At 67.0% G+C, this 57,671-nt stretch carries 49 protein-coding genes and 1 tRNA gene (1 of these 50 only partly in view); 20 read left to right on the forward strand and 30 right to left on the reverse strand.

The window, feature by feature from the left end; translation table 11 throughout:
- Positions 1–268 precede the first annotated feature (268 nt).
- From PE061_RS05135 to PE061_RS05150, 4 genes are all read left to right on the forward strand, one after another.
- A complete protein-coding gene (locus PE061_RS05135; RefSeq protein ID WP_271258083.1) occupies positions 269–3,292 on the forward strand; it encodes a TonB-dependent receptor in 3,024 nt (1,007 codons plus the stop codon).
- Positions 3,293–3,401: 109 nt separating this feature from the next.
- Positions 3,402–4,823 carry a sensor domain-containing diguanylate cyclase gene (locus PE061_RS05140; protein ID WP_271258084.1) on the forward strand — a complete coding sequence of 474 codons (1,422 nt, stop codon included), beginning with the start codon at positions 3,402–3,404 and terminating at the stop codon, positions 4,821–4,823.
- 108 nt (positions 4,824–4,931) lie between these two features.
- On the forward strand, positions 4,932–6,302 hold the full coding sequence (locus PE061_RS05145) for a DEAD/DEAH box helicase (protein WP_271258085.1): 1,371 nt from the start codon (positions 4,932–4,934) through the stop codon (positions 6,300–6,302).
- Between the two features lie 138 nt (positions 6,303–6,440).
- Positions 6,441–7,490 carry a GGDEF domain-containing protein gene (locus tag PE061_RS05150; RefSeq protein WP_271258086.1) on the forward strand — a complete coding sequence of 350 codons (1,050 nt, stop codon included), beginning with the start codon at positions 6,441–6,443 and terminating at the stop codon, positions 7,488–7,490.
- A gap of 18 nt (positions 7,491–7,508) precedes the next feature.
- On the opposite strand, the gene pip is transcribed toward PE061_RS05150, so the two are convergent.
- From pip to PE061_RS05180, 6 genes are all read right to left on the reverse strand, one after another.
- The gene (gene pip / locus PE061_RS05155; RefSeq protein WP_271258087.1) at positions 7,509–8,462 is read right to left on the reverse strand and encodes a prolyl aminopeptidase; all 954 of its coding nucleotides are present in this window, start codon (positions 8,460–8,462) and stop codon (positions 7,509–7,511) included.
- Positions 8,463–8,525: 63 nt separating this feature from the next.
- Entirely contained in the window at positions 8,526–8,648 is a 123-nt protein-coding gene (locus tag PE061_RS05160; protein ID WP_271258088.1) for a hypothetical protein, read from the reverse strand.
- Between the two features lie 29 nt (positions 8,649–8,677).
- Positions 8,678–10,039 carry an APC family permease gene (locus PE061_RS05165; RefSeq protein ID WP_271258089.1) on the reverse strand — a complete coding sequence of 454 codons (1,362 nt, stop codon included), beginning with the start codon at positions 10,037–10,039 and terminating at the stop codon, positions 8,678–8,680.
- Positions 10,036–11,577, reverse strand: coding sequence for an AMP-binding protein (locus PE061_RS05170; RefSeq protein WP_271258090.1), 1,542 nt, complete (start codon positions 11,575–11,577; stop codon positions 10,036–10,038). The genes PE061_RS05165 and PE061_RS05170 overlap by 4 nt, the downstream gene beginning before the upstream one ends.
- The gene (locus PE061_RS05175; protein ID WP_271258091.1) at positions 11,577–12,923 is read right to left on the reverse strand and encodes an aspartate aminotransferase family protein; all 1,347 of its coding nucleotides are present in this window, start codon (positions 12,921–12,923) and stop codon (positions 11,577–11,579) included. The genes PE061_RS05170 and PE061_RS05175 overlap by 1 nt, the downstream gene beginning before the upstream one ends.
- A 66-nt stretch (positions 12,924–12,989) precedes the next feature.
- Positions 12,990–15,164: a TonB-dependent receptor gene (locus tag PE061_RS05180; protein ID WP_271258092.1), complete on the reverse strand. Its 2,175-nt coding sequence runs from the start codon at positions 15,162–15,164 to the stop codon at positions 12,990–12,992.
- Between the two features lie 122 nt (positions 15,165–15,286).
- Here PE061_RS05180 and PE061_RS05185 point away from each other — a divergent pair, with 122 nt between their 5' ends.
- A complete protein-coding gene (locus PE061_RS05185; RefSeq protein WP_271258093.1) occupies positions 15,287–15,880 on the forward strand; it encodes a TetR/AcrR family transcriptional regulator in 594 nt (197 codons plus the stop codon).
- Between the two features lie 12 nt (positions 15,881–15,892).
- Here the strand turns inward: PE061_RS05185 and PE061_RS05190 are convergent, their stop codons facing one another.
- From PE061_RS05190 to PE061_RS05220, 7 genes are all read right to left on the reverse strand, one after another.
- Positions 15,893–17,284, reverse strand: coding sequence for a sodium-dependent transporter (locus PE061_RS05190; RefSeq protein ID WP_271258094.1), 1,392 nt, complete (start codon positions 17,282–17,284; stop codon positions 15,893–15,895).
- On the reverse strand, positions 17,281–18,591 hold the full coding sequence (locus PE061_RS05195; protein WP_271258095.1) for an NAD(P)/FAD-dependent oxidoreductase: 1,311 nt from the start codon (positions 18,589–18,591) through the stop codon (positions 17,281–17,283). Before PE061_RS05195 ends, PE061_RS05190 begins: the two co-directional genes overlap by 4 nt.
- 1 nt (position 18,592) lies before the next feature.
- The gene (locus tag PE061_RS05200) at positions 18,593–19,573 is read right to left on the reverse strand and encodes an alpha/beta hydrolase (protein WP_271258096.1); all 981 of its coding nucleotides are present in this window, start codon (positions 19,571–19,573) and stop codon (positions 18,593–18,595) included.
- Positions 19,570–19,962 (reverse strand): nuclear transport factor 2 family protein, encoded by a 393-nt coding sequence (locus PE061_RS05205; protein WP_271258097.1) that lies wholly within the window; start codon positions 19,960–19,962, stop codon positions 19,570–19,572. Before PE061_RS05205 ends, PE061_RS05200 begins: the two co-directional genes overlap by 4 nt.
- Positions 19,959–21,182 carry an aminotransferase class V-fold PLP-dependent enzyme gene (locus PE061_RS05210; RefSeq protein ID WP_271258098.1) on the reverse strand — a complete coding sequence of 408 codons (1,224 nt, stop codon included), beginning with the start codon at positions 21,180–21,182 and terminating at the stop codon, positions 19,959–19,961. Before PE061_RS05210 ends, PE061_RS05205 begins: the two co-directional genes overlap by 4 nt.
- Positions 21,183–21,233: 51 nt before the next feature.
- Complete coding sequence (locus tag PE061_RS05215; RefSeq protein WP_271258099.1) at positions 21,234–23,426, reverse strand: TonB-dependent receptor; 2,193 nt, start codon at positions 23,424–23,426, stop codon at positions 21,234–21,236.
- Positions 23,427–23,505: 79 nt separating this feature from the next.
- Positions 23,506–25,062 carry a gamma-glutamyltransferase gene (locus PE061_RS05220; protein WP_271258100.1) on the reverse strand — a complete coding sequence of 519 codons (1,557 nt, stop codon included), beginning with the start codon at positions 25,060–25,062 and terminating at the stop codon, positions 23,506–23,508.
- Between the two features lie 595 nt (positions 25,063–25,657).
- Between PE061_RS05220 and PE061_RS05225 the strand changes: the two genes are divergently transcribed.
- Both PE061_RS05225 and PE061_RS05230 read left to right on the forward strand, forming a co-directional pair.
- A complete protein-coding gene (locus tag PE061_RS05225; protein WP_271258101.1) occupies positions 25,658–26,533 on the forward strand; it encodes an AraC family transcriptional regulator in 876 nt (291 codons plus the stop codon).
- Entirely contained in the window at positions 26,530–27,897 is a 1,368-nt protein-coding gene (locus PE061_RS05230) for a peptide MFS transporter (protein WP_271258102.1), read from the forward strand. Before PE061_RS05225 ends, PE061_RS05230 begins: the two co-directional genes overlap by 4 nt.
- On the opposite strand, the gene PE061_RS05235 is transcribed toward PE061_RS05230, so the two are convergent.
- The 3 genes from PE061_RS05235 to PE061_RS05245 form a co-directional block, all read right to left on the reverse strand.
- On the reverse strand, positions 27,824–29,254 hold the full coding sequence (locus PE061_RS05235) for an APC family permease (protein ID WP_336297026.1): 1,431 nt from the start codon (positions 29,252–29,254) through the stop codon (positions 27,824–27,826). The two genes, PE061_RS05230 and PE061_RS05235, sit on opposite strands and share 74 nt — an antisense overlap.
- Positions 29,251–30,543 carry a metal-dependent hydrolase family protein gene (locus tag PE061_RS05240; RefSeq protein ID WP_271258103.1) on the reverse strand — a complete coding sequence of 431 codons (1,293 nt, stop codon included), beginning with the start codon at positions 30,541–30,543 and terminating at the stop codon, positions 29,251–29,253. Before PE061_RS05240 ends, PE061_RS05235 begins: the two co-directional genes overlap by 4 nt.
- 190 nt (positions 30,544–30,733) lie before the next feature.
- Positions 30,734–30,892, reverse strand: coding sequence for a hypothetical protein (locus PE061_RS05245; protein ID WP_271258104.1), 159 nt, complete (start codon positions 30,890–30,892; stop codon positions 30,734–30,736).
- Positions 30,893–31,041: 149 nt separating this feature from the next.
- On the opposite strand from PE061_RS05245, the gene PE061_RS05250 reads away from it, so the two are divergent.
- Both PE061_RS05250 and PE061_RS05255 read left to right on the forward strand, forming a co-directional pair.
- Complete coding sequence (locus PE061_RS05250) at positions 31,042–31,422, forward strand: amidase family protein (RefSeq protein ID WP_271258105.1); 381 nt, start codon at positions 31,042–31,044, stop codon at positions 31,420–31,422.
- The gene (locus PE061_RS05255) at positions 31,419–32,585 is read left to right on the forward strand and encodes a diaminopropionate ammonia-lyase (protein ID WP_271258106.1); all 1,167 of its coding nucleotides are present in this window, start codon (positions 31,419–31,421) and stop codon (positions 32,583–32,585) included. Before PE061_RS05250 ends, PE061_RS05255 begins: the two co-directional genes overlap by 4 nt.
- Before the next feature lie 242 nt (positions 32,586–32,827).
- Here PE061_RS05255 and PE061_RS05260 read toward each other — a convergent pair.
- The 6 genes from PE061_RS05260 to PE061_RS05285 all read right to left on the reverse strand — a co-directional run bounded on the left by PE061_RS05260 (position 32,828) and on the right by PE061_RS05285 (position 35,314).
- Positions 32,828–32,903, reverse strand: a tRNA-Phe gene (locus PE061_RS05260).
- Between the two features lie 70 nt (positions 32,904–32,973).
- Positions 32,974–33,156 carry a DNA gyrase inhibitor YacG gene (locus PE061_RS05265; RefSeq protein ID WP_271258107.1) on the reverse strand — a complete coding sequence of 61 codons (183 nt, stop codon included), beginning with the start codon at positions 33,154–33,156 and terminating at the stop codon, positions 32,974–32,976.
- Positions 33,134–34,117: a ribonuclease gene (locus PE061_RS05270; protein ID WP_271258108.1), complete on the reverse strand. Its 984-nt coding sequence runs from the start codon at positions 34,115–34,117 to the stop codon at positions 33,134–33,136. Before PE061_RS05270 ends, PE061_RS05265 begins: the two co-directional genes overlap by 23 nt.
- Positions 34,110–34,688 carry a Maf family protein gene (locus tag PE061_RS05275; protein ID WP_271258109.1) on the reverse strand — a complete coding sequence of 193 codons (579 nt, stop codon included), beginning with the start codon at positions 34,686–34,688 and terminating at the stop codon, positions 34,110–34,112. Before PE061_RS05275 ends, PE061_RS05270 begins: the two co-directional genes overlap by 8 nt.
- Positions 34,689–34,700: 12 nt before the next feature.
- Positions 34,701–34,919 carry a translation initiation factor IF-1 gene (gene infA / locus PE061_RS05280; protein WP_184071869.1) on the reverse strand — a complete coding sequence of 73 codons (219 nt, stop codon included), beginning with the start codon at positions 34,917–34,919 and terminating at the stop codon, positions 34,701–34,703.
- Between the two features lie 92 nt (positions 34,920–35,011).
- Positions 35,012–35,314: a hypothetical protein gene (locus PE061_RS05285; RefSeq protein WP_271258110.1), complete on the reverse strand. Its 303-nt coding sequence runs from the start codon at positions 35,312–35,314 to the stop codon at positions 35,012–35,014.
- 87 nt (positions 35,315–35,401) lie between these two features.
- Between PE061_RS05285 and hisG the strand changes: the two genes are divergently transcribed.
- The 3 genes from hisG to recQ are packed head-to-tail and all read left to right on the forward strand — an operon-like array spanning position 35,402 to position 39,116.
- Positions 35,402–36,058: an ATP phosphoribosyltransferase gene (hisG, locus tag PE061_RS05290; protein ID WP_271258111.1), complete on the forward strand. Its 657-nt coding sequence runs from the start codon at positions 35,402–35,404 to the stop codon at positions 36,056–36,058.
- On the forward strand, positions 36,048–37,334 hold the full coding sequence (gene hisD, locus PE061_RS05295; protein WP_271258112.1) for a histidinol dehydrogenase: 1,287 nt from the start codon (positions 36,048–36,050) through the stop codon (positions 37,332–37,334). The genes hisG and hisD overlap by 11 nt, the downstream gene beginning before the upstream one ends.
- Positions 37,335–37,343: 9 nt before the next feature.
- Entirely contained in the window at positions 37,344–39,116 is a 1,773-nt protein-coding gene (gene recQ / locus PE061_RS05300; RefSeq protein ID WP_271258113.1) for a DNA helicase RecQ, read from the forward strand.
- 58 nt (positions 39,117–39,174) lie between these two features.
- Here the strand turns inward: recQ and PE061_RS05305 are convergent, their stop codons facing one another.
- Both PE061_RS05305 and PE061_RS05310 read right to left on the reverse strand, forming a co-directional pair.
- The gene (locus PE061_RS05305; protein WP_271258114.1) at positions 39,175–39,951 is read right to left on the reverse strand and encodes an SDR family oxidoreductase; all 777 of its coding nucleotides are present in this window, start codon (positions 39,949–39,951) and stop codon (positions 39,175–39,177) included.
- Entirely contained in the window at positions 39,948–40,817 is an 870-nt protein-coding gene (locus tag PE061_RS05310; RefSeq protein WP_271258115.1) for an alpha/beta fold hydrolase, read from the reverse strand. The genes PE061_RS05305 and PE061_RS05310 overlap by 4 nt, the downstream gene beginning before the upstream one ends.
- Positions 40,818–41,120: 303 nt before the next feature.
- On the opposite strand from PE061_RS05310, the gene PE061_RS05315 reads away from it, so the two are divergent.
- Together PE061_RS05315 and PE061_RS05320 are read left to right on the forward strand one after the other, a co-directional pair.
- Positions 41,121–41,741, forward strand: coding sequence for a TetR/AcrR family transcriptional regulator (locus tag PE061_RS05315; protein ID WP_271258116.1), 621 nt, complete (start codon positions 41,121–41,123; stop codon positions 41,739–41,741).
- A 40-nt stretch (positions 41,742–41,781) separates the two neighbouring features.
- Positions 41,782–42,864, forward strand: a complete 1,083-nt coding sequence (locus PE061_RS05320; protein ID WP_271258117.1) for a hydantoinase/oxoprolinase family protein — start codon at positions 41,782–41,784, stop codon at positions 42,862–42,864.
- A 158-nt stretch (positions 42,865–43,022) separates the two neighbouring features.
- On the opposite strand, the gene PE061_RS05325 is transcribed toward PE061_RS05320, so the two are convergent.
- The 6 genes from PE061_RS05325 to PE061_RS05350 all read right to left on the reverse strand — a co-directional run bounded on the left by PE061_RS05325 (position 43,023) and on the right by PE061_RS05350 (position 50,256).
- Positions 43,023–44,147: a tyrosine-type recombinase/integrase gene (locus tag PE061_RS05325; RefSeq protein ID WP_271258118.1), complete on the reverse strand. Its 1,125-nt coding sequence runs from the start codon at positions 44,145–44,147 to the stop codon at positions 43,023–43,025.
- A gap of 5 nt (positions 44,148–44,152) precedes the next feature.
- Positions 44,153–44,629 (reverse strand): helix-turn-helix domain-containing protein, encoded by a 477-nt coding sequence (locus PE061_RS05330; protein WP_271258119.1) that lies wholly within the window; start codon positions 44,627–44,629, stop codon positions 44,153–44,155.
- Between the two features lie 5 nt (positions 44,630–44,634).
- A complete protein-coding gene (locus tag PE061_RS05335) occupies positions 44,635–44,823 on the reverse strand; it encodes a helix-turn-helix domain-containing protein (RefSeq protein WP_271258120.1) in 189 nt (62 codons plus the stop codon).
- Positions 44,824–44,923: 100 nt separating this feature from the next.
- On the reverse strand, positions 44,924–45,742 hold the full coding sequence (locus tag PE061_RS05340) for a hypothetical protein (protein ID WP_271258121.1): 819 nt from the start codon (positions 45,740–45,742) through the stop codon (positions 44,924–44,926).
- A complete protein-coding gene (locus PE061_RS05345; RefSeq protein ID WP_271258122.1) occupies positions 45,735–48,965 on the reverse strand; it encodes a type ISP restriction/modification enzyme in 3,231 nt (1,076 codons plus the stop codon). The genes PE061_RS05340 and PE061_RS05345 overlap by 8 nt, the downstream gene beginning before the upstream one ends.
- 67 nt (positions 48,966–49,032) lie before the next feature.
- The gene (locus tag PE061_RS05350; protein ID WP_271258123.1) at positions 49,033–50,256 is read right to left on the reverse strand and encodes a tyrosine-type recombinase/integrase; all 1,224 of its coding nucleotides are present in this window, start codon (positions 50,254–50,256) and stop codon (positions 49,033–49,035) included.
- Between the two features lie 175 nt (positions 50,257–50,431).
- Between PE061_RS05350 and PE061_RS05355 the strand changes: the two genes are divergently transcribed.
- The 6 genes in view from PE061_RS05355 to PE061_RS05380 are tightly spaced (at most 14 nt apart) and all read left to right on the forward strand, a layout consistent with a single transcriptional unit that may run on beyond the window.
- Positions 50,432–51,367 (forward strand): hydantoinase/oxoprolinase family protein, encoded by a 936-nt coding sequence (locus PE061_RS05355; protein ID WP_271258124.1) that lies wholly within the window; start codon positions 50,432–50,434, stop codon positions 51,365–51,367.
- A 3-nt stretch (positions 51,368–51,370) separates the two neighbouring features.
- The gene (locus tag PE061_RS05360) at positions 51,371–51,709 is read left to right on the forward strand and encodes an acetone carboxylase subunit gamma (RefSeq protein ID WP_271258125.1); all 339 of its coding nucleotides are present in this window, start codon (positions 51,371–51,373) and stop codon (positions 51,707–51,709) included.
- Complete coding sequence (locus tag PE061_RS05365; RefSeq protein WP_271258126.1) at positions 51,706–52,479, forward strand: hypothetical protein; 774 nt, start codon at positions 51,706–51,708, stop codon at positions 52,477–52,479. The genes PE061_RS05360 and PE061_RS05365 overlap by 4 nt, the downstream gene beginning before the upstream one ends.
- A gap of 14 nt (positions 52,480–52,493) precedes the next feature.
- Positions 52,494–54,635, forward strand: a complete 2,142-nt coding sequence (locus PE061_RS05370) for a hydantoinase/oxoprolinase family protein (protein ID WP_271258127.1) — start codon at positions 52,494–52,496, stop codon at positions 54,633–54,635.
- A gap of 14 nt (positions 54,636–54,649) precedes the next feature.
- The gene (locus PE061_RS05375; RefSeq protein WP_271258128.1) at positions 54,650–56,728 is read left to right on the forward strand and encodes a hydantoinase B/oxoprolinase family protein; all 2,079 of its coding nucleotides are present in this window, start codon (positions 54,650–54,652) and stop codon (positions 56,726–56,728) included.
- A gap of 7 nt (positions 56,729–56,735) precedes the next feature.
- Positions 56,736–57,671: the 5' portion of an AMP-binding protein gene (locus PE061_RS05380; protein ID WP_271258129.1), read on the forward strand. 675 nt of this gene lie beyond the right edge of the window; only the first 936 of its 1,611 coding nucleotides appear in the window; it begins with the start codon at positions 56,736–56,738; the stop codon falls past the right edge of the window.

The raw sequence follows: 57,671 nt of genomic DNA on the forward strand, positions 1-57,671 counted from the left end.
GGCACGGACCCTGCAAAAACCGATAGTCCGAATGACCACAAGCGTTGCAATCCGGCAACGGTTTGCTGTCAGCCGTGTCAATACACCCTGTTCAAAACCGGGGGGCGGCTCGGCATCGCTGGACAAGCCCTTGAATCCGGGTTTCTATGCCGTTCGAGCGGTATAGGGGAGGCTATCGCTGTGATGGGCTGGGCCTCCTCCCGCCGTCCGACGCGCCCCGCCAGAACAGGCGCGCGGATGCAACGGTAACCTTGGGAGGGTACTCGTCATGCAATCACGTTTCCGCGCTCGTAGTGTCTTCGTTTCCAGCACCTCCGCCCTTGCCGTCCTGATCACCTCGCCCGCGCTCGCGCAGGTGACCGAGCAGAGCGATTTCGGCATCGAGACCATCATCGTCACCGCCCAGCGCCAGGCGGAATCGCTGCAGGACGTGCCGATCGCCGTCAGCGCCTTCTCGGCAGAAGCGCTGGAGCGCCAGCAGATCGAGAATTCGAGCGACCTTCAGCTCACCCTGCCGAACGTGACCTTCAGCAAGACGAACTTCACCTCGTCGAGCTTCACGATCCGCGGCATCGGCGACCTGTGCGTCGGCGTGACCTGCGACGCCGCCACTGCCGTCCACGTGAACGACACGCCGCTGCTGCAGACCCGCCTGTTCGAAACCGAGTTCTTCGACCTCGAGCGCATCGAGGTGCTGCGCGGCCCGCAGGGCACGCTGTTCGGGCGCAACGCCACCGCGGGCGTCGTCAACGTGATCACCGCGAAACCCGACCTCGGCGGCTTCGGCGCGGCGGGCGACGCCGAATACGGCAACTTCAACGCCTACAAGCTGAAAGGCATGATCAACCTGCCGATCGGCGAAACGCTCGGCATCCGCCTCGCCGGCTTCTACCAGAAGCGCGACGGCTACACGGAGAACGTCTACGACGGCAAAGACATCGACGACCGCGACATGTACGCGCTCCGCGGCTCGCTTCGCTGGGAGCCGACCGACAGCACGACCGTCGACCTGATGGCGTACTACTTCCGCGAGAACGACAACCGCGCCCGCATCCAGAAACAGAAGTGCCAACGCGATCCGACCGGCGTTCTCGGCTGTCTCCCCGGCAGCCTGAAATTCGAGACGCTGAACGGCAACGCAACGGTCGCCGCGATCCTCACATCCCGGGAGTTCCTGTCCGCCCAGGGAATTCCGACCGCTTTCGGGCTCGGCAGCCTCTACGGCACAGACGTCTACACCGGGTTCACCAACCCCGCCGACGTCCGCAAGGTGAACACGGACTTCACGCCGACGTACTTCACGGATGAAGAACAGTATCAGGCGCGCATCACGCAGGACATCGGCGCCTTCACGGCACAGCTGACCGGCCTCTACCACAAGAGCACGGTCGACTCGATGCAGGACTACAACCTGTCCGTGCAGAACCGCGCCGGTTATACTCCGGCGCTGACTGCGCTGTATGCGGGCGCGAACGGTTTGCTCGGCGCTGATCTGGTGCCGTACCTTTCACCTGTCGCCGGAGCGCTCATTCCGGGCGGCCCCGGCGGCGTGCTCTGCACGTCGGACGCCGAACCCAGCGGCACGGGCAGCTATGGCGGTCATGTCGTCTGCGCCGCGACGCCGCAGGATTTCGACAGGTCCGTCCAGACCAGCAAGGACTGGTCGGTCGAAGGCATCCTCACCAGCAACTTCGACGGGCCGCTCAACTTCCTGATCGGCGGCATCTACGCCGACCTCAAGCTCAGCGAAAACAGCTATTATGTAAACGCCTTCGGCTTGGACTATGCGACGGGCGTCCTCGGAGCGTTCAACGCCTATGGCAACGGTCTGCCTCCAAGCTTCCTCGGCACGCCGTCGTACCGCAACAACACCGACTACTTCCGTCTGAAGTCCTACGGCATTTTCGGGGAAGCCTATTACGAGTTCAGCGACCGCGCGAAGCTGACGCTCGGCCTTCGTTACAACAACGACAAGAAGATCGTTCGCGCACGCACCACACTCGCGAACTTTCTGGTGCCGCACGGCCTCGATCAGGCATTCGATTCGCCCCTTGCGGCGCGCTTCGACGCGGACCCGGCCACGGTCTGCCCGCCGGGCCTGCCGCTTGGAGCAGCCGGGTCGGTCGCCGGGTGCGAAGCCTTCCAGAACCGCAAGGTCGCGTTCAAGGAATGGACCGGCCGCGCCGTGTTCGACTTCAAGATCACCGACGACAACCTGCTCTACGCGTCCTACTCGCGCGGCTACAAGTCGGGCGGTATCAACCCGCCGCTGTCGCCGATCTTCGCGGTTTCCGACAGCTTCGAGCCGGAGTTCATCGACGCCTTCGAGATCGGTTCCAAGAACAGCTTCCTCGACGGTACGCTGCAACTGAACCTCACGGCCTTCTACTACAAGTACAAGGGCCTGCAGCTCAGCCGCATCGTCGCCCGCACCTCGGTGAACGACAACGTCGACGCCGACATCTACGGCCTCGAGGGCGACGCCATCCTGAGCCCGACGCGGGGACTGCTGTTCAACATCGGCTTCAGCTACCTGCACACCAAGGTTTCGAGCGACAAGTACCTCTCGAACCCGCGCGACCCGTCGGGCGGGCGCTCGGACGCGGTGATCATCAAGGACATCACCAACGCCGCGAACTGCGCTGTGGTGCCCACCACGGCCGGAAACGCCGCGGGCGCCAACGCGTTCGTGAACTATGTCAATGCGAACGTCATCAACACGAGCATCGTGACGACGAGCGGACTCGTGCCGAGAACGCCGTCGCAGCCGAACGAGGCGCCGCTCGGGGGAACGACGCCCTTCCCCTCCGGGAGCGGCATCAGCGCGACGGGCGCGTTCAGCATCTGCAGCGTGCTCACCGCGGCCGCTGCCTCGGCGGGAGCCCTGTTCGGCGGCGTGGAGGTCGCGCCCTCCGGCGTCGAGGTCAACCTCAAGGGCAACAAGCTGCCGCAGGCGCCGAACTACAAGTTCTCGGTGGGCGCCCAGTACACGGCGAACTTCGACAACGGCATGTCGCTCACCCCGCGCGTCGACCTCACCTACACGGGCGACAGCTATGGCAACATCTTCAACGGGCCGGTCAACAAGATCTCGGGATACGCCCAGATCAACGCCCAGCTGCAGCTGAACGGCACGAACGACCGCTGGTACATCCGGGGCTTCGTGCAGAACCTGCTCGACAACAGCGCGACGACGGGCATGTACGTGACCGACGCATCGTCCGGCCTGTTCACGAACATCTTCACGCTGGAGCCGCGCCGCTACGGGGTCGGGGCCGGCTTCAAGTTCTAGGACCGGGTACACATCGGGATGCGGGCGGGGCTTCGGTTCCGCCCGCATTTTTTGTAAAGGCTAAATTCAGGATACACGCTATATCGCGCCCTGAAACGGGCGGGGACTCATGCTGAATCAGGGCTTCTACACGATCGAGAAGCGCGCGGTGCGGGCAAAGGGCCCGTTCACCACGGGTCCGCTCGTCATCGGCCTTGCGCATTTCGTCGTCGCGCTCATCAACATCCGCCTGACGACGTGGTCGGTCGGCATGGCGACGGTGTGGGCCGCGAACGCGCTCGTGCTCGCCGCGCTGCTGGTCGTGCCGACACGGCGCTGGACTCCCTATGTCGTCTCGGTCTGGGTCGCCGGTTTCGCGGCCAACCTGCTCGGCGGCTATCCGGCCTTCGCGGCGGCCCCCTTCGCCGCGGTCAACATCGCCGAGGCCGCCCTTGCCGCGCTTCTCACGCGGCGCCTGATCGGCGGGCCGCTGCAGCTGGAGCACCCCGACCATCTCCTGAAATTCATCGCATCGTCCCTCGTCGCTGCCGCATTCTCGGCCTCGCTGAGCGCGCCGTTCATGTCCGCGGCGGTGGACGAGGCGATGGGCCGCAGCTGGCTGTCGTGGTTCGCCTCCGACACGCTCGGGCTGCTGCTGGTGACGCCGATCCTGCTCATCGTCTTCGCGATCTGGTCCGGGAAGCGCTCGTTCCTGCAAGGCCGCAGCGTAATCGAGGCCGCGGCGCTGTTCGCGCTGGTGACGGGCCTCAGCGTCATGGTGTTCGCGCAGACGCGCTGGCCGATGCTGTTCCTGCTGCTGCCGCCGATGCTGCTGACGACGTTCCGCCTGCGCTCGGCGGGCGCCACGGTCGCCATCGTCACCGTCGCCTGCATCGGCTCCTATTTCACGACCATCGGCTCCGGGCCGATCGCCCTGATGCCCGGAGACGTTGCCGACCGCATCTACTTCTTCCAGTTCTTCCTGGCGGTCGCCTTCCTCCCGGCGCTCCCCGTCGCCTCGGTGCTCGACGAGCGCGACGCGCTCGCCGCGATCGCCGAGCGGCAGGCCTCGACGGACGAGCTGACCGGAACCGCCTCCCGGCGCATGTTCCTTGCCCGACTCGAGGCCGCCGGCGAAGCCGCCAACGCGAACGGCACCGCCTTTTCGGTGGCGCTGTTCGACGTCGACCACTTCAAGTCCGTCAACGACCGTTTCGGCCACGACGTCGGCGATGCCGTGCTGCGTCATGTCGGCGCACTCGCCACGGCCATCGTCGGGCGGCACGGGCTCGTCGGGCGGCTCGGCGGCGAGGAGTTCGCCGTGCTGATGCCGGGCCGCAGCCTCGATCAGGCGGCGGGTCTCTGCGAGGCGCTGCGCAAGGCGTGCTCCGACACCGACGACATGCCCGAGGGCGTCGTGCCGGTGACGATCAGCGTCGGCGTGGCGGCAATGGCGCGCGGATGCGCGCCCGCCGACGCCCTGAAAGCCGCCGATGCGGCCATGTATCTCGCCAAGACCGGGGGCCGCGACCGGGTGCAGATCGTCCGCTGAGACACGATTTCGTCGGCCCCCGGTACGCGGCTTTCTTGACATTTGGCCGGGAAGCGCCAAAAGCGCCGCGCAGGGCCTTTCTTTAACGCCTGCACAAGGTCATTGAATTTGAGCTTTCACGCCCTCGGCCTTTCGGACGAGCTTCTCGCGGCCGTTGCCGACAGCGGCTACAACGAGCCGACCCCCATCCAGCGGCAAGCGATTCCGCTGGTGCTGATGGGCCGCGACATCATCGGCGTGGCGCAGACGGGCACCGGCAAGACGGCCTCCTTCGTGCTGCCGATGATCGACATCCTCGCCCATGGCCGCGGCCGCGCCCGGATGCCGCGCTCGCTCATCATCGCGCCGACGCGCGAGCTGGCCGACCAGGTGGCGCAGAACTTCCTGAAGTACGGCAAGAACCACAACCTCTCGATGGCGCTGCTGATCGGCGGCGTCAGCTTCGGCGATCAGGACAAGGCGCTGGAGAAGGGCGTGGACGTGCTGATCGCCACGCCCGGCCGCCTGCTCGACCAGTTCGAGCGCGGCAAGATCCTGCTGTCGGGCGTCGACATCCTCGTCATCGACGAGGCCGACCGGATGCTCGACATGGGCTTCATCCCCGACGTCGAGCGCATCTGCTCGCTGCTCGGCCCGAACCGGCAGAGCCTGCTCTTCTCCGCCACCATGGCGCCGCCCATCAAGAAGCTCGCCGACCGCTTCCTCAAGGACCCGCGCATGATCGAGGTGGCGCGGCAATCGAGCACCAACGCCAACATCGCGCAGTCGCTGCTGATGACCGGGCCGCGCGAGAAGAAGCAGGCGCTGCGCGGCCTGCTGCGCGCTGCGGAAGTGACGAGCGCGATCGTCTTCTGCAACCGCAAGCGCGACGTGAAGGAGCTCGCCGACTCGCTGAAGCGCGACGGCTTCCGCGCCGGGCAGATCCACGGCGACATGGAGCAGCGCGACCGCCTGTCGACGCTGGAGGACTTCAAGGCCGACCGCATCTCGATCCTCGTCGCGTCGGACGTCGCCGCCCGGGGCCTCGACATCAAGGGCGTCAGCCACATCTTCAACTACGACGTGCCGTTCAACGCCGAGGACTACGTCCACCGCATCGGCCGCACCGGCCGCGCCGGCAAGACCGGCATCGCGGTGACGCTCGTCACCCCCGCCGACGCCGAGCTCGTCGCCGACATCGAGAAGCTGATCGGCGTGCGCATCGACCGCCGCGGCAATGCGCCGCAGGCCGATACCGGCGACGGCGGCAAGGACGACCGCGCGCCCGCCGCGAGGGCAAGGGGCGGGAAGCGCGCCCGGGACGGCGACCGCAAGCCCGCCGCGACGCCGCCCGCCGAACAGGCGCCGGCACCGGCTCCAACACCGTCACCAGCACCGGCATCCCGGGCCGCGCCCCGGCCGCGCCGCGACGAGGACATCGACGACGGCAGCTGGAACGGCCCGGTCCCCGACTTCCTTTCGGTGTCCGCGCGCGCCTGATTTTACGGGCCTTTTCGGAAATTTTAACCAGAGCCTGCGATAGGTCTGCATGAATGGGCCGGCCGGTCGGGGCTTCCGTGTGCCGAAACGGGCACGGAAACGCCGCGGGCGGGCCTCAGGGGACATTCGGCGGGCCAGATGACAGATACGGGGCAGATATTCGACGAAATCCGACAGCACATGGAGGCTGGAGGGATCGCGCCGACGCCCGCGAACTATGAATTCTGGTATCGCTACGTCACCGGGTCCGACCCCGAGCTGCGCGTCGCCGTCGATGCCGTGATGCAGACGGTCGGCCGGGTCTCGACGCGGGCGATGCACAATATCCGCCGGGAGCTTTACGGCGCCTCGCTGCCCTCCGACCTCAGCGTGCTCATCGACCAGACGCAGGCGCAGCTGAAGCGCATGGCGCACTATGTCGAGGAGACCGGCGGCAACGCCAAGGACTACAGCCGCGCGCTGCGGGAAAGCTCCAACAGCATCAACGCCGCCGGCGACGTCGACACACAGCGCGCGCTGCTCGCCGAGCTCGTCAGCGCGACAGGCGCGATGATCGACAAGACCGAGCGGCTGGAAGCCCAGCTTGCGATCTCGGGCCAAGAGATCAACATGCTGAAGCAGGACCTGGAGACGGCGCGCACCGAAAGCCGCACGGACCCGCTCACCGGCCTTTCGAATCGCAAGGCGTTCACCTCGTATCTGGAGGCGCAGGCGGGCCGCGCGCTCGCCGACCGCAAGCCGCTCTGCCTCGCCTTCTGCGACATCGACCACTTCAAGCAGTTCAACGACACGTGGGGCCACCGCATGGGCGACGAGGTGCTGCGCCTCGTCGGCCAGAGCCTCGAACAGCTTTCGCACGGCGTCGGCTACCCCGCGCGCTTCGGCGGCGAGGAGTTCGTGATCGTGCTGCCCGGCAAGACATTGCAGGCCGCGCACGACATCTGCGAGCAGATCCGCGACTACATCTCGTCGCGCAGCGTGCGGGCCAAGAACAGCAACAAGGAGGTGGGCCGCATCACCCTGTCGCTCGGCATCGCGCAGCTGCGCTGGAACGACACGGTCGACACGCTCGTCGAGCGCGCCGACATGGCGCTCTACCGGGCCAAGGAGACGGGCCGCAACCGCGTCGTCGGCGAGGACGAGCTGGAAGGCGCGGCCACGCCCAAGCCCGCCGCGCACGCTGCCTGAGCGGACGCTCGCTTCTCCTCAAGCGTTTCTGAAGCGATCCGTCTCTTCGATGAGATGGTGAAGGATTCCCGGCTCCGAATAGGCGTGTCCAGCGCCGTCGACGAGATGGAACGCCGCGTCGGGCCAGGCCTTGTGCAGCGCCCAGGCGTAGCGCGCGGGGCACGGCATGTCGTAGCGGCCGTGCACGATGGCGCCCGGAATGCCGCCGAGCCGTCCGGCGTTCTTCAATAGCTGGCCCTCTTCGAGCCATGCGCCGTGATGGAAATAGTGGTTCTCGATCCGCGCGAAGGCGAGCGCATAGTGGCCATCGCCGAACGATTCGGAGAGCGCGGGATCGGGCAGCAACGTGACCGTCTCGCCCTCCCAGACGCTCCACGCCTTCGCCGCGGCGAGCTTCGCCGCCTCGTCGTCTCCAGTGAGCAGGCGGCGGTAGGCGCCGATCATGTCGCCGCGCTCCGCCACCGGCACCGGCGCGACGAACCGCTCCCACTTGTCCGGGAAGATCTCGGAGACACCGAACTGGTAGTACCACGCGAGTTCCGGCCGCGTGCACATGTAGATGCCGCGCAGGATCAGCGCGCTGACCCGCTCGGGGTGGGTTTCGGCGTAGGCGAGCGCGAGCGTCGAGCCCCATGAGCCGCCGAACACCAGCCATGTCTCGGCGCCGACGAGCGCGCGCAGCCGCTCGATGTCGGCCACGATATGCCACGTGGTGTTCGCCTCCAGCGACGCGTAGGGCAGCGACCGGCCGCAGCCGCGCTGGTCGAACAGCATGACGTCGTAGACATCGGGATCGAACAGCTGCCGGTGCGCGGGCGAGAAGCCGCCGCCGGGGCCGCCGTGCAGGAACACCGCGGGCTTGCCGCCCGGCTTCCCCGATCGCTCGTAGTAGACCCGATGCCCGTCGCCCACGTCGAGCATACCCGATTCATACGGCTCGATCGCCGGATACAGTGTCCGCAACGCACCCATCGCCCGCTCCTCGTTCGTCCGGCGGGAGCGATGCCGCATCGCGGTCGCAAAGACAATTGCCCTTTAGCGCCAGGGGCGTAGCGGCACCGTGACGGCGCTTGCGGCATCGGCCCCGAGCGACGCGCGGAACCGCTCCGGCCCGTCCTCCGGGTAGCGGCGGAACACGTCCGCATGGGCAGATACCATGACTGGGCGCTCCGGCCTGCCGCGCGCCGTCACGAGACCCTTGCCTTCCGGGCGCGCGCGAACGCCCACATCGCCGCGCCGAGACCCGCCCAGAGCGCCAGCGCCGCGGCCTCCGGCAGGCGTTCGCCCGCGTCCGCGAGGATCGTCCATGCCGAATAGATCGCCACGCCCGCGAGCGCGAGCACCCCCACCCACGCAGCCAGCACGGGAAAGCCGCCAGCTCCCGAGCCGCGCCGGAGCGCGAGGCTCGACAGGCAGGCGCCGATGAAGGCAACCGCGAAGCCCATCGCACCGATCTGCACCAGCGGTTCGATGAAGGCGCGGCCCACGAGACCGCCGAGGAGCGCGATCACGCCCACGAACAGCACGGCGTTCGCGGGCGTGCCGTTCTTCGAATGCACGCACGCGAGCGCTGACGGCAGGGCGCCGTCCTGCGCCAGCGCATAGAGCAGCCGCGAGGCCGCGAACATCGCCGCGTTCCACGCGCTGAGCAGCGCGACGACGCCGGCGACGAGCACGATACGGCCGCCCCACGGACCCGCCACCGCCTCCATCGCCGCCACCACCGGAAGCTCCGCGCCGTCGAGGACACCGCGCGGCGCGGCGAAGGCGGTGGCGGTGATGACGGCGACGTAGAACAGCGTCGTCAGCAGGATCACCATGCCGAGCAAACCGGCGAGCGCGCGCGCCGCCGGGCGTTCCCGCGCCTCGCCGAGCGCCTGCGGCAGCGCGTTGAAACCGCAGAACCACGCCGGCACCATCACGAGCACGGCGAGCACGCCGCGCCACGGCGCCTCCGCAGGCAGAAACCCCGGCTCCAGATTGGCGGGCGTACCTCCGGCGAAACCGATGGCGACGAATCCGAAGCTCAGCAGCACCTTGCCCACCGTGACCGCCACCTGCACGCGCGCCGATTGGCGCGCGCCGAAATAGTTGATCGCGGTGAAGAACAGCGCGCCGCCGATGATGACGGCAAGGTCGAGCAGGCGCACCGGCACGCCGACCGACGTGTAGAGCGTCGGCCCGGTGAAATCCGGCACCAGCACGCCGAGCAGCCACGCGAGCGCCAGCCCTTCGAAGCCGCAGATGCCGACGTAGCCGAGAAGCGCGCTCCAGCCGACCACGAAGCCCCAGCCGCGCCCGAACGCCATCGAGACATAGCCGTACTCGCCGTTCGCCTCCGGCGCCCGCGTCGCGGCCTCGGCGTAGCAGAGCGCGACGAGCCCCATCACCGCGCCGCCGACGAGGAACGCGAGTGCGGCCCCCAGCGGTCCCGCGCGCGCGATCCAGCCGCCGGTCACGACGATCCAGCCGACGCCGATCGTCGTCCCCATGCCGATCGCGGCCAGCTGCAACGGCGTGAGCGTGCGCCGAAGGCCGGGTGCGCTCACCCGCGCGTTTCCGCGAACAGGCGTTTCAGCGCCGGCTTGTCGATCTTTTCGGTCGGCGTCTTGGGCAGCAGGTCGAGGAACAGGACGTGCTCCGGCACCATGTAGCGCGCCATGCGCCCTTCGCAGTAGGCGCGCAGCTCGTCGTCGGTGAGCACGGCGCCGGGGCGGAGCACCACCGCGACGGCGACGTCCTCCTCCGTCGCCGGGCTCGGCACGCCGAACGCCGCGGCCTCGAACACCGCCGGATGCGTCTCGATGGCGCGCTCGATCTCGAGCGCCGACATGTTCTCGCCGCGGCGGCGGATGATGTCCTTCTTCCGGCCCGCGAAATAGAGATTGCCCGCCGCGTCCAGCCGCCCGAGGTCGCCCGTGTAATACCAGCCGTCGCGGATCAGCTCCGCGTTCACCTCGGGCATGCCGAGATAGCCGCTGAACATCAGCGTCGGATCGTGGGGCCGCGTGACGATCTCGCCGACCTCGCCGGTGGGAACCGGATTGCCTGCGTCGTCGAGCAGTTTGAGCGCGAACTCCGGCGCGGTCCGGCCGCAGCTGCCCTTGGGATAGGTTTCGCCGAGGTTCTGGAACACGCACACGCCGCCTTCGGTGCTGCCGTAGCCCTCGAACAGCGGGAAGCCGAAGCGGGCCTCGAAGTCCGCGCGGAATTCCGGCATCGGCAGCCCCCACGCGAGGCGGACGCGATGCTCGCGGTCGCGCGGATCGGGCGGGCGCTGATAGAGGAAGGTGAGCGTCGAGCCCATGAAATCGAACATCGTGGCGTCGAAGGCCCGGATATCGTCCCAGAAGCGCGAGACGCTGAAGCGTTCGCCGAGCGCGGCCGTCGCGCCCGTGACGAGCGATCCCATCACCGTGCCGATGGTCGCATCCCAGTGATAGAGCGGGAACGGGCAATAGACGACATCGCTCTCCCTCAAATCGAAATGGCGCGAGGTGAGCCGCGCCTGCCCGACGAGATAGCCGTGGCTGAGCTGCACGGGCTTCGACACGCCCGTCGAGCCCGACGTGAACTGGATCATGGCGATCGTCGTGCGCTCCACGCCGGCGCACGGCGCAGGCGTCTCCGCCGCGATGTCTTCCAGACCGCGGACGCGGACCGGGCCCATGTCGGGTGCAGGCGCGCCGACGACGATCACATCCTGCACCGAAGGGAGATCGGGCAGCACGCCGGCGATCAGTTCGGCGAAGTGCGGCGCCAGGACGATCAGCCGCGCGCCCGTCGCGTTCAGCGCGGCGACCAGCTGGGCACCGCGGAACTCGGTGTTGATCGGCGCCCATACCGCGCCCAGCCGCATGAGCGCGAACCATGCCGCGGCGGCGGCGATGCCGTTCGGCAAGAAGGTCGGCACGATGTCGCCGGGGCGAACGCCGGCGGTGTGGAGCCGCCCGGCCGTGGCCTCGGCAAGCGCGAGAATCGCGGCGTAGCTGACACGCCCGCTGTGGAACCGCAGGAAGTCCTTGCCTGCAAGCGTTTCCGCCTGCGCCTCGAGCAGGTCCCAGGCCAGAAGATCGTCGTTTTTCATCACAGCAGCCCGTCGGCGCGGCAATCGTCGAGCGCCTCGATGAACGCGCCGGTGGCGCGGTCGATCATGGCGTCGTCGTGCGCGGCGGAGAGGAAATAGACGTGGAAGCTCGGCAGGAGCACGCCGCGATCGAGCACGAGCGCGTAGAATGCCTCCTCGGCGGCGCGATTGCTCGGGTAGGTCTCGCGGAAGGAATGGATCGGGCCTTTCCGGAAATGAAAGCACTGGATCGACGCGGCGTGCATCAGCGTCACGTCCATTTCGTGCGTCTCGCAGTGCGCGGCAACCGCTCCGGCCATGCGCGCGCCCCGCGCCTCGAGCGCGGGATAGAGCGTGTCCTTGCGCGCCTTCAGCGCGCGCAGCGTCGCCGCGCCCGCGGCCATGGTCAGCGGATTGCCGTTGAAGGTTCCGCCCGCGAACACGCCCGCCGTGCCGCCTTTGGCGAACAGCCCGAGAATATCGGCGCGGCCGCACACCGCGCCGACAGCCGTGCCCCCGCCGATGATCTTGCCGAACGCCGCGAGATCGGGCGTGACGCCGTAATAGACCTGCCCGCCGCCGTAGGCGAGGCGGAAGCCCGTCACCACCTCGTCGAACATCAGGAGCACGCCCGCCTCGTCGCACACCGCCCTGAGGTCGCGCAGATAGGCGCCGTTGTCGAGATGCGGCACGGTGTTCTGAACGGGCTGGATCACGACCAGCGCCAGCTCGTCCCGGTGCTTGCGGATGAGATCGAACGCGGCCGCGTTCCGATAGGGCAGCGCGAGCATCGTCCGGTCGCGCACCGCGCCGGGAATGCCGCCGCCGACCGTCCTGATGCCCGGTGCCGCCTCCGGCGTCGTCGGGTCTTCCTGCACCAGCGCATAGTCGTGCGTGCCGTGGTAGCCGCCGCCGAACACCGCGACCCGGTCCTTGCCCGTGAACGCGCGCGCGAGCCGCATCGCGAACATCGTGGCTTCCGTGCCCGAGTTCTGGAACGCTACTTTCCCGGCGCACGGCACGGCCTCCGCGAGCAGCTCGGCGAGCTCGATCTGGGCGGTGCCCGGCAGGATCGTGTGCCAGCCCCTGTCGATCTGGCGGTGCATCGCGGCCACCACCTCGGGCGGGCGGTGGCCGAGGACGAGCGACCCGAAGCCCATCGCGAGATCGAGGTAGGCGTTGCCGTCCACGTCCGTCATCCACGCCCCGTCGCCGCTTTCGATGTAAAGCGGCACCGGCATCGCAAAGGTGGGAACCGCCTCGAGCGCGAGCAGCCGCGCGGCGCGCGGGCGCATCGCCGCCGAGCCCCGCGTGCGGGCGCGCAGCCTCTCGAGCGCCGCAGCCTTGCGAGGCGTTGCATCAGACATCGTGATCTCCGAAGTGGCGGCGCGCCCATGAACGATGCGGGCGCGCCCCTGTGCTGAAAACGGGCGCTAGAAATTGCGGCGCCACTCGATACCGATCGTCCGCGGCTGGTTGACGACGATCCGCGGCCGACCGGGCGTCTGCACGCCGAGCGGGGGAATGTCCGCGTAGTTCGCCGCTTCATCGAAGATGTTGTCGACGAACAGCGCGATCCTGCCCAGCCCGAATTCCGCCCCGAGCCGCGCGTTCGCGACCTTGAATGCAGGCCGGCGCAGCGGCGTCGTCGGGTTGTTGTTCCCGCTCCAGCTGCCGCCGGTGTAGGAATAGTCGGCGTGCAGGAAAGCCGGGATCGAACCGACCTTGAAATCCTGGTCGAGCGCAACGCTCCACGTCCACTTCGGCACGTTCTGGATCGCCTGCCCGCGCGTGACCGTGCTGAGCCCGCCCGTGTCGGTGATTTCCGTATCCACGTAGCCGACGTTGAAGAGAATGCGCGTGTCGTCGAACGGCAGCAGGTCGAATTCCAGTTCCGCACCCTGAAGCCGCGCCTCGCCCGCGTTGACATTGAGCGAGAAGCCGCAGCCGAGCCCCTGCCGCTGCTGCAGGTCCTTCCAGTCGATGCGGAAGGCGGCGACGTTCACCGTCATGCGGCGATCGAGCCAGGACGACTTCAATCCCGCCTCGTAGGCGCGCAGCGAATCCGAATCGAACGTCGTCGTGTCGCCGAGGCCGAGACCCTCGATCTCCGCTTCGCACAGCGCGGCCGAATAGAAATTCACGCCGCCGACGCGGAAGCCTTCGGACATGGTGAAATACAGCATCCGGTCGTCGTCGATATCGTACTGGACGCCAACCCTGGGGGTTACGCCTTTCTCGCTCTGCCTGCCCGCGTAAAACTCGTCCGGGCCGATGAAGTCACCGCCCTGCCGGAGATTGAAATCGACCTCGTTCCTGAAGGCGCGCGCGCCGACGATGATGCGGAGCGCGTCGGTCACGTGCCACGTCGCCTCGGCGAACGCGGCCTTCTCGGTGATCTTCGTGGGGTTGTCGAGATTGAAGGCATCGTCGGAGAAGCCCTCGACGATCGTGGTGGGAAAGCGCCAGTCCGATTTCGAGCGCTGGTAGAAGAGACCCGCCGTGAGATCGACCGGACCGTCCCAGCCCGACACGAAGCGCAATTCCTGGCTGAAGATCTTCTGGTCGGTTTCCGAATAGGTCGTGGACGCGCCCTGGAAGCCGAGCACTGCCGTCGTCCATTCCGAGAAATCCTCGGAATCGTTGTAGCTGCGGTCGAACCACGAGGTCGCGGCGAGGAACGTGCCGAACGGGGCGTTGTACGTCGCCGTGAGCGTCGCGAGCGTCCACTCGTTCTCGCTCGGCTCGTCGATGTCGTACTGGCGCAGGTTGACGCGGTTGCCCGCCCTGAAATCCGCCTGCGTGCGGCCGTCGCGCTCGGTGCGCTCGTACATGATGCGCGGCGCGATGGTGAGATCGCCGCCCGCCAGCGACAGCAGGCCCGAAAGCTGCACACCCCGCACCGACCCGCTGTCGATGTTCTTGCGCACCGGGAACGGCGTCGGCGCATCGTTGCGCGGCGCGCGGTCGATGAAGCCGCCGTTCTCCTGGACGTAGCCGACCGCGCGCACGGCAAACACGCCGGGCACCAGCGGCACGTTCACCGCGCCGTCGAAGCCGTAGTTCGTGCCGCCCTCGCGGATGCCCGATACGAGCGCGTGCGCACGGCCGGAAACCGCGTCGAGATCGGGCTGAACGGTGATGAGCCGCACCGTGCCGCCCATCGAGCGCGCGCCGTAGAGCGTGCCCTGCGGGCCGCGCAGCACCTCGATGCGCTCCAGATCGACGACGCGCGGATTGAGCGTCGCCAGCAGCGGCGAATCGTCGATGTAGAAGCCGGTCGTGTTGTTGCCGAACACGCCGCGGATCGCGATGGACAGCGCGCCGTCCGTCGAGCTCGAACCGGATGCGGAGAAGCTGAGGTTCGGGATACGCGTCGCATAGTCGTCGAACTCGGTAAAGCCGGCGCGCTCGATGTCCTTGGTGCTGAGCGCCGAAATCGAGATCGGCACGTCCTGAATGGATTGCGTCCGCCGCTGAGCGGTGACGACGATTTCCTCGCGCTCCGCGACGCCTTCCTCCTGCGCCAGCGCCGACGTTGTGGCGACGGCCAGACCCGCCGCGCCGATCAGCAAGCCTGCCGTGCACCTCTTCATCATCGAAACCATGAGCCCCTCCCTGCTGCCCGCTGGAAATCCAGATCGGGATCGTGTCTAATTTCCCCTCGCGTATACGACCGTATATAACGAATGTATACGTCTGTATAGTCCTGTTTTGAAGGAACACGATCGTGAGTCAGGTCGAGGCCCCGGGCCGCCGCCAGCTTCTGAAGGCCGGGATGAAGCTGTTCGCCGAACGGGGCTTCGCTGCCGTGGGCCTGCGCGAGATCGCTGCCGAGGCCGGTGTCTCGCTCGGGCTGGTGCGCACGCATTTCGGATCGAAGGACGGCCTGCGCGAAGCCATCGACGCGCATGTTCTCGAGGAGATTCGCGCGCTTTATGCGGCCGTGCTGGAGCATTCCTCCGTAGAGGTGCTCGAACAGGCGGTCGAGGATGCGCTCGACTGGATTCCCCGCGACCGGGATGCGCTCATGTACGCGCGCATGTCGCTGATGGAGCGCACGCCCGGCAGCCAGGCGCTGTTCGACGAGATGTTGGCCGTGATGCGCCAGTTCGTGGACAACAATGCGCGGCTCGGCTTCCTGCAAGCGGACGTCGACCGCGAGTGGGCCGCGATCTACATGGTGTTCGACTTCATCGGCCCGGCCGTCATCGAGCCGTTCGCCCAGCAGGCGTTCGGCAAGTCCATGTACTCGAAGACGATGATCTCGGAACGCAACGCGTTCATGATCCGCCTGTTCACGCGCGGCTTTCTCAAGCGCTAGAGCGCGATCGTTTCAGCTTCCGATGATACCGGCGAGCAGCACCGCCGCGATGAGCGCGGGCGCCACCAGCCGCAGCAGGAAGCGCCACAGCCGCATCAGCTTCGGCCGCCCGGCGCCGAGTTCTTGCTCGAGGATGGGCAGCGGCATGATCCAGCCCACGAACAGCGCGATCAGGATGTTGATCAGCGGCAGCATGATGTTCGAGGTGATGAAGTCGACGATCTGGAACACCGTCATTCCCGCAAAGGGCGCGAGGAAACCGAGGGGGTGCCAGTCCGCCCAGAGGTTGAACGACAACACCGTGCCCAGACCCAGAACCCAGCTCACGACGCCGATGACGATGGCGGCGGCGACGCGCGGTATCCCCCGCTCCTCCGACCAGGCGACCGAGGGCTCCATGCCCGCGATGGCGGACGTGAGCGCGGCGAAGCTCGCCAGGATGAAGAAGAGCGTGCCGAAGAACGTGCCGCCCGGCATCTGCCCGAAGGCGATCGGCAGCGTGACGAGCACCAGCCCCGGTCCGCCCGCCGGGTCCAGCCCGTTGGCGAACACCAGCGGGAAGATGGCGAAGCCCGCGATCATGGCGCAGACGGGCACCGACAGCGCCACCTTGATGGCCGACGCCGCGATCGACATGCGGTGCGTCAGGTACGACCCGTAGGTCATCATGATCGCCATGCCCGTTCCGATGGTGAAGAAGGACAGGCCGACGGCGGTCAGCATGTTGCGCAGCGTCAGCGCCTCGAAATCGGGCTTCAGCAGGAAGGTGAGCCCGCGCTGCCAGTCGCCCTCGACCATCGCGTAGCCGACCAGCAGCAGCAGGATCAGCAGCAGCGCGGTCATGAACATCTCGGACGAACGCTCGATCCCCTTGCGGATGCCGAACGCGATCACGAACACGGTCGCCGCCATGAACAGCCCGTGCCAGAGCCCAAGGCTCCACGGATCGGCCATGAAGCGATCGTAGAGGCCGACGACCTCGGCCGCCGGGCGATCCCGGAACTGCCCCGTCGCGGTCTTGGCGGTGTAGGCGAACACCCAGCCGCCGACCACGCTGTAATAGGTGCCGATGGCGAACACCGCCAGAATGCTGGCCCCGCCCATCCATGCCCAGCGCGGGCTCGCCCCCACGTCGGTCGCCACGCGCCGCATCGCCGTCGCCGGGTCGGCCTGCCCGCGCCGCCCCAGCATCAGCTCGGCGATCAGCACGGGCACGGTGATGATCGCGCAGGTCAGCAGATAGACCACGACGAAGGCGCCGCCGCCGCCGGAGCCGGCCAGGTAGGGAAACTTCCAGATGCTGCCGAGACCGATCGCGGCGGTCATGGCGGACAGGATGAAGGTCAGGTTCGATGTCCAGTGGGCGTGGCCTTTCTCACGCGCCGCCGTATCGTCCGCGCTCACCCGAACACCGTGTTGCTGGACTCCGCGCTGGGCATGCGCCTGCGGGAGAAGAAACCGAGGTTCAGCGGAAGATCGAGCCGCGGCAGGGTGAACTCGAGCGGCTGCGCGTCATGGTCTCCGCCCGCCGTCACGTACTCGACGAGAGACGCCATCAGCTCCCCGACCATCGGCGCATTCTTGAACTGGTTGCCGCTGGTGCCGACGGCCATGAAATAGCCGGGCAGGTCCGACCGGTCGTAGACGGGAATCCAGTCGCTGCTGACATCGTAGAGCGCGACGATGCCGCTGGTCTTGTTCGGAATGCGCAGGTCCGGGAAGCGAAGCGCCGCCCGCCAGACCTGGTTGGTCCACTGGTCGGTGAAATTCCCGTCCAGCGCAGCCGGGTCCACCCATTCCAGCGTGTCGCAGGGCGGCTCCAGCGAGCCCACCACCAGCCGGTCGCCGGTCTCGGGCCGCATGTATACGCCTCCGTCGCCGTCGGAGAGCACGCGGGCGTGGCCGCCGGAAAGCCCGGGCGGCGCGTCGAGATAGGCGACCTCGTTGCGCAGCGCCCGCATCGTCACCTGCATCCCCGCCAGCACGTCCTCGCCGGCAAGCCGGTTGACGGCGGTCGAGAACGGGCCGCCTGCATTGATCACGACCGGGCTGTCGATCCGGCTTCCGTCCGCGAGCGTCACGCCTTCGACCGCGCCGCCCGCCCGCCGGATCGCCGCGACCTCGGCCCGGAAGCGGAATCGCGCGCCGTGCGCCTCCGCCGCGGCCTGCAGGTTCCGCGCCGCCAGCTGCGGATCGTTTATGTAGCCCCCCGGCACCTTGAGCGCGCCGATCAGCGGGTCCTCGGCCCGGTTTCCGAACAGCGGGTCGTCGATACGGCGAACGGGCTGAAAGCTCGCGACGTCGATGCCCGGATGTTCGGCCTGAAGCGCATCCGTGCCGAGCAGTTCGCAGGGCACGCCCAGTTGCCGCATGAGGTCCAGCGAGCGGGTGGAAAAGCGGTCCGAGGCGCTGCGCAGGACGAGGCAGCCGCATTCGATGTAGCGGGCGACCTCCGTCGTCTCGTCCGCCTCGACGAACGCGCGCCAGTCCTGCCAGTGGAAGTGGTTCTCCCAGGCGAGCGCACAGCCTTCCCAGGTCGAATAATAGGGCCGTATGATCGCGGACGAGAAAGAGGTGGAGCCGTAGCCCGCCGCCGGCAGCCGGTCGATCACCGCGACGCGCCGGCCCCGCCGTCCCAACGCCAGCGCGATGGAGCAGCCCATGATCCCGGCGCCGATGATGACGGCGTCGGCCGCCGCGTCCGGCCGCATGTTAGCGGCCGTCCCCGGCGCCGGCCTTGAAGAAGGCGAGAAGCCCCGCCGCGAAGGCCGGGATCGGCACGCTGCCGTGACCGTGGCCGGAATAGATGGTGAGGCCCGAATAGCGCAGCCCCGGATACGCCCGCCCGCGCAGCCGGCTGTCGAACCCCATGAGCTGCGCCGCCGGGTCCGGGTTGCCGAAGGCCGCCAGCATCTTTTCCTCTTCGGCCTTCATTGCGGGCGGCAGGCCCAGCACGTGGGCAAGCGTGCGCTCGTCGCCGCCCACGGATAGCACCAGCTCTACGGGCAGGTCCCGATGCCGGGCCGCCCGGTCCGTCTCCAGTTTCAGCGCCTCCTCTTCGCCCCACAGCACCGGCGGGCTTGAAAGCCCGTAGGCGGTGAAGCTCTCGGGGTGGCGGAACAGCACGTTGAGCCCGAAGGTGCCGCCCAGCGAATGGCCGAACAGGGCCGTTCGGCCGTTGTCGGCCGGAAAGCGCGCGGCGATCGCGGGCTTCAGCTCCTGCTGGATGAAGGCGAGGAAAGCCTCCGCGCCGCCGGTGCGGATCACCGGCCCTTCACCGACGATCTTGCGGATCAGCTCTTCGTGGGGCCTGTCTCCGGCAACCGTGAAATCCCGCGTGCGCAGCGTGATGGTCTCCATCGGCCGCGTGACGCGGTATCCGATGCCGACGACGATCACGGGCGCGATGGCGCCCGCCTCGACCAGCAGCCGCGCCGTCTCGGCCATGAGCGGGAAGTGCCAGTCGGCATCGAGGAGATAGACGACCGGATAGCGCGCGCCCGGCTCCATGCCGGGGGGCAGCGCGACGTGAATGCGATAGGTTTCGCCGTTCGCCTTCGCCCTGGTGTCGAACATGACGCCCGAGGCACCGAGGCTGCTCGGCACCGGCCGGACCATTTCCGCCGCCGACGCGGGCGCGGGCGTCGCCGCCAGCACCAGCGCCAGCGAGACTGCAGCAAAAGTTTTCATCATCGCCCCAACGCTCCCACGGCTTCGGCAAGCGTCTCCGTCTCCGGCGGATGGGCATAGAAGCACTTGTTCACGATCACCCAGCCGCCCTGCGTTTCGGCAAGCGTCAGATAGTCGGTGTAGTAGCGCCCCCGGAACCGGTCGACGACGCGCACGACGGCGATCGGCCCCGTCCGGTGCGTGAAGGCGACGGCCCATTCCTCGCGGTCGCCGGGCGCGTCCGGCGTCTCCACCACGGCGATGAAGGCAGGCAGGTCGCGCCGCACCTCGGCACCGTCGCGCCAACCCTGAAAACGGGCCTCCGGATCGAACAGCCGCCCGATGGCCGGACCGTCGCCAGAGACCATCGCCCTGTAATACTCCTCCACGACTTTACGGATGGGATCGGTCATGCAGCGTCTCGGACAACTTCGGAAAGATCGGCGGCAAAGCGCTCGGCCAGCGGAGCGTCGAGCGCGCCGATGTTGAGGTGAAGGCCCGGCGGCGATGCCACCGCCAGCGTGAACCAGCCGCGCGCGGCCATGCCCCGGTGCACGGCCGCCATGTCGTGCCGGCTCGACGTCACGACCATCAGGCTGAACAGCGGCTCGCCGAGCACGGAGAAACCGGGAACGCTGCGGACCGCCGCCGCGAAGGCCTGCCGGGCGGCACTTAGACGCGCAGCCAGTTTGCAGTAGCCCTCCGCCCCGAGGTAGCGCATCACCGCCCAGGCCGAGGCGAGCGCCGCCCCCGGCGCCGTTCCCGCCAGGGTTTCCGTCGCCATCGTCGGCAGGGGGTGGTCGGAATAGACGAAGTCGATGGCGCGCGCGGCCTCCTCGGCGAGCAGCAGCGCGGACGCGCCCTTTGCCGAATAGCCGTGCTTGTGGAAATCGGCCGACAGCGAGGAGACGCCCGGGATACCGGGCCCGCAAAACGGAATCGCCTCGCCGTTCATCCGCTGGAACGGCGCGAGAAAGCCCGACATGCAGGCATCCACATGCAGCCAGAGGCCGTGCTCCAGCGCCAGATCCGCGAAGGCGGCGACATCGTCCGCCAGCCCATAGGCGTAGGACGGAAACGACACGTAGAGCATCCGCGTCGCAGGCGTGATGGCGGCCGCCATCGCAGCCGGGTCGGCAACGTGGCCGACCCCGACCGGCACGCGGACCAGCCTTGCCCCGAGCAGTTCGGCCGCCTTGTCGATGCAGGGATGGGCGGACCACGCGGCAACGATCTCCGGCGGTGTGCCGGCAGGAGACGGCTTGCCCGGAAACGCGGTTTTCAGACAGGCCCTCAGCGCGAGGATCACGCTTTCCGTGCCGCCCGATGTCAGCCGCGCGGCAGTTCCCTCGGGCGCGTCCAGAAGCTCCAGCGCCCATTGCTGCAATTCGCGCTGAATCTGCCCCATACCCGGCGGCTGCGGCAGACCGGGATAGGATGAAACCCGGCCGGCATGGGCGAACAATCCCGCGGCATCGGCGGCGACGGCCGCAACGTCGGCCCCGGCGAAGAAGCGCCGGGCAAAGCCGATGGTCTCCACGGAGGCGGAATCCAGCCCCGCATGGGCGCGCAGAGCTTCCGCCACCGCGTCGGCGGACAGACCCGTCTGTGGGAATCGGGGGCTTTTCGTCATCTCATATGCCGGATGCCCGGCAGCCGCACGACTGCCGGGCATCCCCACCTTCTAGAACTTGAACGTCAGGTCGACGCCGTAGGTACGCGGCGGCTGCAGGAAGGCCACCGTGAAGAAACCCGGCACGTTGGTGGCATAGGCCGCCACCGTCTCGTTGGTCAGATTCCGCACATAGAAGCCGAGGTTCCACTTGTCGTCGCTGTCCTTCACGCCGACCCGGCCGCCCAGCCACCAGAAGCTTCCCTGCCAGGCGGAAAACGGAGAACCCGCCTGCAGCGCATAGCCGTCGCGCCAGGTGGCCTCGCCGAACAGGTAGACGTTCAGCGTGTCGGTGACGGGCTTGTCGTAGGACAGGCTGGAGCTCACGCTCCAGCGCGAGCTGTAGGGCGGTCTCAGCCCCTTGTTCGCGCCGCCCATCACCTTCGAATCCATGAAGCCGGTCGAGAAGTTGAGCGTTAGCTCCTCGGTAACGGCTGCCGCCGTGTCCAGCTCGAAGCCGTAGGTGCGCACGCCCGGCTCGTTCGCCGTCACGTACCGGAAATTTGCGGAATCGTAGACCATGGTCTGCGCATCCGTCACTTTCATGTAGAACCCGGTGAGGTTGAAGCGCACCCGGTTTTCCGCGAGCATACTGCGCAGGCCGAGTTCGAAGGAGTCGATATATTCCGGCTTCACGACCCCGCCCGAGAAGCCGCCGTTGAAGCTGCCGTTGAACCCGCCGCCCTTGAAGCCGCGGGCGTATTTCGCGAAGGTCGAGACGTCGTCCGTCCATTGCATCTGGAAGCTGACGTCGCCCGTCACCGCCTTGTTGGTGACACTGTTGCGCGTCGTGCCCAGATCCAGCGTATCGAGGAAATCCTTCGGCGCCGGATCATCCAGCGACAGGAAATTCACGTAATCTCCGAGGTCCGGATCGACCCCGTCCCGTCCCAGCGCTTCCCACACCCGCACCGACCGCTTGTTGACGGTATACCGGAGCCCGGCGGTCACGGAAAAGCGCTCGGTGAACTTGTTGGTGATGGAACCGAAGCCGGCATAGCTGTCCGTCTTGGTCGTCGAATCGTCGATCATGCTGGACCCGGCGATCACCGTGCCGGTGTTGTAGCCGAAAAGGTAGTTCTGATAATTCTTCAGCGTGTCGCGATAGTAATAGAGGCCCGCCACCCAGGTCAGGTCCTCGTGCGACGGCGAGGCAAGACGGAACTCCTGCGAGAACTGGTTCTGCTTCTGGTTGTTCATGGCCGTCGCCAGCCATGTATCCGCCCCTGCGGGTCCGAAGTTCGTGAGCGGATCGGCTTCCTGCACCGCGTGCACGTTATAGCCGCGCAGGCTGGTGATGGAGGCGAAGGTCATCTCGTTGGGGAGCGTGTAATAGATGTTGACGGCGCCGCCGCCGACCTTGCGATAGCCGTTGTTCCACACATCGCCATACGCTTTGCGGGTGAGGATATCGCCTTCGAGGTGAATGATGTCCGGCGGGCCGTAATAGCCGTGGGAATCATGGTTCTTGTAGTGGTCGTAATCGCCCGTCAGCAGGATGGTCAGGTCCTCGGTCGGCGTGAACGCCACCTGCCCGCGCACCGACCACGCGTTCTCGCTGTCGAGCGGCTTGTCGAGCGTGACGTTGTGCCCGAAGCCGTCGCGCGACACCCGGCTGACACCCAGCTTCGCGGCCAGCTTGCCCGGCACGATCGGGCCGCTCAGAACGCCCATGGCGATCAGGTTGTCGTAGTTCCCATAGGAAAGCCGCCCCTTCACATAGAAGTCGTCGGAGGGACGCTCGGTGACGATGCTGATCGCGCCGCCCGTGACGTTGCGGCCCTGCAGCGTGCCCTGCGGACCGCGCAGGATCTCGATGCGCTCGATGTCGATCAGATTGGTGGTGAAGCCCGCCGCACGGCCGATATAGACGTCGTCGAGAACCGCGGCGATACCCGTTTCGAAGCTCGGCGCGCTGTCCGCGGAATTGACCCCCCGGATGGAGACCTGCGTGCTCAGCGTCGTCAGGCGGCTGAAATTCATGTTCGGCACGCTGTAGGCGATATCCTGCACGTTGGTGAAGTTGTGCAGGTCGATCGAAGAGGCATCGAACGCCGTCACCGAAATCGGTACGTTCTGCAACGACTCCTCCCGCTTGCGCGCGGAGACGATGATTTCCTCCAACGCGAAACGATCGTCCGTATCAGCGGCAAGCGCCGGCCCGGCGAGCGCGGAGACAAATGTAACGAATGCCGATTCAGCCAAGAGTATCCCGTACCGTGTCGTTTTGAATCTGACCATTTTAACCCCCTTTTTGTGTTGAGATTGATTGCGGTCCTGAACCTCAGACTGCGAGCGCCGCAGACGTGCGCCGGGGATCGCCGCAGGCGTGCGCCTCGCCGTCCGGCGTGAAATGAATTCCCTCGAAGGCGCCGTGGCGCGAACTCCAGGGATTGACCCTCTCGACCGGAACGCCGGCCTTTTCGACGGCCCCGATCAGCCTTTCGCCGAGATCGACCTCCACGCTCATCGACCGGGCGCCGTCCACGACGCCCCCGAAACTCGGGCGCCTGACGCTTTCCTCGATGCTCATGCCGAAATCGACGATGTTGGTGATGTTCTGGGCGATGTTGCAGATCAGGCTCAGGCTGGGCGAACCGGAAGCGATAAAGGGCTTCCCGTTCCGGAACAGCATGTTGGGACAGATCAGCACCGAAATCCGCCCGCCCGGCTTCGGCATGGTGTTCAGGAAGTGGTTGCCCGGCCCGCAGATCGAAATGCCGTGGGTGAACAGCCCGTTCACCCACGGCAAGGACAGGGTGGAATGCAGCGATGTCGCCACATTGCCGTTCGCGTCCACGACAGTCAGGTGGCAACTGCCCGGGCGACCGGGCATCAGCCCCGCCACGGTGTCGCCGGCCATGATCCGGCGGTAACGCTCGGCGGCATACGCCTTGGAGATGATACGCTCTACATCGAGCTCGGTGTAACGCGGATCGCCGAAGCTCCAGCCCCGGATCAGGACGTCGCGCGCCGCCAGCATCATCCGGGTCAGCGTCTCCGGAGACTCGCTCGCGGGTCCGTTGGCGCGGATGTCCATCAGCTCGACCATGTTGAGCAGTTCGATCAGGTGCAGCCCGCCCATGTCCGGCGGAGCGGCCCCGACGATCTCGAGGTCCCGGTAGCGGCCGCGCACCGGCTCGTCCCAGCGCACTTCGTAGGCCGCCATGTCGTCGCGCGTAACGGTTCCGCCCGCCGCCCTGACGATCTCCGTGAAATCGCGCGCGAAGCCGCCCCGATAGAACCAGCCGCTTCCTTCCTCGCCCAGCCGCTGCAACGTGTCCGCGGCCATCGGCTGGTACAGCGTCTCGCCGGGATTCAGCATGGCGCGCCGGGGCATGAACATCGACCGCCCCTGCTCGGTGCGCGCCAGCATGACCTGGCGCGTATAGATCTCCGACCAGAGCGAAGGGTGGCAGGCGATGCCGCCGCGCGCGAATGCGATCGCCGGCTTCACTAGCTCGGCCGTCGAGAGCGTGCCGAAGGTCTTCGCTGCCGCCTCCACCGCCGCCCAGTAGCCGGGCACCGTCACCATTTTCCCGGTCGTGGTGTCGGCTTCGCTGAAGCTTTCAGGCAGGTCGCGCGGCGCGTTGACGTTGCCGTTCAGGTAGCGCGTCTTCCCCGTCGCCGCGTCGTGGTACATTAGGGACAGGCAACCCGTCAGCGTGGTCAGGTGCGGCTCGATCACCGTTTGCGAAATGGCGGCCGACAGCAACGCATCACAGGCGTTTCCGCCCGCGCGCAGCACATCCACCGCCACCTGCGTCGCCAGGGGATGGCCGGTGATGGCGAGGCCGCGCCGCCCACGGGCAGGTGTTTTCAGGCCGAACCCGTCATGCATCGGCGCAGACTCCCGGCTAGCGCATACCGAACCGGCAGAAGACGACGGCGCGGCGGCAGCAGAGCCCGCCAGCCCCATTGCGGTTACGGATGCAAGCAGACCTCGTCGGCCGATTTCCACCAAGCCAGCCCTTTCTCATTTAGCGCCCACCACTGAACGGGGGAACCGTGATCGAAAGGGTATCGGGAGGAGGCGCGAGAGGAATGACACATCGTGACTAGTTTTTGACAATGCAGCACCGCCGCCGAATCTGCCAAAAAATACGATATATTTCATTGTGTTGGATGACATGCGAAGCAGCAGGGGAACCGCGCAAACGGACTCGCGCCGAATGTGTTCGCGTGTATATTGCAACGATAAGACGGCTGCCTGAACAGCCGGAAGGCAGGAAAGGGGGCGCGCAATAGCACGCGGGGAGTCCAACTGTCCGGATACCGGCAACGCCTTCCACGCGCTGGCGGGAAATTCGGCGCATTTCAGCTGCCGCAGCCGCACGGCGCTGGTCGAAGCCCTGTTCGACGATCCCGGTTCGGCGCACGACCCGCTGACGTCCGGCCCGGCGGCCCGACAATTCTCGCTGGCCTATTCCGAATTCATGCCGATCCAGGGCCAGCAGGAAGTCCTCTTCTTCGAAAGGGATTTCGGCCTCGTCATTTCCGACGTCACCTACGATCGCGATTTCGATTACGATTTCGTCTTCGAGGATCTGAATTTCATCCAGTTCCGGATGGAGGGCCTTTCCCTCGAGCACATGCCCGCCGGTGAGGCGTTGCTGGTCAACCGGCCCGGATTCAAGCTTTCGGCGGCGCCCGAAGGCTATTCGCAGCGCAGCCGTCTGCTGGCGTCCGAGGCATGGCGCACCATCACCCCGTTCTTCGGCCGGGAAACGATCACGCGCCTGCTGGAGGAGGATGAAGGCGATATCCGGCAGGTCATGCAGGCCTTCCAGCATTGGCAGCTCCAGAGCGGGCAGGGCAACCATCCCTTCACGCCCGCCGTGACGGAAGCCTTGCTGGCCGTGCGCAACTGCACCTTCACGGGCCAGTTCCGGCGGCTGTTTCTGGAAGCAAAGACGATCGAGTTGCTCTGTCTGGTGATCGCCTTCCTGAACGAAGGGCCGAGCCAGCTTGCCGATATGCCGCTGTCGCGCCGGGACCTTGCGCGGCTCGACGAAGCGCGCGACATCATCGACCGCTGCTTCGCGAATCCGCCCACCCTCTCCGCGCTCAGCCGCATGGTGGGAATCAACAGGCGCAAGCTCACCAGCGGCTTCCGCCTGCGCTTCGGCACCACCGTGCTCAGGTATTGCGTCGACCGGCGCATGGCCTATGCCCGGGAGCTTCTGGAAAACGGCACGCCCATCTGCGAGGTGGGCGAACGCACCGGCTATTCGGACCAGACCAGTTTCAGCCGCGCCTTCCGGCAGTTCCACGGCCGGCCGCCGAAATATTTCCAGCCCCATCTGGCGTGACGCGGCCCGGCCGTTCGTCCGGCGATCCGGGCAAGGTCTTTTTCGGTCATCCGCGCAGCCTGCGCACGATCGTCATCACCGAAGCGTGGGAGCGCTTCGCCCAGTACGGTATGCAAACGCTGCTGGTGCTCTATCTGGTCGGCACGTTGCTGCAGCCGGGCCATATCGAGCATGTCTTCGGTTTCCCGCAATTCCGCGCCGGTCTTGAAGCCGTCCTCGGACCGTTGTCGGTGGTCGCCCTCGCTTCGGCGATCTACGGCATCTATGGCAGCGCCATCTTCCTGAGCCCGATTTTCGGCGGACTGCTGGCAGACAGGTATCTCGGCAAGACCCGCACGGTGATCTTCGGCAGCCTGCTCATGCTCGCCGGCCACGTGCTGATGACGAGCGAGACGTTGTTCCTGCCGGCGCTGCTGCTGCTGATCCTCGGCGTGGGATGCTTCAAGGGCAATCTCGCGACCCAGATCGGCGCCCTCTATCCGACCGACGACGGCCGCCGCGCCAACGCCTTCCATATCTACAGCCTGGCGATCAATGCGGGTGTGATCGCCGCCCCGCTGGTCGCGGGCACGCTGGGGGAGCGGCTGGGCTGGCGCTACGGCTTCGCGGCCGCGGGCGCCGGTATGCTGATCGGGCTTGCCGTCTATCTGGCCGGGCGGCCGCATCTGCCGCCGGACCCGCCCGTTCGCACGGGCGGCCAATCGAAGGCGGTGCTGACGGCGCCCGAAAAGGCGCGCACCCTGACGCTGCTGCTGATCCTGCCGCCGCTGGCACTGGCCGTCGTCGGGACCCAGCAGGTGTTCAACGCCTATCTGATCTGGGCCAACCGGTCGGCCGATCTGTGGATCGGCACCTTCCACATGCCCACCACCTGGCTCATCTCCATCGACATGGTCACGTCCGTCCTGAGCCTGCTCGCCGCGATGTGGTTCTGGAACCGCCTCGCCCGCCGCGGCCTCGCGACAGGCGAGGTGACCCGCATGATCGTCGGCTGCGGCCTGCTGGCTGCCGCCTATATGCTGCTGGCGGGCGCATCGGCGCTGGCGGAGGCCGACGGCGGCGGCGTCGGGCTCGGGCCGCTCATCCTGTATCACCTTCTGGCCAGCCTCGCCTTCGCGCACATCTTCCCGGTTTCACTGGCGCTTTTCGCCCGGACCGCACCGGCCACCATCAACTCGACGATGATGGGCATCTATTATCTGCATCTGTTCGCGGCGACTGCAATCGCCGGGTGGATCGGCGGCTGGCTGGAGCCGTTCGGCGCCAGCCGTTTCTGGCTCCTCCATGCGGTCATTCCGGTCGTGGCGGCAGCGCTGTTCCTGCTTGTCGGCCTGGCACGCCGCCGCTCGCTTTCCACCGCCTGAGCAGACCCCAGCCGATCAGCGTCCAGCCGCCGAGGATCATGTACTCGACGGGAACGCCCCCTCTCGCCAGCAGCGGGTTCACCAGCGCGGTCCCGGCCATCGCCAGCGCGGCCAGCAGCGCGAACAGGATCACCGCGCGGCCGCCGGGCACCAGATAATCCGGCGTTCCCGATCGCCGGCGTCTCAGCACCAGCAGCGCCGCGCAGCAGACGACGAAACAGAAGACGATACTGCTGGCGCTGGTGTCGACGAGAAGACTCACGGCACCGCGCCCCAGCAGCAGTCCCCCGATGTTGATCGCCCCGATCAGCAGGACGATCCGCGCGGGCGAACCATAGTCGGGATGAAGGACCGTCAGCCCCCGCGGCAGGAACCCGCGTCCGGCCAGCCCGTAGAGAATGCGCGTGCCCGCGAAATAGACGCCGTTCCACGTCTTCAACAGCGAAGCGAGCAGCACCACGAGCAGCAGCCGCGCCAATTGTTCCCCATAGGGAATCGCCCGCACGGCTTCGGCCATCGCGAGGTCGGCCCCCGCCAGTTCCTGCCACGGCTTCATCATCGACGCCGCCGTCACGGCGAGACAGTAAAAGAAACCGGCCGCGGCGATCGAGACGAGCATCACCCGCGCGGAGGTCTTCAGCGTCACGCCGTCGCCGCGCTCCTCCACGGCCTGCGCGATGGTCTGGAAGCCGTTGAGCAGGAAGGCGCACGCTGCGAAGATCGCGAGAGACCCATGCCACCAGGGCTGCCCGCCCGGCAGGGACGGAAACGGCGGCCACAACCGCTGCGGATCGCCCATCGCCGCCATCGCCAGCAGCAGCGCCAGCGCGAATGCCAGAAAACCGTAGGTGAGCACCCCCTGGAAACGCGCCGAAGCCTGCCCGCCGCGGACGTTGATCGCCGTCATCAGCAACGCCCCCGCCGTGCCGATCAACAACTGGTTGCGCGTGACGGGCGTGTCGAACAGCACGTAGAGCTTCACATCGCCGAGATCCGGCAGCAGCAGTTCCAGCACCCAGGCGACCGCGAGTCCCTCGAACACGGTGATGGATATCCAGCCGAGCGCGGTAAACCAGCCGACGAAGAACGCGGGCCTCGGCCCGAAGGCTTCCAGCGCGAAGGTGAAATCCCCGCCGGTGCGGGGAATCCGCGCCATCAATTCGGCATAGCAGGCGCCGATCGCCAGCACGGCGAGCATACCGGCAAGGAAGCCCAACACGGCGCCCGCCGGCCCGGCCTCGGCCAGCCAGCCGTTCAGGATCACCACCCAGGCCGATCCGATGATGGAACCGAAACCGAGCGCGAACAGCTGGAAGCGGCCGATCCGTCCGCTGAGCCGCTGGACGTCCCTGCTCAGTTGACCTGCCTTCCGCCGATCATGACGAAATCCACCTTCTGCATCACCGAGATGTCGGCGATCGGATCTCCGGGCACGGCGACGAGGTCCGCTTCCAACCCCTCGGCGATCCGGCCGCGCCGGTCGGCAAGCCCGAGGAACCTCGCCGGTTCGGACGTCGCCGCCTTCAGCGCCTGCATCGGCGGCATCCCGGCCGCCACCATCAACGCGAACTCGCGCGCATTGTCGCCATGAGCGGAGACGCCGCTGTCGGTGCCGAACAGGATCGGCACGCCCATCCGCAAGGCACGGCTGAAGGTCGCCGCCATCAACGGCCCGATGACGGCCGCCTTGCCCCGGATCGCCTCCGGCAACGCGCCGGGCACGCCCGATTGCGCGACGAGCCAGTCGCCGGCCATGAGCGTCGGCACCAGATAGATATGTTTCGCCTTCATCTGCCGCATGGTTTCGTCATCGAGATAGGTGCCATGCTCGATGGTGGAGACCCCTGCGGCAACGGCGCGGCGCAGCCCCTCCAGCCCATGCGCATGGGCCGCGACGTGCATCCCGTAGTCCTTCGCCGCGGCGACGATCGCGGCCAGCTCGTCGTTCATGAACTGGGCGTTCTGTCCGTTTGCCGCCAGGCTCATCACGCCGCCGGTCGCAGTGATCTTGATGAGGTCCGCGCCTTCCTTGTAGCGTTGGCGGACGGCCTTGCGGGCCTCCTCCGGGCTGTCCACGACACCTTCGTTCGCGGTCGGCGGCTTCAGCCCCAACGCGGGCGACAGGCCGTTGCTGCCGTCGCCGTGCCCGCCGGTCGAGGCCAGCATCCCGCTCGAGGTCAGCACATGCGGCCCCGCCACGTCGCCCCGTTCCACCGCCTTGCGGAGCGCTATGGTGACCTGCTGCACGTCTCCGAGGTCGCGCACCAGCGTGAAGCCGGCCTTCAGCGTCTTCAGCCCGTTCACCTGCACCTTGTAGGCGAAATCGGCCGGGCTCAGCAGCAGCGGGTCGGTGAAGGTCGCAAATCCCGGCTCCGCCGAGAGATGGGTGTGCATGTCCATCAGGCCGGGCATCAGGGTGTGCCCCGGCAGGTCGATCAGCGTATCGCCGGGCCCCGGCGCCACGCGGCCGGGCAGAACCTTCGAGATGCGCCCCGCATCGACGACGACGGTATGCGGCCCCAGCGGCACATCGGAACTGCCGTCGATCAGGCGATCGGCCTGGACATAGGTGGCCGCCGACGAAGGCTCCGCCGCCAGAACCGCCAATGCAGCCAACAGGACCGAAGCCGCCCGCACCCCCGACATTCCGCCCCCTCGCTTGCATGGACTCGCCACTCTCTAGAGCGCAGGGGGCCGCCGACACATGACCGAACGGCACCCATTCATGACATCCCTGCAAGACGGCGTCACGGCCGACGCGCCGGCTTGCGCCGGGACAAGCGAAGCCCGGCGAACGATACGGTACGGATTCGCCGGCCGAGGCCCATATGTCTGCTTACTGGCTGTCCATGAACGGATAGGAGCCGGGCTGGAGTTCGGTGAGCAGGCCCATCCCGGTGTCGATGGCGAGGCTGCCGGTACCGCCGCCGGTGGCGAGCGGTAGTACGATCCCCCTGCCGCGAAGCCGATCGCGAAGCGCGGCGAACGGCGCCATTGCGGCTTCGAGCGCGGCGCGCGGAGGTTCCGATGACGTGCATCAGATGCCCGGCATAGGCCTGCACGCCTGCGCCTTGCGCTCGTGACGACAGCTCCATCCGCGGATGCCGTCGATGCCACCGTGGTGGAAGCGGCCGAGGATACAGCGTGGCTTTGCGAAGCGCTGGAGCACACGGTAGAGGCGATCGGGATGCTGGTGACGATCTGGTCGCCGAGCATCCTGCACGCCGTGCGCCGCATCGAGACCGCGACGGGGCGCTGTCGCACGACCGGATCGTACACGACCTTCCCGCCTTCTTCGCGGTCTCGCGCGACGCGCCGTTCACGGTGCAATACAACCTCACCGGCCAGCCCGCGACGAGCGCGCCGTTGCATATGCTTGACGGATTGCCGATCGGCACGCAGATCGCCGGGCGACCGGGCGGCGAGGAGACCCTGCTCTCGCTTGCCGCCGCGCTGGAAAGCGCACGGCCGTGGCGGGACACGCGGCCGCCGGTCTCCGCAACGCTGTCCGGAGCCTCCGCATGACCGAACTGTTCCTGAATCCATTGAAGACCGCTGAGCCGCAGCCCGGCCTTTCCGCAGACGCCCATGCCGAACCGGCGGCGCTGCTCGCCGCCTGCCCCGCCTATGCGCCGACGCCGCTCGTGCGCCTGCCGGGCCTTGCACGGAAGCTCGGTGTTGGCCGGGTGCTGGTGAAGGACGAAAGCAAGCGCATGGGACTCGGCAGCTTCAAGGCGCTGGGCGGCGTCTATGCCGTGCTGAGCGTCGCGCGCGAACGCGCCGGGGCTGCGCTCGGCCGAAGCATCACCCCCGCCGACCTCATCGGCGACGCGGTCCGCGGGGTTGCATCCGGCCTGCACTTCGTCTGCGCCAGCGACGGCAACCACGGCCGCGCGGTCGCTGCGGGCGCGCGGCTCGTCGGCGCGCGCTGCTCGGTCTATCTGCACGCGGGCGTCACCGGGGAACGCGCCGATCACATCCGCAGGCAGGGCGCCGCCATCGTGCGCGTGGACGGCAGCTACGACGATTCGGTCGAACAGGCACGCCGCGACGCCGCGGCGACAGGCGCGATCCTCGTCTCGGACACCGCGGACACGCCCGAATGTGCGGACGACCCGCTGCCTGTCCGCGTGATGCAGGGCTACACGGTGATCGCCGAGGAGATCCGTGCGCGGCTCTCGCCCGACGAGCGCCCGACGCACCTGTTCGTGCAGGCGGGCGTCGGCGGCCTCGCCGCCGCGATGGCGAGCCGGTTCGGCGGCACGCCGGACGCGCCGCGCATCATCATCGTCGAACCGGACAGCGCAGATTGCCTGCTGGAAAGCGCGCGTGCCGGCGCGGCGACGGAGGTTCCGCACGGCGCCGCGACCATCTACGCGATGCTCGAATGCCTGCGGCCCTCGCTGCCCGCGTTCGCGATCCTCAAGGACCGCGCGGATGCCTTCCTCTCGGTCGCGGACGGCCTCGCCGCAGACGCCGTCCGCAGCCTCGCGATACCGGCCGAAGGCGACAGCGCCATCCGTGCCGGCGCGTCGGGCGCCGCCGGCCTTGCCGGCGCGCTCGCCGTCGCTGAGAATGCCGAGTGGCGTATGCAAACCGGCATGGACAGCAACGCGACGCTGCTCCTCATCGTGACCGAAGGCGTGACGGACGAAGGCGAGTACCGGCGGCTGGTATACGGGGCCTAACGTGAAGAAGCCGACCTCTCGGCGATTGTGGTTGCCGCAGCCCGCCGTGATCCGGCCTTCAAACTCTTGGCCCGGCTCACGCGTAATGAAGTTGATGGCCACCTATGGCATTGCGGCCGTAGAGTGCGCCCTGCGCCTCTTGACCACCTCGACGCGTTCGACGTCTTGGGGTTGCCGTATACCGTCAAAAGCCCGGAGTTTTGCCGCTTTAGGGCGCCTGCGGATGTCTGCGGAAGGGGCAATGGTGCCCAGGGGCGGAATCGAACCACCGACACTGCGATTTTCAGTCGCATGCTCTACCAACTGAGCTACCTGGGCACATCCCGGCGAAAGCGGAATGAAGCGGGCCTCTTAATGGGCCGCGCGGAGCTTGTCCAGCACCCGCGCATCAATCCTCTGCGGGCGGTTCCTCGTCCGGATGGACGGGGACGCGGTAGCGTTCGTCGAGCCACGAGATGAGGTCGCGGTCGCGGCAGAGCTGCGAGCAGAAGGGCTTCAGCGCCGCCGTTTCCGGCTTGCCGCAGACAGGGCAGCGGCCGAGGCGCGAGTCAGGTCTGGGCGGCATGGACATGACCCGCTTGTAACCCGAGCGCGGCGTCTTCGGCCAGCGCTACCGGCGCACCGATGCGGCGTTCCAGCTCGGCAAGCAGCGCGGGCCGGTTCCCCAGCCACGCGGCGACGCGCGGCGCGGCGGTGAGCGTGCGCGGCCCTGCGCCCGGCGTGCGTTCGGCGACACGGAGGAGCGCAAGCGCGGCGGTCTCCACGGGCGCGTTCTGCACAAGCTCGACGATCGAGGCGCGCTGGCGTGGACGCACGATCTGCAAGAAACCGAAGCCGTTCACCGCCGTGCGCTCGAAGGGCTGCGGGAGCAGCGCGTCGACAAGCCCGCCCGCCGCCTGCCGCGCCACCTTGTCGTGCAGCGTCGGCAGGTCGATGCCGATGGAGCCGCCGATGTCGAGGCGGCGGATCGCAGCGGCGGCAGAACGGACCCCTGCCATCGCGAGGTCCACTGCAGGGAGGTCGCCGTCGATGTCGATGGCCGTCATCGCCGGGGTCGGCGCGATCGCGAGGCTGCCGCCGGGAAAGGGCACAAGACCGCTTTCGGCCTCGGCGAGCGCTTCGTCCCAGCCCCAATCGTCGAGCGTTTCGCCGTGGCCGAGGACGCGCGCACCCGGCGGATCGAACATGGCGGCGGCCGCGATCAGGCCCGGCGATGCGCCGGGAACGCCTTCCGCGCGCACCTTCGCAAGCCTCGGACGTCCGCGCTCCGGAATCGGTTCGCGTACCACGACGACGCGCGCCAGACCGCCTTCGGCGAGACCGGCGGGCATGGGCTCAAGCAGGGCTTCATCCGCCCCCAGCAGAACGATGCCGCGCCGCGCGCCGAGCTTCGCCGTCAGCCGCGCGTCCCACACCTCGCCCGCCCGCGGGCCGCAGCCTTCACGGATGATCCGCATTTCGGCGATCCCGCCGTCCTCGATCCGCGCAGCACGGGTTTCGCCGATGCCGCGCTCGATCAGCCATTCAGCCATCGGAGGGAACGATGCCGGACGCGGCAAGGAGCGCCGCCGCCTCGTAGAGCGGCAGGCCGACGACGCCCGAATAGCTGCCGGAAAGGAAGCGCACGAAGGCGGCGGCGCGACCCTGTATGGCATAGCCGCCCGCCTTGCCGCGCCCCTCGCCCGACCGGACGTAGGCGTCGATCTCGGCGGCCGAGAGCCGCTTGAAGGCGACGATGCTCTCGGCGACGCGCCCGCGCAGCCGCCCGTCCGCGTCGATGACGGCGACGGCGCTGTAGACGCGGTGCCGCCGCCCCGACAGCAATGCGAGGCATTGCCGGACGACATCGTCGGTATCGGCGGGCGGCAGGATGCGGCGGCCCGCAGCGACCGTCGTGTCCCCCGCGATCACCGCCTCGCCCGGACCGCGCGGCACGGCTGCCGCCTTCTCGGCGGCAAGGCGCACGGCATAGTCCCGGGGCAGCTCTCCACGCCGGGGCGTTTCGTCGATGTCGGGCGAAAGCGTGCGCGCCGGAACGAGGCCGATCTGTTCGAGAAGGGCGCGGCGGCGCGGGCTCGATGAGGCAAGGACCAGCGCCGGCACAGGACGGTTCCGTTACTTGAAGCGGTAGGTGATACGGCCCTTGGTGAGGTCGTAGGGCGTCAGCTCGACGAGCACCTCGTCGCCGACGAGCACGCGGATGCGGTTCTTGCGCATCTTGCCGGCGGTGTGGCCCAGAATCTCGTGATCGTTTTCCAGCTTCACACGGAACATCGCGTTGGGGAGCAGTTCGGTGACCGTCCCCCGCATTTCCAGAAGTTCTTCCTTCGCCATTCAGTCTCCTTGCGCGGGCAAGCGTGCCCGCAAATGCTGCCTGCCCTTGGCGGAAAAGGCACGGAAACGCAAGGTTGCTGTTGGCAGCGGGTTCAGCGGCGGCGCAGGCGCCGCGCGTTCGCGGTGACGCGGCTGTGGACGGGCGCGAGCGCGTTTTCCGCCGCCTCGATGGGGTCGCGGGCGCGCGCCGCGCCCATCATGCCGCGCGTGAAGGCATCCAGCTTTTCGGGGACCATGCGACCGAATTCCTGCATGTCGAGCGCCGCCGGGAAGATCGCCGCGTTGCCGATCATGGCGCTGCGCTCCGCGATGACGACCATCGAGGCGGACCAGGTTTCCACGGACATGCGCCACAGCCGGACCATCTGCGGACCCGAACGCCACCAGTCGACCATACACACCCCCCGCATGTTCTTTTGTCCGCACGCACGGATCGCCGACTCCGTTGCGGCGCGGCACCGCCTTCTTTACAGGCAGTCGCGATGAAAACGGAACTGGTCTTTGCAATCCCTAAGGGACGCATCCTTGAGGAAGCGTTGCCGCTGCTGGCGCGCGCCGGAATCGAGCCCGAGGCGTCGTTCGCGGACGAGAGCAGCCGCGCGCTGCAGTTCGCCACCAATGTGCCCGGCCTCTCGATCATCCGCGTGCGCGCGTTCGACGTCGCGACCTTCGTGGCGCACGGCGCGGCGGACCTCGGCATCGCGGGCAACGACGTGCTGATGGAGTTCGCCTACTCCGAGATCTACGCGCCCGTCGACCTCGGCATCGGGCACTGCCGGCTTTCGGTGGCGGAACCGGCCGAGATGGCGGCGGGCGACGATCCGCGCAGTTGGAGCCACGTGCGCGTCGCCACCAAGTACCCGAACCTCACCAGCCAGCACTTCGCGGCGCGCGGCGTGCAGGCGGAGTGCGTGAAGCTGAACGGCGCGATGGAGCTGGCGCCGCGGCTCGGCCTCACGCAGCGCATCGTCGACCTCGTGTCGAGCGGGCGCACGCTCAAGGAGAACGGGCTCGTCGAAGTAGAGAAAATAGCCGAGGTGACGAGCAGATTGATCGTCAACCGGGCGGCCTTCAAGACCAAGGCGGCAGCGATCGCACCGTGGATCGAGCGCTTCCGGGAGGCCGCCGGTGCCGCTTGAACTTTCCACCTCCGACGCGGATTTCGCGCGCCGTTTCGCGGACTTCGTCGACGCCGGGCGCGAGACGGCGACCGACGTTTCGGCGGCGGTCAGCGGGATCATCGCCGACGTCCGCGCGCGCGGCGACGCGGCGCTTATCGAGCTGACGCGGCGCTTCGACCGGATGGACGTGACGGCGGCGACGCTGCGCTTCACCGCCGAAGAAATCGCCGCCGCCAAGGACGAGATCGCGCCCGACCTGCGCGCGGCGCTGGAGCTTGCGGCGGCGCGCATCCGCGCGTTCCACGCCGGGCAGCTTCCCGCCGACCACGACGCCGTGGACGCCGCGGGCGTGCGCGCCGGGTGGCGCTGGTCGGCGATCGACGACGTGGGCATCTACGTGCCGGGCGGCCTTGCGAGCTACCCCTCGACGGTGCTGATGAACGCCATCCCCGCCAAGGTCGCGGGCGTCCGCCGCCTCGTGATGACGACGCCGACGCCGGGCGGCGCGGTCAACCCGCTGGTGCTCTACGCAGCCCACCTCGCGGGCGTCGACGAAATCTACCGCGTCGGCGGCGCGCAGGCGATCGCCGCGCTCACCTTCGGCACGGACACGATCGCGCCCGTCGACAAGATCACCGGGCCGGGCAACGCCTTCGTCGCCGAAGCCAAGCGCCAGCTTTACGGGCGCGTCGGCATCGACATGGTGGCGGGGCCTTCGGAAATCCTCGTGGTGGCGGACAGCGCCGCGAACCCGGACTGGCTCGCCGCCGACCTTCTCAGTCAGGCCGAACACGACCGCGTAGCGCAGGCGATCCTCATCACCGACGACGCCGACATCGCCGCGCGGACGGCGAAGGCGGTTGACGCGACGCTCGACGAACTCGGCGCGGACGTGGCCCGCGAAAGCTGGGACCGCTTCGGCGCGATCATCACGGTCGGCAGCCTCGACGAAGCGCCGCCGCTGATCGACGCGCTGGCGCCCGAGCACCTCGCGCTCAGCATCGCCGACCCGCAAGGCCTGTTCGCGCGCGTGCGCCACGCGGGATCGGTGTTCATGGGCTACCGGACGCCCGAGGCGATCGGCGACTATCTCGGCGGGCCGAACCACACGCTGCCCACCGGCCGCCGCGCGCGCTTCTCCTCCGGCCTCTCGGTCGCGGACTTCATGAAGCGCACGACGTTCCTCGACTGCTCGGCCGAAGGCTTCGCCGCCGTCGGCCCGGCCGCCGCGCGGCTCGCGGAAGCGGAAGGGCTGCCCGCGCACGCGCTTTCGGTGACGCGCCGCCTCGGCTGAGGCAGGGCCATGCAGCGCGATCCCGCCGCCATTCTCCACGAGGTCTTCGGCTTTCCCGCCTTCCGGGGCGTGCAGGAGCGTGTCGTGGCGCGCGTGCTCGCCGGGCAGCACACGCTCGCCATCATGCCGACCGGCGCGGGCAAGTCGCTGTGCTACCAGCTCCCGGCGGTGGCGATGGACGGCTGCTGCGTCGTCATCTCGCCGCTCATCGCGCTGATGCACGACCAGCTTCGCGCCGCCGAAGCCGTGGGCATCCGCGCGGCGAGCCTGACCTCTGTCGACAACGACCGCTGGGAGACGCAGCGGCGGCTGTGCGCGGGCGAACTCGACCTGCTCTACGTCGCGCCGGAGCGGGCGAGCGGCGACGGCTTCCGCCAGCTTCTCGCCGACGCGCAGATCTCGATGTTCGCGATCGACGAGGCGCACTGCGTCTCCGAATGGGGCCACGACTTCCGGCCGGACTACCGCCTGCTGCGGCCGCTGCTCGACGAGTTCGGCTGGGTGCCGCGCCTCGCGCTGACCGCCACCGCCGACGCGCACACGCGCAGCGACGTGCTCGCCGCGCTCGGCATCCCCGAAGAGGGCATGATCATCGCCGGGTTCGACCGGCCGAACATCCGCTACGCCGTGCATCCGCGAAACGGCCTGACGCGGCAGCTAAGCGACCTTCTCGCCGCGAACCCCGGCTCCGGCATCGTCTACGCGCAGACGCGCGCCGCGACCGAGAGCCTCGCCGAGACGCTGGCGCGCGGCGGGCGGCGCGTGCTCCCCTATCACGCGGGGCTCGCGCCCGAGGTCCGCGCCCGGAACCAGTCCGCGTTCATCGCCAGCGAGGACATGGTGATGGTGGCGACAGTCGCCTTCGGCATGGGCATCGACAAGCCGGACGTGCGCTTTGTGGCGCACGCGGGCCTGCCGAAATCCATCGAGGGCTATTACCAGGAAAGCGGCCGCGCGGGCCGCGACGGCGAGCCCGCCGAGGCGCACCTGTTCTGGGGCGCGGAGGATTTCGCGCGTGCCCGGCTGCGTATCGCCGAGGTGGAGGAGGCGCGGCAGGCGGGCGAGCGCGCGCGCATCGCGGCGCTGGGCGCGCTCGTGGAGACGGGCGGCTGCCGCCGCGCCGTGCTGCTCAGGCACTTCGGCGAGAGCCCGCCGCAGACGTGCGGCAACTGCGACAACTGCCTCAATCCGCCCGCGAGCATCGACGCCACCGAAACCGCGCGCAAGTTCCTCTCCGCCGTCTACCGCACCGGGCAGAGCTACGGCATCGGCCATCTGGAGGACGTGCTGACCGGCAAGGCGAGCGACAAGGTCCGCGCGCGCGGGCACGACAGCCTGACCGTGTTCGGCATCGTCTCCGCAGAAGACGCGCCGCTGCTGAAGCCCGTGTCGCGCGCGCTGCTCGTGCACGAGGCGGTGACGCCCACCGAGCACGGCGGCCTCGCGCTCGGCCCCGGCGCGCGCGCGATCCTGCGCGGCGAGGAGAGCGTGACGCTGGTGCTGCCGCCGCGCCGCGAACGCGCGGGCCGGGGCAAGAAGGCGCAGGCGGCGAACCCGGTCGGTGATCCGCTGTTCGAGGCGCTGCGCGCCTGCCGCCGGGCGCTGGCCGAGGAGGCGGGCGTGCCGCCCTACGTGATCTTCCACGACAGCACGCTCCGCGAGATGGCGGCGGCGCGGCCCGTGTCGCGCGCCGGGCTTTCGGAGATTTCCGGCGTCGGCGCGCGCAAGCTCGACGCCTACGGCGACCGGTTCATCGAGACGATCCGCGCCTTCGAAAGCTAGGGCCGATCGACATTCTCCATGACGATGCCGTGCGGACGCACAACCTGCATTTTGAGCCCTAGACCGCCGTGTAGCCGCCGTCGATGACGAGCTCCGAGCCGGTCATGAAGCTCGATTCGTCGGAGGCGAGGAAGACGACGCCGTTCGCGATCTCGTGCGGCTGGCCGACGCGGCCGATCGGGTGCAGCGACGCAAAGGCGGCGACCGCCGCTTCCTCGTCGAGCCCGGTCGCCATGCGCGTCACCTCGACACCCGCCGCCGTGCGGATGAGGCCGGGGTGGACGCTGTTCACCCGGATGCCGTAACCGCGCTGGCCGCAATGCGCGGCGACGCATTTCGTGAGCAGCCGCACGCCGCCCTTCGCCGCCGAATAGGCGGGCAGCGCCGCCGTGCCGATGAGGCCGCCGACCGACGAGATGTTGACGATCGAGCCGCCCCGGCCCTTCATCGCGGCGATGCCGTATTTGCAGCCGAGAAACGCGGTATCGAGGTTGAGCGCGATCATGCGCTTGTAGTGCGCGAAATCCATGCTCTCGATGTCGCTGTCGAGCCCGCCGCCGGCGTTGTTGACGAGGACGTCGATGCGGCCTTCCCGTGCCAGCACGTCCGTCGTCAGCCGCTCCCATTCCTCTGGCACGGTCGCGTCGTGGCACACGAAGCGGGCGAGGATGCCGCTGCCCGCGAGAGCCTTCGCCGACGCTTGCCCACGCGCCGCGTCGATGTCGGTGAGCACGACGACCGCGCCCTCGCGCCCGAGCGCTTCCGCCATCGCGAGGCCGAGGCCTCCCGCGGCGCCGGTGACGACCGCGACCTTGTCCTGAACCCGTCCCGTCATGATGAAACTCCCTCCCCGTGCCCGGCATGGGCTGCGATGAAATCCATGATCGTGGCCTGCATTTCCGCGCTGTCGAGCATGTCGACGTGCACCGCGCCCGCGACCGTGTGCGCCGCGGCGCGCGGATTGCGCGCGGCCATCTCGGCGAGCTCGGCTTCGCTCAGCACGTTCGAGCGCTCGCCGCGCATGATGAGCGCCGGGCAGGCGACGCGGTCCCACCACGGCCAGAGCGCGAAATCCTCCGGGTTGTTGCGGAACTGGTTGGAGAGCGCCGGATCGTAATGATAGCCGACGCCGCCATCATCGAGGCGGCGCGACCAGCCGATGGCGATCTCGTCGAGCCGGTCTGGCGCGAGGCTTGCCCCGGCGCGCTCGAAGAACCGCCCGACGTGGTCGCGGAACGCGCCCATGTTCGCGAAGCGCGGCGGGCCGCCGAGCCGCTCGCCGAGCACGCTGCGCACCGCGTCGGGAAGCGTGGTGCCGACATCGTAGAGCACGAGGCTGGCGATGCGCTCCGGCGTCTCGCCGGCGATGCGGATGCCGAGCGCGCCGCCCTTGGAGGCGCCCACCCAGTGCACGGGGTCGGGGGCGACGGCATCGAGGAAGCCGCGCACGGTGACGGCCATCGCGCCGAGACCGTAGCCGGTTTCGGGATCGGGCGACGGATCGGACCGGCCGCAGCCCGGCGCGTCCGGCGCGACCACCCGGAAGCCGCGCGCGTGCAGGCTTCGCGCGAGCGGCGTGTGATCGGCGCTGGTGCCGGTGACGCCGTGCGCGATCATCACGGTGGGACCGCCCGCATCCCAGATGCGCGCGTGCATCCGCTCGGTCCCGATGGGAATCAGCCGCGAACAGGCGCCGTCCATGCTTTCACCTCCCCCGACGGAAACGGCTCCGACAAGGGGAGACCGCTACAGGATTATAAATCGACCGATCGGTCGATCTTTTACGGAACCAGAATATGCCGCCATGCACAACGATGCTCAACTTATTTTTTATTCAGTAAAATCAAATATATAAATGAAAATCATGCCAAGCAAACTCGCCGCTTGACAAATCTTCGACCGATCATCCAATTATAGAACGATCGTTCTACACGGGTTTGATTCGACCTGTGATAGAACGGACAAGATCCGCGGCTTCAGCGGACCGGGAATTGGGGAGTGTGTATGGCGCGGGTCGTCAATCTGAAGAATTCGTCTGCGGCGCGCGAGGCGCGGGGCCGCGAGGACCTCGTCGAGGTCGCGGTGGAACTGTTCGCGCGCAACGGCTTCGCGGGAACCTCGATCCGCGACATCGCCGACGCGGTGGGGCGCAGCGTCTCCAACGTCTATCATTATTTCGAGAACAAGGAGGCGCTCTGGCTCGCCATCCTCGAGCGCTCGGTGAAGGCGCTGCCGGGGCGGCTGCGCGGCGCGGTCGAAGGCATTCCGGAGCCGCGCGCCCGCATCGCCGCGCTGGTGCGCGAGCATCTCGACGTCTCGGAGCAGTACCGCCGGGAATCGCGCATCTTCTTCATCGACGAGGAACGGCTGTCGGCGAGCGGCAACAAGGCCAACAAGCGCATCCAGCGCGAAATCCTCGCCATCTACGTGAGCGAACTGGAAAGGCTGCGGGAGGCGGGCCTGCTCGCGGACGGCGACATCCGCGTCACCGCGTTCAACATGCTCGGCGTCATCAACTGGTATCTGCGCTGGTCGAAGCCGTCGGCGGGCGGCGCGAAGCGCGAGCAGACGGTCGACCAGGTGCTCGCCTTCATCCTGCGCGGCGCCACAGGCTCCGAACGATAACCGAAGCGCCGGGACCATCGGCAAGGGAAAACAGCACTTCATGGGCATCACCATCGACATCGACACCGGCGGCACCTTCACCGACGGCTTCATCGTGCGGGACGGCGACGTGCGCACCGTGAAGGTGCCGACGACGCCGCACGACCTCACCGCCTGCTTCCTCGACTGCATCAGCGCGGGCGCGGGCGCCTTCGAACGCGGCATCGAGGACTTCCTCGGCGAGACGGACATCATCCGCTTCTCGAACACGATCGGCACCAACACGATCATCCAGCGCAACGGCTCGAAGATCGGCCTGATCGTGACGGCGGGATCGGAGGCGCTGGCGCCGACGCAGGGCGAGGACGGCAAGGCGCCGCTCGTCGCGCCGGACATGGTGATCGGCATCGCCGAAGCGGTCGGGGAAGACGGCGCGGTGACGGCATCCCCCGAGGCCGCCGCGATTTTGGGTGCGGCGCAGACGCTGATCGACCGCGGCGCGCGCGGCATCGTCGTCGCGCTGGCGAACTCCGACCTCAATCCCGCGAACGAGCGCCGCGTGCGCGCCGTCATCAAGGCCGAGTATCCGCGCGACTATCTCGGCTCGGTGCCGACCTTCCTCGCCTCCGACATCTCGGCGCGGCCGGGCACGCGCGAGCGCATCAACGCCGCCGTGCTCAACGCCTATATCCACGGCAAGCTCGCGCGCCTGCTCTACAAGGCGGGCGAGGAGCTGCGCCTGCGCGGCTATCGCGGCACGCTGTTCATTGGCCACAACAACGGCGCGGTCGCCCGCGTCGCCAAGACGCGCGCCATCAACACCTACAACAGCGGCCCCACCGGCGGCCTCTACGGCGCGCGCGCCATCGGCGCGCTCTACGGCGCGGATACGCTGATCGCCACCGACATGGGCGGCACCTCGTTCGACATCAGCTATGTTGAGAGCGGGCAGGCGAGCTATGCGCTCCAGCCCGAGGTCGAGGGCTTCGCCTGCAACCTGCCGATGATGGCGATCGACGCGCTCGGCGCGGGCGGCGGCTCGATCGCCGAGGTCGAGAACGGCGCACTCAGGGTCGGGCCGCAGTCGGCGGGCGCGCTTCCCGGCCCGGCCTGCTTCGGGCTCGGCGGCACCAAGGCACGGTGACGGGCTCGCATCGATGCCAGTAAACCACAGCTTTTAAGCATTTTTTGATTATGTGATTTGCAAGGGGCCCCCAAAAGGGCCCCCAAATCCGTGTGATGGAGCGCAAACCGGCCGCCAAATTTTCCAATTGTAAGTACGAAGGACGGCCAGCCATCGCCTCAAGTTAGCCCGTCTCTCGGCAAACTCTGCATCGCTGCAAGCACCTGCGCGACGAGTGCCGGATCAATCGACGCCGCCAGCCTGCCAGCCGCTCCTTTGCCTGCACCCATGCCCCGGATCAGTTCTGCCTGCCGGTGCGGTGCAACGGTGCCGTAACTGGTAAGAGTCGTCATTACGCGCTCATGCCCCAGATTCTGGGACCATGCCTTGAATTGCTCCGGTGTGGTGCAAACTTGCTCGCCAAGCTGCACCAGCGTATCGCGCAGCGAGTGCGGGTTGAAGTATGGCAGGTCAGCTGCTTCGAACGCCTTGCGGAATATCTCCCGAATCGGACCGGCTCCGTGCCAGCATTCGGCCCGGCGCAGCCCGATCGGGGCAAAGCCGCCATCCTCGCCAAGCCCTATTTGCGTCGGTGGAAACAACGGGTCTTCATCGCTCCAAAGCATGGTGTGGCGCAGGTACTGGCACCAGTCTCGGACAATCTGGACAGCTTCGCCGCCAACTGGGAAAAACCAAGTCGCAAAGGTCTTGCTGGCCTTCGTCTGCACGTCGCGGGCGTCTTGATCCACGCGGCCTTGCACCAGATCAACGTGCTTCAATCGGAACGACGCCAGCGCCCCGTCCCGTGCGCCAGTCAGAAGGGCAAAGGCCACCAGCGCCCGGTTGCGCAGTTCTATCGCGCTGCCTGCGGGCATGGCGGCGATGACATGATGGACTTGTTCCAGCGATGGGAACGCCTTGTGCCGCGCCGCCTTGGCGATCCGCACGTCTTTTTCGGCCAGGTTGAAATAGTCGGCATCGGCATAAGACAGACGGGACTTGTAGCCGGGCTGTCCCGCCAGCCAGACGAAGAATGCGCGCAAAGCGGACAGGGTGGAATTGACCGTGGCCCGGCTCAAGGGCTTGCCGGTACGGACGGCCGGTTGCTTGTCCAGCCGGTGCTTGAAGGCCACTGCCTGCGCCCGGTGAAAGGTCTTGAAGTCCTTGTGCCCGTTCGCCTCTTCAAAGCGCGCCAGTGCCTTCGCAACGGCATCGATCGATCCTTCGTCGCGGCGCTGCGCTTCCTTCAGATAGTTGAAGTATTCCCGCTTGATTCGGGCGTTCGCGGCATTGTGTTTCGCCATGTCTTTCAGTCCTTAAGGTTGTCACAATTCAGGGAAGGGGTGGTGCGCTCACATAGGCGTGGGCCTGCCTCCCTGATTTGGACGTCCAGATTGGGCATGATCGTGCCGATTGCGGCCAACCGGGTGCGCCGGTGCATCATGGTGCCGCAGGCCTCGCACATGGCGCTCAGGTTGCCCGTGGTGGCATTCTGGCGAGTGGCTTCGACCATCCCCATGGCAGGCGCGCGCGGCTGCCGACATTTGAAGCAGTATAAGGTTCCGGCCGGGCAGGGGCGTTTGCGACCGGCACTGCGCTTGGCAAGGAAGGTTCGAATGGTTGCCCCGTCAAACAGGGTGGGGCGGCCTTTGCTGACAGGCTCCAATCCCTTGGCCTGCCAGTGCCGGATGGTGTTCTTGTGGACGCCGCAACAGGTCGCCAGTTCCGCCGCACTGTAAACGCGGTGCAGCTTCACCCGTCGCGGATTGGCCCGGCGCTCGGGCATGGCGCTCAGGCCTGCACATCGATCAGCGCGCGAAGGCTGGCGGCAGGGATCAGTGTACGCTTGCCGATTTTGCGTACCTCCAGCCGACCTTCACCGATCAGCTGGTAAAGCCGGGTGCGCCCCAGCGAGGAAACGCGGCAAGCTTCGCTGATGGAATAGGCGAGCGGTTCAAGGGCGGTATTGGCGGTATTCAAGGGAAAGCCTCCGTTTAGTTGCGAACGGGGCTAACCTGCGCCGGATGCTGGCGGCCGGTCCGCCGGTTACCTGCAAAAACCGCCTAAAACCTGGTTTCTGTCATTCGCGTTCCCAAGCCTGAAAGGCATCGAAAATGTGCTTGGCGTGGATGCGGACAACGGAATCAGATGGCTGTAAATCCTGATCGCCAAGCCATGCTGCAAGCTCGCGGCCAACGTCTGCGATGGTTTGCGGTTTGAAATCGCCGCGATAGTAGCGGCCCGCTATTTCCAGAGCCGCCAATTCCCAATTAGCAGCGGGCGGCCTCCCGCCCTTGTTGGTGTTGGCCGTGGGCCGGGCAGTTTCTGGCTCAGGCTCATCATTCCAGATGATGGGTTCCAAATCGTTCGGCCATACCTCGATGTCCCACGCGGAAAACCACTCTTCCATATAGTCGTTGTCAAAGGGCGCTATCGTGGTGGTGGCGACGGCATAGCTGAACCGACATGCGCTATATTCCCAGTTGTGAGCAAGACAGTCGTTCAAGCCTAGCTCTGGGAGCTGTAGCATCCGCTGCTTAATTCTTGCGCTGACAGGTTCCCTAATCGTTTCCTCAATGGATCGAGCCAGATGCTGCCAGTGCCGGGCTTTGATTACCTCTCCTTCCGCATACGATCGGAAGTGGTCTAGGTCCTGAAATTTTTGCCAGCGATAATTGCCTCGTGCCAACAAATCCCCTTGGCTAAGCAGGGTCAGAACTTCAGCTTGAGGCCGTCTGATGCCTTCCATAGCAAGCCGGTTAACGACAGTATTTACCGCCAAACCGGAACAAAATAATACGCCATCCGGGTTGCAGTACTGCCACCCCCATTCTCGCATGATGTCCAGTACAGCAGTTGCCGACGCTGGGCGTTCATCCATCCCGTTGACCTCAATCAAGTGGGAGGTCGATTTCCCGCATAATGCGGTCGGTTTCGACCAGGATTTTGATGATGCGCTGATAGTGGCGGATGTCGTCATAGGTTAGGGCGCGGCCCTTGCGGTCTTTCAGCCACTTTTGCGCGGGCTGATAACCGCCGATGTGGAAGTCCCATGCAATCGCGGGCACGCCGTCAAAATACTGGTCTGCATTGATCCAGACTTGCCCGCTCTCATGGCGCGGCTTTTCCACCACGCTGTCGCCGTCGCCATGGAAGGGGTAGGGCGTTTCGCCGATGGCTGCATCCTCCATCAAGTGCAGGCGGCGCAAGGCTTCGCCCCTTTCGCTGATCGCGCGGAAGCTTTCGGGGCTGGCGGGGAAGGGGATACGGGGGAAGTCGATTTTCAAGAATTCGGCATGGCGTGCGCGATAGGCCGGGCTATGCAGCACGCCATAGATGTAATCGAACACCTTCACCTCATCGGGGCGGGCATCACCAGTTGCCTTGCGGAAAGCATCGGTGCCATCTGGTGCGGTCAGCGGGTTGGTGAGGCCAGCCGCTTTGCGGATTTGGAAATAAAGCTTGGGATCGAAATTGACGCGGATGCTTTGATCCAGCGTGGTTTCCTCTGGATAAAGGTAGAGGGGAGCCAGATAGTTCACTTCCTTGATGCTCAACGTGTGATGCGTAATTGGCAGATCGTGCACGAGGAAGTCGGCGAAATCTCTCCCTCCCTCGATTGTACGTGTGAATGAAACGCCGAGGTTCGGGCCAGCATGGAAATTCTGCATAAATTCCACGCGCCCCCAATCGACCATATCAGCACGCGACAAGATCGCGCGCGTATCGAATGGTCGGTAAGCAATCGGCTGTATATCATTGCGCCAATCAGCCGACTGGAGCGCCTTGCGCGCGGCAGGCAATTTCCATCCTCTTGAATCGCCCGGTGGATATTTGCCATCAGCCTTGCTGCCAAAAAAACGCCCACGAATTTCTGCATCTGAGGCGGCGGGATCGGCGAACGTCGCTATGCGGTCGATTAGTTCCTGCGTATTCAGCGCGATGACCAGTCCGTCGCGCGCTGTAACAATGCCCGCAACATTGGCAGGCATCAAGTCCGCCACCGACAAACCCTTTGCGTATTCGGCTTCCAGATCATAATCGCGCAGCACGAAAGGATGTTGCGGGGCTTTGTGGGGCAACGGCGTGGCGGCAAGGCTGGCCGTAGTGCCATCCCAAAGTTGGGCGTACTTGCCATCGCGGGTGCCCCATAGTTCGCCGTGACGCACCTCCGCCAGCGGTTTGGGTGCCTTTCCACTGCGGCGATGTTTCACGGCAATGATAATCGCCACGCCCTGCATGATGTCAAACACGTTCTTGTCGGGCGTCCCGTCGGGGCTGACTTCTTTCTTGTTGGAATTACCGTGTAGGTCCAGAACATGGATGCGGTCGAACGTCTGCATCAAATGCCAGCGCATCCCCCGAAAGGTGGGGTTTTCGAGATAACCGTGGTTGGTGATGAAGCCTAAAACGCCTTCGCCATTCTGCTCGATCATATGTTCGGCAAGACGCAGAAACTTCACATAGTCATCTTGCAGCCAGTGCTTGCGTTCCCCGAAGTGGACGCCATCGACATATTTGTAATCCTCGATCTTGGCGGTGATCCAGTTGCCGTTGTTCTGGCTGATGCCCGAATACGGCGGGTTGCCGATCACGCACATGATAGGGGTTTGTCGTTTGATGTCGCTGGCGGCCTTGGCTTCATTGGCGATGGCGCGGGACAGGCCGAACAGCGTCTGCTCCACGCGCTCGCCTTCCTCAAGACTGTTGGTCAGGTAAACCCCGAGGCGCGGCGGGGTAGGAGACGGCTTGTAGCCCAACCGGGTCAGAATCATGTCCAGCTTCATGTGGCACATGGCATAGCTGGCCATTAGCAGCTCGAACCCGTGCAGGCGTGGGATCAGGTCGCGCTCGATATAGGCCGATAGCTGGCCGGGGGCGATGCCCTTGATCCGTTCGGAAACCAGCTTCACGACCTCCGCCAGAAAGGTGCCGGTGCCAGTGGCGGGGTCCAGAATCTGGACGCGGTGGACTTTCTTCTTGATGTGGGCGGGCTTGCCGGTCTTAGGATCGTTCTGGCCGGTGTCCCAATCGATGGTGATTTTGCTGGTATCGGCCAAGCCGTCGGACAGGCCAAACTCGGTTTTCAGCACTTCGTCCACCGCGCGGACGATGAAATTTACCACAGGTTCGGGCGTATACCACACGCCCCGCGCCTTGCGCTTGGCCGGGTTATATTCGGCCAGAAAGTCCTCATAGAAATGCAGGAACGGGTCTTGCCGCGCGGTGATCTTGCCGAAATTGCGCAACACCCGTTCCATATCGGTGGCCTGAAACACGTTGCACAGCTCATCGATCACGCGGCGCAGGCGTTCGTCCAGGTTGGGACCGGCAATGTAGATGAACAGTTCGCGCAGGAAAGGGTTGGTCTTGGGCAGCAGGTCCAGCGCCTCCCCCCGAGTGAACGTGTTTGGCGTTTCGTCATGCAGCCGCGCGGCGAACAGGCCATAGGCGATGGTTTCAGCATAGATGTCGGCAAATTCCTCCACGGTGATGTCGTGGATCAGGCTGGCCTTGAACGCCTCATACTGCCCGATCAGGTCGGTTGCAGTGCCGGTTGCATCGCGGGCTTTCATGTCGGCCACCAGCGCGCGGCCCATGATGTCCTTTATGATCGCCGCCTTGCCCGCCATCATCGCCGCCAGCTTCGCCGATGACGTGACGCTGAGCGGGGTGACGTGCGCGAAGTCACGCAGCCGGTTTTCCAGTAGCGAGAAGTTGTCGGATCGCGCCGGAAGTGTGGGGATCAGGTCGGCGATAGTGATGAAGTCAATCACCTCGCCGTCGCGCAGAAATTCGAAGTCTAGTCCGTTAGTGTATATCAGATTGGGCAGCCCCTTACGGTAGCGGTCCTTTTGGCCTTTGCTATAATCGTTTGCTGCAAATTTGCGAACGTCCCTGCCGATGTCCTTCGCCTCGCACCAGCCAATTGCAACATCGCCGCGCTGAAAGACGAAATCGGGGGCGCCAACGTCGGTGATGTGCTTCGGCTCATTGATGACAGTCAGTGCTGTATCGATGGAAGAAAACAGCTTGGCCAAGGCGGGGCGGAAGCTGTGTTCGGTTGTCTGGGCACTCGCATGAAGCGCACGGATTTCATTGAGATAACCTTGAACATCCATTCGCGTAGCAGCCCCTCCCACGTTCGATTGAGAGGCTTAACGCTAGTTCCGGGCCTCGCCAAGTCAGTCAGACCGCCTCCCGGTCTGGAAAGGGCACGATGTCCGCTCCTTTCCGTAACTGGTCGAGATGATCCGACCACCATTGGGCCATTTCCACGCGCTCCTTCCAGTGCGCGCCCCGGTGATAGGCTGCACGCACACGGTCCTCATCGCCATGGGCTAGGGCGCGTTCAATAGCGTCAGGGCTCCACTTGCCGGACTCGTTCAGCAGCGTGCTCGCCATCGCGCGGAATCCATGGGCCGTCATTTCGTCGCCGGAGAAGCCAAGCCGCCTAAGGCCCGCATTTATGGTGTTCTCGCTCATAGGTCGGGTGCGGGTGCGCATGGACGGAAGAACAAAGCCGGAAGGGCCGGTAATAGCGTGGAGCTGGCGAAACAGTTCCACCGATTGACGCGACAACGGAACATGGTGCGGCTTGCGCATTTTCATCTTGCCTGCCGGGATGATCCATAGCCCGGCGTCCAGATCAATCTCGCTCCATTCCGCGTGGCGCAGTTCGCCGGGGCGGACAAAAACGTGAGGGGAAACCTGCATCGCCAGCTTGGTCACAACCTGCCCCTCATAGCCGTCCATAGCGCGCAACAGCTCCCCAGCCCGCTTTGGCTCAACAATTGCGCCGTAGTGCTTGGGCTGGGGGGCCGTAAGCGCGCCGCGCAAATCGCGACTCGGGTCCGATGCCAGCCGCGCTGTCGCTACAGCATAGCGGAACACGCGGCCCGACAGTTGCAGCACCCGGCGCGCGGTCTCGTAATTACCCTTCGCTTCGATCCGGCGAAGTGTGGCCAGAAGGTCTGGCGCGCGGATTTCGGCTATGGGCAGGCGGGCGATGACGGGTCCCATGCGGGAAATGTAGTATTCGCTCTTGTCGGCGGTGGAGGTGGCCAAACCCTCGCGCCTACGCTTGTCGAGAAATTCCTTGGCAATTTCGCCGAAGGTGTTCGCGGCAGACACCCTAGCGCGGTGCTTGGCCTGTTGTTTCTCCCGCGACGGGTCTTTTCCTGCCGCGATCAGTTCGCGCGCCTCATCGCGCCGCTTGCGGGCTTCGACCAAGCTGATTTCAGGATAAGTGCCGATGGCCAGCTTTTTCTCGCGGCCGTCCACCCGGAATTTTTGCCGCCAAAGCTTCCCGCCCGCCGGGGTGACAAGCAGGTAAAGCCCACTGCTATCGGATAGCTTGTATGCCTTCTCGCGCGCCTTCGCGTTCCTGATCGCTGTATCGGTAAGAGCCATACTGGGGGCCTTTCAAGAGACCCCGGATTGGAAAGGCCCCAAGAAGGCCCCCAAGCCGGGGTGGCTGCCAGCGAACGTGATCGAACGCCTGCGGCCTGATTGGCCCTAAATATCTGCGTTTTCTGGGGTTTGTCCAGACGTTCGCGGACGTCTGCGATCAAGAAAATGGTGGGCGGTGACGGACGCGAACCTCGTGCTCGGCATCCTCGATCCGGCGCGCTTCCTCGGCGGCGGCATGACGCTCGACCCCGACAAGGCGCGCGCCGCCATCGACACCGCCGTCGCGCAGCCGCTCGGGATCAGCATCGAGGACGCCGCGCTCGCCATCCGCCGCAATGTCGAGGACGCGATGGGGCGGGCGGTCGGCGCGGTCGCCGAGCGCCTCGGGCGCCCGGACGGGCTTCCCGTCATCGCCTACGGCGGCGCGGGCGCGATCCACGCCGCCGACATCGCCGCGAACGCCGGCATCGGCCGCGTCGTCATCACGCCCTTCTCCGCCGTGTCGTCGGCGTTCGGCTCGTCGCTGATGGACGTGGGCCACATCTACTACCGCCGCGCGGACATCCTCGTCGAAAGCGCGGGCGACCTGCTGTCGGCCGCGCCGCTCGTCGCCGACATGGCGACGGAAGCCGCGCGCGACATGCGCGGCGAGGGCTTCGATCCGGCGGATGCGGAAGCGCGCCTGCAACTGTTCTGGACCGGCGCGGGCGGCGAGCCCGAAATCCTCGTGGCCGCCGAGACCGCAGCAGTCTCGGACGCCGATGCCGCATCCGCGGCCCTCATCGCGGCACGCGAAGCGCTCGGCACAGCGGGACCGCTGCGCCTTGCCAGCATCGCCTACAACGCGTCCGCGCGCGTGCCGCATTTCGAATGGCGGCAGGGGCAGACGGCGGCGGCCGATCTCGCGGCGGCGCGTCTCGCCGACCGGCAGGTGTGGTTCGGCGGGCCGGAGCGCGTGGCGACGCCGGTTTACGACCGCGCGCGTATGGGTCCCGGCCACACGCTCTCCGGCCCCGTGATCGTCGAATCCAGCCAGACGACGATCCTGGTGCCCGAAGGCTGGCGCCTCGCCATCGACGCTTACGACAACGCGCTTCTCGAACGGGAATAAGCGATGAGCAAAGTCCGCATCACCGAGTATCTCGACATCGACCTGCCCTCGGAAACGTGGCGCTGCAACCGCTGCGGCCACGACCTCGGCTCCGCGCACGGCAATTACAAGGAAGGCTGCCTCGTCGCGGAGCGGCCGCTGGACGAGGTGCATCCGCCGCTCGTCGCGGAGGGCAATTACAGCTTCACGCCGGACAGCCGATATTGCCGTCTCGTCGAGTTCTACTGCCCCGGCTGCGCGACGATGCTGGAGAACGAATATCTGCCGCCGGGCCACCCGATCACGCACGAGATCGAGCTCGACATCGCCGCGCTGAAGCGCCGCCACGGCGCGGCGGCATGACGAACCGGCTCGCCTCCGTCCTCGGCGGCGACGCGGGCGCCGCGGTGCTGCCGCGCCTGTCGGCGGCGGCCGCGCCGGTGTGCGGCCAGCCGTGGAGCGCCATCGCGGCCGACGCCGGGCAGATCGTGCAGGCCGCGAAGCGCATCGCCGCGCTGTTCGGCAGCGACGCCATCGTCATCGAGATCGACGCGGCGGCGAGCGAGACGACGGTCGAGGCGATCCGGCGTCTGACAGCCGAGGGAGGACGCCCGGTCGTCCCCGTGCTGCCCGGCCCGGTGACGCTCGCCGCGGCAAGCGACGCCGACACGGCCAAGGCGGTACTTACCGCAATCGGCGAGGCGATCGGCGAGGCGCGCCCGGCGCTGCTGCTTTTCGACGAGAGCGCGGCACCCGCCGACGATCTTTCCGGCATGGCCGCGCGCAAGCTGTTCAACACGCTGCGCAACGTCGCATCCTATTTCGACGTGCCGCTCGGCATCGTCATGACGATCGCGGACGCGGACGCCGCCGACGCGGCCGTGCGCCTGAAACCCGATGCGGTGATCGCGGCGGGCGCGGCGGACGCCGATCTGCTGGACCGCATCGCCGCCGAAGGCCTCGTCACCGGGATCGCCGTGGCGGTGGACGACGCGGCGGCGGCGGCGAACGCCGCAGCGCTCGCGGCGACGCGGCCGCTCATCATCACGACGACCGGCGGCGGCCCCGATCCGCTGCCGGTGGAAGCCATGCACGCATTCATGGGCGCGTTCGGCAGCGCCCGCAAATCCTGAGGACAAACGCTGCGATGAGTTACACGGTAGGCATCGACGTCGGCGGCACCTTCACCGACTTCTACTGCGCCCACGAGGACGGCGGCTTCCACACGGCGAAAACGCCGACGACGCACTACGACCTCTCGGTCGGCTTCATGCGCGGCATGGGGCTGCTCGCGAAGGGGCTGAAGCTGAAGCTGCCGGAGTTCCTGAGCGGCCTTTCGAGCGTGCGCTATTCGACGACCGTGGGCACCAACGCCCTCATCGAGCGCACCGGTCCCAAGCTCGGGCTCATCACCACCGCGGGCTTCGAGGACACGATCTTCATCGGGCGCGGCCGCAGCTGGGCGGACGGGCTCGGCTGGCAGCAAGGCCGCGACCTCGCGCGCATCGAGAAACCAGCGCCGCTGATCGACCCCGAGATGGTCGTCGGCGTGCGCGAGCGCATCGACTACGCGGGCAAGATCGTCGCGCCGCTGTCGCGCGAGGAAGTTCTCGAAAAACTCCAGACGCTCGTCGACCGCGGCGCGCAGGGCTTCGTCGTGTCGCTGCTCTGGTCGTTCGTGAACCCGGAGCACGAGCAGTTCATCAAGCAGGTGATCGAGGAGGAATATCCCGAGGACTATCTCGGCTCGATGCCGGTGATCCTGTCGTCGGAGATCTCGCCCAAGGCGGGTGAGTACACGCGCACGATGACCGCGGTCGTCAACGCCTACATCCACGGGCTGATGGCCGACGAGCTGAACAAGCTCGGCAACGAGCTGCGCGACGGCGGCTACAAGAAACCGCTGACGCTGGTTCACAACACCGGCGGCACCAAGAAGGCCTCGCGCACGCGCGCCGTGCTGACGCACAACGCCGGGCCGGTCGCGGGCCTGCACGGCGCCGCCGCGCTCGGCGGGCTGTCGGCGGACGGCAATATCGTGTTCACCGACATGGGCGGCACCTCGTTCGACATCGGCCTCATCGAGGGCGGCGCGATCAAGGCGCACGACTTCATCCCGGTGATCGACCGCTGGCGCACCAACATCCCGGCGATCGAGGTGAAGTCGATCGGCGCGGGCGGCGGCTCCATCGCGTGGATCAACACGACGCTCGGCGACACGCTGGAGGTCGGGCCGCAGTCGGCGGGGTCGATGCCGGGGCCGGCCTGCTACGACAAGGGCGGCAAGGAGCCGACCGTGACGGACGCCGACCTCGTGCTCGGCCTCTACAATGCCGAGAATTATCTCGGCGGCGAGATGCTGCTCGACGTCGATCTCGCGAAACAGGCGATCGGCGAGAGGATCGCGAAGCCGCTCGGCATCCCGGTGGAGGAAGCCGCGTGGCGCATCCGCCGCATGATCGACGCGCGCATGGGGCAGGAGGTGTTCAACGAGGTGGCGCTGAAGGGCCACGACCCGCGCACCTTCGTGCTCTACGCCTGCGGCGGCGCGGGCGGCGCGCACGCGGTGGGCTTCGCGCCGTTCATCGGCGTCGGCAAGATCGTCGTGCCGCTGCAATCGTCGGTGTTCGGCGCGTTCGGCGCCTCGACGATGGCGATCAAGGAGGTGTGGGAACGCTCGCGCTCGCTGAAGCTCTTCAACTGGGCGGAGCAGGCCTATCTCTCCGATCTCGCGCCGTTCAACGATCTCGTCTCGGAACTCGTCGATCTCGCGACGCGCGACCTGAAGCTCGAAGGCTTCGACGAGCGCGACATGGCGTTCCGGCTCGAACTCGATATGCGCTACGGCAGCCAGTACAACATGACGCGCGTCGCCGCGCCGGCGCTGCGGCTGGAGAGCGCGGACGACGTGAGGGCGCTGTGCGACGCGTTCACCGCGCGCTACGCTGAGGTCTATTCGCCCGAGGCGACCTTCCCGGCGGGCGGCATCAACGTCGAGAGCTTCTTCCTCACCGCATCGGTCGCGCAGGACCCGTTCGCGCTGTCCGCCGAAACGCTCGCCGCGCCGGAGCCCGATGCGAATGCGCAGACCGAGACGCGCCCCGTCTACTGGGACCCGGCGGACGGCTTCACGGACACGCCGATCTACGACGCGCGGCGGCTGAAACCGGGCAACCGGATCAGCGGCCCTGCCGTCATCGAAAGCCCCGACACGACCCATGTGGTCGCGCCGGGCTGGACCTTCCACATCGACGCCTGGCGGAACGGCGTCCTCGAACGCAGCGCCTGAGGGAGACACGCGACATGACCGGCATTGCCTACGCCCGCGACCACGAGGTGGTCCAGCGCCTGCGCCCCGAACCGATGACCGAGGCCGAAGCCGCCGCGCAGGCGCGCATCGACCCGGTGGAGTTCGACATCTTCAAGCACAAGATGCACATGATCGCGCTGGAGGGCAAAGAGACGACGATGAAGCTCGGCGCCTCCACCGCGATGCGCTGGGGCGACGTCGCCTTCGGCATCTTCACGCGGCAGGGCGACCTCAGCGTCTGCGCGACCGGCATCTATCACCACGCTGTGCTCGGCCAGCTCCCGCTGAAATACGTGGTGAAGCACTGGGTGGACGAGCCCTCGGTGGGCGTGAAGGACGGCGACAGCTTCTTCTACAACGATCCCTTCTACGCGGGCGTGCACAACGCCGACATGGGGCTCGCCGTGCCCGTGTTCCACAAGGACGAACTGATGTGCTTCATCGCTGCCGCCGTGCACACCGGCGAGGCGGGCGGCACCGAGCCCGGCGGCACCTGCAACACCGCGAAGACCAAGTACGACGAGGGGCTGCTGGTGCCGCCGATCAAGATCGGCGAGAACTACCAGCTGCGCGAGGACATCCTCAACATGCTGGCCGCAATGACGCGCGACCCGCGCACGATGATCCTCGACATCAAGGCGCGCCTCGCCGCCGCGCGCATCGCGCAGCGCCGCGTGCTCGAAGTGATCGAGGAGAAGGGACCGGAGTTCTTCATCGGCGGCCTGCGCCGCATCCTGACGCAGACGGGCGAGGCCGCGAAGCGCCGCGTCGCCGAGCTCAACGACGGCATCTACCGGCAGCCGCGTTTCCTCGACACCGTGGGCACCGAATCCGGCCTCACCAAGATCAACCTCACCATGATCAAGCAGGGCGACCGCATCATCATGGATTTCGAGAACACCTCGCCGCTCGTGGAAGGCCGCCCGATCAACAGCTTCTTCCAGGGCATCCTCGGGCTTTCGTGCGTCTATTACTGCGGCTGGCTGTTCCACGACCTTCCCGCCAACAACGGCCTTCTGGAAGCCATCGACTGGCGCTTCCCGGACGACGCGATGGTGAACGCCAAGGGCGACGCCTCCACCTCGCTCGCGCCGCTGGTGCAGACCTGCTTCACGCAGGGCATCTTCCTGACCGGCGCGCGCATGACCTACAGCTACGACGCCTCGCGCGCGGTGGCGGCGTGGTTCTCCGGCTTCGCGATCCCGACCTTCGGCGGCATCAACCAGTTCGGCGAGGGCATCGCCGACATCACGCCCGAGATCAACGCCACGGGCTGCGGCGCGCGGCCGGACATGGACGGCGTGGAGGCGGCGGGCGCGTTCTTCGCGACGATGAGCGACTGTTCGGACGTCGAGGCGACCGAAAGCGACCGGCCGTTCCTCTACACGTTCCGCAACCTGTTCAACAACAGCTACGGCCACGGCAAGCAGCGCGGCGGCTGCGGCGTCGGCTTCGGCCTCATCGTCCACGACACCAACCGCTTCATGCTCGGCTCGATGGGCGGCGGCTCGCGCTTCCCGACGACGCTCGGCCTGTTCGGCGGCTACGCCGTGCCGCCGGTGTTCGTGCAGACCGTGCACGGCAGCAACATCAAGACGCTGATGGCGGACGGCGCGACGCCGCTGCCGCACGATCTTGCCGAGGTGTTCGCGGCGGACAATCCCGAGACGGGCACCAAGGAAACGCTCGACGTCAACATGGTGGTGCGGCCGTTCAATGACGGCGACACCTATTACGTCGCGGTCGGCGGCGGCGGCGGCTACGGTGACCCGCTGGAGCGCGATCCGGCGAGCGTGCTCGCCGACCTTCGCAACGGCCGCGTGTCGCACTGGGCGGCGGAGCACGTCTACAGGATCGCCTACGATACCGGGACGCTGCGCTTCGATGCCGAGGCCACCGACGCGCTGCGGAAGGCGGCGCGCGCCGAACGGCTCGCCCGGGCGAAGCCTTACGGCGAATTCGTGAAGGACTGGTCGAAGCTGTCGCCGCCCGAGGATGCGCTGCGCTACTACGGGAGCTGGCCGAACCCGCGCGACGGGATGCAGCCGGCCGTGCAGCTCCGCGCCGCCTGAGGGACCCGTGGATACTCTCGCGGACCTTGCCGAGCGCACCGTTCACGGCCTGCTGCAACAGCGGGCCGCCGAACGCCCGGACGACCCGTTCCTGCATTTCGAGGACCGGGCGTTCACGTTCGGCGCGCTGCACGAGGCGGCGTCGCGCCTTGCGGGCGGGCTTGCCGCGCTCGGCGTCGGGCGCGGCGACAAGGTCGCGATCATGATGGGAAACCGCCCGGAATTCCTCCTCTGCTGGTTCGCGCTCTCGCAGCTCGGCGCCGTCGAGGTGCCGATCAACACGGCGCATCGCGGCACGCTCCTCCACTACATGCTGGATCAGGCGGAATGCTCGCTGCTGATCCTCGAAGGCGCGTTTCAGGATCGCCTCGCGGACATCGCCGCCGACCTGCCGAAGCTCCGCACCGTCGCGCTGCTGGACGGCAAGGGGCCGGACGGCATCCCGCAACGGATCATCGACTTCCGAACGCTCAAAAGCGCCGCACCGCTCGCGGACGCACCGTCGATCGGCCCCGCCGATCCGGTCGCGGTGATGTTCACCTCCGGGACCACCGGACCCTCCAAGGGCGCGGTGCTGCCGCAGAACTACGTGCTGATGCAGGCCGCGATCATCGCGGAAGCCTGCCGCTATACGCCGGGTGATTGCCTCTACAACGCGCTGCCGCTGTTCCACGGCAACGCGCAGTTCCTCTCGACGATCCCGGCGCTGCTTTCGGGCGCGCGCATGGTGCTCGCGCGGCGCTTCTCGGCCTCCGCCTTCTGGGACGAGGTACGCGCGCACGGCTGCACGGCGTTCAACTACATCGGCGGCATCCTGCCCATTCTCTGGAAGGCGCCGCCTTCGCCCGACGATGCGACGAGCGGTCTCCGCCTGATGATGGGCGCGGGCGCGCCGAAGGATTTGTTCGAGGCTTTCGAGCAGCGCTTCGGCGTCCGCCTCGTC

It is taken from the genome of Sphingosinicella microcystinivorans (assembly GCF_027941835.1).
Lineage (GTDB): Bacteria > Pseudomonadota > Alphaproteobacteria > Sphingomonadales > Sphingomonadaceae > Sphingosinicella.

Coding starts and splice junctions, on each gene's coding strand:
- PE061_RS05320 (WP_271258117.1), top strand. CDS start 41,782: ATGGGCATCACCATCGACATCGACACCGGCGGCACCTTCACCGACGGC.
- PE061_RS05255 (WP_271258106.1), top strand. CDS start 31,419: ATGACCGAACTGTTCCTGAATCCATTGAAGACCGCTGAGCCGCAGCCC.
- PE061_RS05315 (WP_271258116.1), top strand. CDS start 41,121: ATGGCGCGGGTCGTCAATCTGAAGAATTCGTCTGCGGCGCGCGAGGCG.
- PE061_RS05170 (WP_271258090.1), bottom strand. CDS start 11,577: ATGAAAAACGACGATCTTCTGGCCTGGGACCTGCTCGAGGCGCAGGCG.
- PE061_RS05245 (WP_271258104.1), bottom strand. CDS start 30,892: ATGGCGCCGTTCGCCGCGCTTCGCGATCGGCTTCGCGGCAGGGGGATC.
- PE061_RS05135 (WP_271258083.1), top strand. CDS start 269: ATGCAATCACGTTTCCGCGCTCGTAGTGTCTTCGTTTCCAGCACCTCC.
- PE061_RS05265 (WP_271258107.1), bottom strand. CDS start 33,156: ATGTCCATGCCGCCCAGACCTGACTCGCGCCTCGGCCGCTGCCCTGTC.
- PE061_RS05225 (WP_271258101.1), top strand. CDS start 25,658: ATGCCGATCCAGGGCCAGCAGGAAGTCCTCTTCTTCGAAAGGGATTTC.
- PE061_RS05325 (WP_271258118.1), bottom strand. CDS start 44,147: ATGGCGAAACACAATGCCGCGAACGCCCGAATCAAGCGGGAATACTTC.
- recQ (WP_271258113.1), top strand. CDS start 37,344: ATGCAGCGCGATCCCGCCGCCATTCTCCACGAGGTCTTCGGCTTTCCC.
- PE061_RS05180 (WP_271258092.1), bottom strand. CDS start 15,164: ATGGTTTCGATGATGAAGAGGTGCACGGCAGGCTTGCTGATCGGCGCG.
- PE061_RS05200 (WP_271258096.1), bottom strand. CDS start 19,573: ATGATGAAAACTTTTGCTGCAGTCTCGCTGGCGCTGGTGCTGGCGGCG.
- PE061_RS05160 (WP_271258088.1), bottom strand. CDS start 8,648: ATGGTATCTGCCCATGCGGACGTGTTCCGCCGCTACCCGGAGGACGGG.
- PE061_RS05195 (WP_271258095.1), bottom strand. CDS start 18,591: ATGCGGCCGGACGCGGCGGCCGACGCCGTCATCATCGGCGCCGGGATC.
- PE061_RS05310 (WP_271258115.1), bottom strand. CDS start 40,817: ATGGACGGCGCCTGTTCGCGGCTGATTCCCATCGGGACCGAGCGGATG.
- pip (WP_271258087.1), bottom strand. CDS start 8,462: ATGGGTGCGTTGCGGACACTGTATCCGGCGATCGAGCCGTATGAATCG.
- PE061_RS05205 (WP_271258097.1), bottom strand. CDS start 19,962: ATGACCGATCCCATCCGTAAAGTCGTGGAGGAGTATTACAGGGCGATG.
- PE061_RS05175 (WP_271258091.1), bottom strand. CDS start 12,923: ATGTCTGATGCAACGCCTCGCAAGGCTGCGGCGCTCGAGAGGCTGCGC.
- PE061_RS05370 (WP_271258127.1), top strand. CDS start 52,494: ATGAGTTACACGGTAGGCATCGACGTCGGCGGCACCTTCACCGACTTC.
- PE061_RS05350 (WP_271258123.1), bottom strand. CDS start 50,256: ATGGCTCTTACCGATACAGCGATCAGGAACGCGAAGGCGCGCGAGAAG.
- infA (WP_184071869.1), bottom strand. CDS start 34,919: ATGGCGAAGGAAGAACTTCTGGAAATGCGGGGGACGGTCACCGAACTG.
- PE061_RS05240 (WP_271258103.1), bottom strand. CDS start 30,543: ATGTCGGGGGTGCGGGCGGCTTCGGTCCTGTTGGCTGCATTGGCGGTT.
- PE061_RS05360 (WP_271258125.1), top strand. CDS start 51,371: ATGAGCAAAGTCCGCATCACCGAGTATCTCGACATCGACCTGCCCTCG.
- PE061_RS05285 (WP_271258110.1), bottom strand. CDS start 35,314: ATGGTCGACTGGTGGCGTTCGGGTCCGCAGATGGTCCGGCTGTGGCGC.
- PE061_RS05270 (WP_271258108.1), bottom strand. CDS start 34,117: ATGGCTGAATGGCTGATCGAGCGCGGCATCGGCGAAACCCGTGCTGCG.
- PE061_RS05150 (WP_271258086.1), top strand. CDS start 6,441: ATGACAGATACGGGGCAGATATTCGACGAAATCCGACAGCACATGGAG.
- PE061_RS05345 (WP_271258122.1), bottom strand. CDS start 48,965: ATGGATGTTCAAGGTTATCTCAATGAAATCCGTGCGCTTCATGCGAGT.
- PE061_RS05210 (WP_271258098.1), bottom strand. CDS start 21,182: ATGACGAAAAGCCCCCGATTCCCACAGACGGGTCTGTCCGCCGACGCG.
- PE061_RS05220 (WP_271258100.1), bottom strand. CDS start 25,062: ATGCATGACGGGTTCGGCCTGAAAACACCTGCCCGTGGGCGGCGCGGC.
- hisG (WP_271258111.1), top strand. CDS start 35,402: ATGAAAACGGAACTGGTCTTTGCAATCCCTAAGGGACGCATCCTTGAG.
- PE061_RS05365 (WP_271258126.1), top strand. CDS start 51,706: ATGACGAACCGGCTCGCCTCCGTCCTCGGCGGCGACGCGGGCGCCGCG.
- PE061_RS05140 (WP_271258084.1), top strand. CDS start 3,402: ATGCTGAATCAGGGCTTCTACACGATCGAGAAGCGCGCGGTGCGGGCA.
- PE061_RS05330 (WP_271258119.1), bottom strand. CDS start 44,629: ATGCCCGAGCGCCGGGCCAATCCGCGACGGGTGAAGCTGCACCGCGTT.
- PE061_RS05305 (WP_271258114.1), bottom strand. CDS start 39,951: ATGACGGGACGGGTTCAGGACAAGGTCGCGGTCGTCACCGGCGCCGCG.
- PE061_RS05375 (WP_271258128.1), top strand. CDS start 54,650: ATGACCGGCATTGCCTACGCCCGCGACCACGAGGTGGTCCAGCGCCTG.